Origin of the sequence: Streptococcus sp. 2100, assembly GCF_013276335.1 — a bacterium.
GTDB lineage: Bacteria > Bacillota > Bacilli > Lactobacillales > Streptococcaceae > Streptococcus > Streptococcus pseudopneumoniae.
On record NZ_VMKV01000031.1, the window covers coordinates 19,048 to 74,641 of the forward strand.

Below are 55,594 nucleotides of genomic sequence, written 5' to 3' on the forward strand. Positions count from 1 at the left end.
CATATATACGGCAAGGCGAAGCTGACGTGGTTTGAAGAGATTTTCGAAGAGTATTATTCTTCATCTGGTGTGAGGATCATCGGGATGATAATCGGTTCACGTTCGGTATTTTCATAGAGGAAGGGGCGAATAGCGTTGACAATGGCACCATTGACAGATTGCACGCTAGCATCCTTGTTTTTCAGTGCGATACGAATGGCATTGAAGAGGATACGCTGGCTTTGGCGAATCAGGTCGCCAGACTCTCTCATGTAGACAAAGCCTCGGCTGAGGATGTCTGGACCAGATAGAATCATCTGCGACTTGAAGTCAACAGTTGCGACTGCTAAAACGACACCGTCTTCAGATAGATCACGACGGTCTTTGAGGACAGCTGCGCCGATTTCACCGATACGATTTCCATCGACATAGATGTCTTGGGCGTTGAAATGACCTGCAATACGAGCTGAGTCAGCAGTAAGGGCAAGCACATCACCATTACTCATGATAAAGATATTGTCCTTCTCAACACCAGTATCCACTGCTAGTCCAGCATGGACTTTTTGCATGCGGTATTCACCGTGGACAGGCATGAAGTATTTTGGCTTAATCAAGCGGAGCATGAGTTTTTGCTCTTGCTGGCCACCGTGTCCAGATGTATGGATATTGTTCACTTTACCGTGGATAACTTCGACACCAGCTTCAGAAATGATGTTAATCAGCTTGTTGACGCTAGTCGTATTTCCAGGGATTGGGCTTGAAGAGAAGATAACGGTATCACCGGGTTGGAGTTGTACCTGACGGTGGGTTCCGTTGGCGATACGAGAGAGGGCTGCCATAGGCTCGCCCTGACTACCTGTACAGAGGATCAGAACCTCGCCAGCAGGGTAGTCTTTGATTTCATTTGGCTCGATAAAGGTTCCCTTAGGAGCTTTGATGTAGCCAAGGTCGATTCCGTTGACAATGGCCTTTTCCATAGAACGACCAAAGACCGCAATCTTACGTCCAGTCTTAACAGCAGCTTCAGTTGCTTGCTGGAGACGGAAGATATTTGAGGCAAAGGATGCAAAGATGATACGTCCTTCAATGCCTTGGATAATCTTCATGATGGACTGACCAACGACTTTTTCAGAGTTGGTAAAGGTTGGCACTTCTGCATTTGTTGAGTCAGACAGAAGACAAAGCACGCCTTCTTCACCAAGGGCAGCCATACGATGCAAGTCTGCAGGTTCTCCAACTGGAGTAAAGTCGAACTTGAAGTCGCCCGTACAGATGATTTTTCCTTGCGGAGTATGAATGACAATTCCCAAAGGCTCTGGAATAGAGTGAGTCGTTCTAAAGAAAGTTGCCTTGAGATTTTTAAAGGTCAACTCAGTGTTGTGGTTTATTTCGTAAAGTTTGGCGTTGCGCAAGAGGCCGTGTTCTTCGAGTTTCCCACGGATCAAAGCCAAGGCAAGTGGTCCAGCATAGATAGGGACATTTGCTTGCTTGAGCAGGAACGGAATCCCACCAATGTGGTCCTCGTGTCCGTGTGTGATTAAAACAGCCTTGACGCGGTCGATATTGTCCACGATGTATGAGTAGTCAGGAATGACATAGTCGATACCCAGCAAGTCATCTTCTGGGAATTTAATCCCAGCATCGACGATGATAATCTCATCTTGGTATTCAATTCCGTATGTATTTTTCCCGATTTCTCCCAGACCACCGATGGCAAAAACGCCGACTTCTTCAGGTTTAAGAGTGTAGGCCATATTAGAACTCCGTAATTTCGAAGGCGCCAGTTTCTTTTTCGTAATCTAGCAATTTGTCAGACAAGAGTTCGATATACTCGATATTGTACTCTGGGCGATTTTCTTCGACAAGTTGGCGAGCAGCGATACGGCTCTCAAGTTCTGAGTTGGCATCGATGTCTAGGTATAGTGCGCGTGTTGTTTCACGACGTGGGCTACGTTCTTTTGTTTCTTGATAAAAAACTTTGTAAATCATATAGTTCCTTTCTATTTTACAGGTCAGCTTATTCCAAACTTTTAGCATAGATTTGCTTGATTTCATTCCATTTTGTGTCTAGATTGACCTTGATTCGTTACAATTATTTCAATTATACCACAAAATGAAAAATTAGTAAAAGACGGAAACGAGAAAGTCATGGGACGATTTCTTTGGTAAACGCTTGCAATATCAAAAAGTATATGCTATAATAATAGAAAGAAATAGTATAAGCTGGAAAGGAAATAATTCGGAAACTATATTGTTTAGTGCTATTGATATTATGTTTAACTTTATAGATACTTCTGAATTGGATAAAGTTACCGAATTGAATGAACATGCTTTCCCTGTAGTTAGATTAGATAAAGCAGAGGAGCTTGGTTTAGATAATGAAGCTTTGGAGGTAGGCGTGTTTTAAACGAAATCGTAACGGATATAGAGACTAACGGAGAGTCAACTGATTTGGCTAGAATGGATCGCTCTCTTTTTCCTATAGGCTCTTATGGTAATTATTGTGGTTATGGGAAATAATGGATATTCTATTCCAGCTATTGATGATTTAGATATGGCTTGTTTCTATCATGATAAGTGTTTTAAGGGATTTTTAGCAGATAATAGAAGTTGCAATGCCGCATTCCTAATAAGATTATCTCCTATTGTAGCAAATAATGCTTGGAATACAACTAAAGGAGCATATGCAAGAGCAGCTGTGGTTCTATTTTCTAGATTCGTATAAGACCAAGTTTTTGTAAAATATGAGTTGTTACGTAAAAGTGTTGATATGAGTATTGGTGTCTATGAACAGAATCTTATCTTATAAGTTTTAACTTATCTTTTAAGGTTTCTGTTTATAGGCGCTTGTAGATGTGTTTATGTCTTTAAAAAATATATTTGCGATATTAAAAATGGATACTTATGCAATATTTCACTTTACTTATTAAGATAAATTTAAACTAAGGAGGTTGCTCTATGTATAACTTATTTGCTTTTGCTATCGGAGCTCGCTTGGTAGCTTTTATTGTTTTTGTTGCTTGCGTTTATGCGGGTAATCTTCTATTTACCAAACTGGAACGACGACAAACCAAGTTCTTGTGGAAAATTACCTTTGTGACTCTCTACTCGCTTTTTCTTCTCCTCGTAACCTATGTCGTTTGGTTTGTATTTTACTTTGGATTAAATGCTTAGATGCCCTGCTCATGCTGGGGCGTTTTTGTTTGGTGGCAAAAGATAGTAAATTTATGACACGAAAATTCCACCCCATCTATCAAGATGAGGTGGTCTTTGCATTTTTCTAAAATGACATGACAATGGAATTTTCAGAGCTTATTATTTTTATGGGAGTCATTGTTCTGCTCAAAAATAGAGTTGAAGCATAAAAATAAAACAATACAAACAGATAGATCAATTGGTAAAGGGATAGTAGTCATGTTTAAATCATTGAGAATGCTGAGCATACTGTAAGAGATGAAGACAATAAAATTTATCCTTCTAAAAATGTGTTTCTTATCTAGCATGACTTACCAAACTTTTTACGAAGGTCTTTTCCAATGGTATAACCTGCCATAAATAAAGCGATACCAACACCTACACCAAAGCCACCCTTTATTTCTTGCAATTCCTTAGTAGAAATTTCACAATAGTTGTTCAAATCTTTCATCATATTAATCTCCTCCTAAAAAATAACCAGCTGCCAAACCAGAACCTATAAGTGCTGTTCCACCTGCAATAGCTTTCCAAGATACTGCTACTCCAAAGATAACCAAGGGAGCGAGACCGCCATCAATATCTGATAATTCATTTTCAGATAAGGATAAAAATTGATTGTCAAGAACGTCAAAATTTGTCATTGAACTTTCCTCCTTTTTTCTTGTTCACTTTTATATTCGTAAAAGAAAAGGAAAAGTGAACATTTTTTTAAATTATTTTTAGTTAAGTGAGGGCACTCTTGTTTGGGGATAAAGAAAATTCCCATGTGCCAGCTTTTGTAGTATAATAGTAAGCAGACAAAAAGATAGGAATGTGTTATGAAAGTATTAGCTTTTGATACGTCTAGCAAGGCTCTTTCTCTGGCTATTTTAGAGGACAAGCAGGTTCTTGCCGAGACGACGATTAATATCAAGAAAAATCACAGCATTACCCTTATGCCTGCCATCGATTTTTTGATGGCAAGTTTGGATTGGACACCCAAGGATTTAGACCGAATCGTGGTGGCGGAAGGACCAGGTAGCTATACAGGCTTGCGAATTGCGGTAGCAACTGCCAAGACCTTAGCTCATACCCTGAACATCGAGTTGGTTGGTATGTCGAGTCTCTTGGCTCTGGTGCCCTACCAACAAGAAGGTTTGTTTGTCCCCTTGATGGATGCGCGTCGCAATAATGTTTATGCAGGATTTTATGAAAATGCCAAACCTGTCATGCCAGAAGCGCACTTACCCTTTGAGCGAGTGATTGAGTTAATCAAGGGCGCTAGTCAGGTAACCTTTGTCGGAGAAGTTGTCCCCTTTGTTGAGCAGATTCAAAAACACTTGCCAAGGACTAATTTCAAAGAAACCCTGCCTAATGCAGCCAATCTTGCTCTTTTGGCCTGGGACAAGGAAGCAGACTCCTTACACGACTTTGTGCCTAACTACCTCAAGCGTGTCGAGGCTGAGGAAAACTGGCTCAAGAACCATACCGAGTCTGGCGAGTCTTACATTAAACGCCTATGATAGAAATCAAACGAATCCAACAGCAGCCTAATCTAGCTAAAGCCATCTACGCTGTTATGATAGCTGTTTACCCAGTCAGTCCTTGGACGCTGGAACAAATCCAAGCTGACCTATTCCAAGACCAGACTTGGTATGCTCTGGCCTATGATGGGGCAGAAGTGATTGGATTTCTAGCTGTGCAGGAAAATATCTTTGAGGCAGAAGTCTTGCAAATCGCTGTTAAAGGAGACTATCAGGGTCAGGGGATTGCGTCAGCCTTGTTTGCTCAATTGCCGACAGACAAGGAGATTTTCCTCGAAGTCAGAAAGTCAAATCACCGAGCGCAAGCATTTTACAAGAAAGAAAAGATGGCAGTCATCGCTGAGCGAAAGGCCTACTACCATGATCCAGTCGAGGACGCCATTATCATGAAGAGAGAAGTAGATGAAGGATAGATATATTTTAGCATTTGAGACATCCTGTGATGAGACCAGTGTCGCCGTCTTGAAAAACGACGATGAGCTCTTGTCCAATGTCATTGCTAGTCAAATTGAGAGTCACAAACGTTTTGGGGGCGTAGTGCCTGAAGTAGCCAGTCGTCACCATGTCGAGGTCATTACAGCCTGCATCGAGGAGGCACTGACAGAAGCAGGGATTACCGAAGAGGACGTGACAGCTGTGGCTGTTACCTATGGACCAGGCTTGGTCGGAGCCTTGCTAGTTGGTTTGTCAGCTGCTAAGGCCTTTGCTTGGGCACATGGACTTCCACTTATCCCTGTTAACCACATGGCTGGTCACCTCATGGCAGCTCAAAGTGTGGAGCCTTTGGAGTTTCCCTTGCTAGCTCTTTTGGTTAGCGGTGGACACACAGAGTTAGTTTATGTTTCTGAGGCAGGAGATTATAAGATTGTTGGGGAAACGCGAGATGACGCGGTTGGCGAGGCCTATGATAAGGTCGGCCGCGTCATGGGCTTGACCTATCCTGCAGGTCGTGAGATTGACGAGTTGTCTCATCAGGGGCAGGATATTTATGATTTCCCTCGTGCCATGATTAAGGAGGATAATCTGGAGTTTTCATTCTCAGGTTTGAAATCTGCCTTTATCAATCTTCACCACAATGCCGAGCAAAAGGGAGAAAGTCTGTCTACAGAGGATTTGTGTGCTTCCTTCCAAGCAGCTGTACTGGATATTCTCATGGCTAAAACCAAGAAGGCTTTGGAGAAATACCCTGTTAAAACCCTTGTCGTGGCAGGTGGCGTGGCAGCCAATAAAGGTCTCAGAGAACGCCTAGCAACTGAAATCACAGATGTCAATGTCATCATTCCACCTCTGCGTCTCTGCGGAGACAATGCAGGTATGATTGCTTATGCCAGTGTCAGCGAGTGGAACAAAGAAAACTTTGCAAACTTGGACCTCAATGCCAAACCAAGCCTCGCTTTTGATACCATAGAATAAAGAGTCAGCTTAAGGCTGGCTTTTTTATTTTTTCTAACTATCAGAATATTTTGACAAATGAACACAAATAATGATATAATATGCAAAAGCTAGGAGGTGGTAGGATGATTGAAAAAATGGAATTGGGGGAATTTTACAAGGAACTGCGCCTGGCTAGAAAGCTCAAGCAGTCAGATGTGGCTTGTGACGGGCTAACAGCTTCTCAGTTGTCCAAGTTTGAGCTAGGGCAGTCCATGTTGTCTGCTGATAAGCTCATATTAGCCATTCAAGGGATCAATATGAATTTTGATGAGTTTGGGCACAAGCTCAACAACTATCAAGAATCTCCACATATGCGAATCGGTCGAAAGGTTGTGGATCGCTTTGCCCACCAAGATATCGCTGGCTTAGAGCAACTATTGGAGAAAATCAAGCAAGAACAGATGGCAGAGACCTATCGTCGTTTGAATGCCATTGTGATTAAAAATGCCATCCATTCCTTAAATAAGAGCTATCTGCTAACAGAGGAGGATAGCGAATTTTTGACCAGCTATCTCTATGTTATCGAGTCTTGGACCTGGTTTGAACTCTATCTCTTTTGCAATACCATGCCCTTCTTGAGCAATCAAGATTTGATCTTTTTATCGACCGCTTTAATTGAGAAGTCTAAAGAATTTAAGGAGTTGGTACATAATCGGTTGTATATGAAGCAAGGACTCTTAAATATCTTATCAGAACTCATGGAGCGAAAACTTTTCTCATACATCCCAATCTTCGAAGCCGAGTTGGAGAGCATGTTGCGTCCGTACGATGTTTTTGAGAAAGTATCGTGGCAATTTTTAAAGAAAATGAGTGTCTTTCTTCAAACCAAAGGAAGCAATCAAAAAGAGATTGAACACTTTATCCAATCTCTGCAAGTATTAGAAAATCCACAATTGCTAGCCCTCTTCGAATTGCGTTTTCAGCAATACAAAGAACTTATCGATTAATTAGAAACGGGAAGACGATAACCCACTCCGAAATAAGCAGGAGTATCAGTTGGATTTTTCTTTTTTTCATCATTATATCCCTCCTTGTTAGTAATAACTTTATTATACCAGGGAAATAATCAAATCTACCAAAATCGCAAATCTGAAATTTCTATAAGAAAAAATATCAAATATGCGATTTTCTAAAATAAGTCAATTTCCGTGTTATACTGTCCTTGTAAAACATTTGAAGCAAATCCTAGGTCGCAGAAGTGGTTTACAAATGAAGATAATTGAAGGAGTGTAAAAGATGTTAAATTTACAATTTGCAGAAACAATGGAATTGACAGAAGCTGAGTTGGAGACAGTTTATGGAGGAAGGTCATATCCTCCATTGGGATCTGGTGGAATGGGCGGTCTATGGCAAAACTACTTTAACTTTGCTCCTCCAGCTCCTGAGACTAGACGTCGTTATTGATGTTTAAAGCCCTTGCCTTTTTCTTGGGTAGGGGCTATTTTTATTTCATATATAGGAGAAAATAAAATGGGAAAGATAACTTCAAGATACTATTTTTTTATAGCGATTCTACTCGTCCTTGCTTATCAGTACCTTAGTGGTCTGGTTTTATCTAGCGACTTTGCTCTTAGGCTATCTGACTTTGGCTATTATTTGTCGGATATGATGTTGCATTTTCTTGTCGTTTTTATTGCTTTTTTTGCTATGGTTAAGTCAGGAAAATGGCAAGGAATTAACAGTAAGAAGTTTCGCTGGTCTTATTTGTTTTATTGTGTCTTAGCTTTTCTTTTGTTGTTCCTTTGGAATAGGGTTACCTTTTCTCTTTTTCCACCTACTCGAAATGCAATTTCTTATCAACATGCTACTCCTACTTTTACAGGAGCTACGGCATTTTTGATGTATTTTTTTTATCCTGTGATTGCAGGTCCCATTTTTGAAGACATGATTTATCGTGGATTAGTGATGACTGCTCTGGAAAAAGGGAAGAAATGGGGATTGGATGTACTTGGATCAGCTATATTATTTGGAATTTTGCACATTAGTAGTCATGGTTGGGTCTTGACAGACTTTTTCGTATATATGGGTGGCGGTCTCATATTTGCAGTCTTGTTTAGAGTAACCAAGTCCATTTATTGGCCTATTGGACTGCACATAGTCTACAATGGTATTGGTCAGATTTTGATGTTATTGCACTAGGATCTGGTTAGTAGCTAAAGACATGATGAGGTGTGCAGTGAAAAAGGCTGTGTAGGCTATCTATATGATATGGGATAGACTGGGCATACAGGATTTATTAGGATGTTTTGGAATAAAAATTCTAACTGGAATTTAAAAAGGAGTTATAATGAAAGTATTTCTTCAAAATAGAGATTTTAGGCAATTAACTGTCAACCAGTGGATTTCAACGGTTGGGGATACGATTTTTTATCTGGCCTTTTTGAATTATGTGGCAGATGCCTCTTTTGCCCCTCTGGCGATTTTACTCATCACGATTTCAGAAACTCTTCCCCAAGTTCTACAAATCTTTCTGGGAGTTTTGGCGGATTTTCAACATCATCGTGTCCTAAAATATACAATTATTAGTTTTGCAAAATTTTTGCTTTACTTTATAGTGTCTTTATCACTTTCAGGGCAGTCTTTCTCCTTGTTGCTAGTAGCATTTATTTGTCTGATTAACCTCTTGTCTGACACATTGAGTTATTTTTCAGGCGCCATGCTTACTCCGATTTTCATTAGAATTATTGGGCAAGACCATTTGGCAGAAGCTATTGGGTTTAAACAATCAACTGTTAGTTTAGTGAAAACAATCAGTAATATTCTAGGAGGAGTCTTACTAGGTATTCTATCTATCCAGTTTATTTCCTTACTGAACGCTCTTACCTTTTTAATCGCATTTTTAGGTATCATTTTCATAAAAACTGACCTCTTGAAAGTAGAAAAAACGATTAGCTATCAAGAAGGACTCTCTGTAAAATCCTTTTGCCAGCATTTGCTCCAATCATCGAAATTGATATGGAATATGAATAAGGTGCTCTTGGTTTTGTTTATTATTTCTATTAGTCAAGCAGTGATAAATGTTACAGTTCCTGTTTCTACTCTATTTTTGAGGAATCAACCCTTTTTGAATTTACAAACAGGTCAATCTCTTGCCTTGCTATCCACTTTTGAACTGTCAGCCCTGATTGTCGGAAGCCTTGTAAGTGGCTATCTGAAAAATATGATTTCTATAAAAACAGCTCTCTATGCCTCACTCGTCATCCAGTTGCTTCTTCTAGTAGGATTTGCCACAGTTCGTTTTGACTGGATTCTCATCTTTAGTACCTTGGATGCCTTTTTCGCAGGTGTTCTCTCTCCTAGATTGCAAGAACTCGTCTTTAAACAAATACCTGAGGAGTCAATGGGAGCAGTTCAATCTTCTATCGGTGCTATTACGGTTGTTTTACCTAGCTTATTTACAATAGCTTTGGTAACCATTGCTACTAGCTTTGGAACTCTGGCAGTTAGCTTTGTTTTATTGCTATTTCTTCTAGTTGCCTTTGTCATGCTTCTGAATATCCGTGAAAGTATTTAGCGGAGAATTTGTTTAATATATGTTTGAGACTGGATTGCCAGTCTTTTTATGATGGTCAAAATCAGCAGACTTTTTTCTCTTTCCTGAATGTGTTATAATAGTCCATGCTGTGGCTGGAACTGATTCAGCCCATTTATTAAGACAATATGAGGAGAAAGATGAAAGAAAAAGGATTTTGGGAGGGAGCGCAGGCAGCTATGCCAACGGCCCTTGGTTATGTCAGTATCGGCCTGGCCTGTGGGATTATCGGTGCGCCCTATGTGACACCTGTTGAGATGGGCTTGATGAGTCTCTTTGTTTATGCTGGGAGCGCCCAGTTTGCCATGTTGGCCTTGATTGCGGTTCAAGCACCTGTGGCTGCCATTGCTATGACGGTCTTTTTGATCAATTTGCGTCTCTTTTTGTTGAGTTTACACGCATCGACTTATTTCCGTCATACCAGTCTCTGGCAAAATATCGGTATGTCTAGCCTCTTGACTGATGAGACCTATGGCGTCTTGATGGGCGAATTGGCCCATGCAGACAAGGTCAATCCTATGTGGATGCACGGAAACAATCTCAACAGCTATGTGGCTTGGTTTGTGGGAACAGTGGTCGGAACGGCTCTAGGTGGCCTGTTGCCAAATCCAGAAATCTTTGGTTTAGATTTTGCCTTGGTTGGGATGTTTATCGGCATTTTTGCTTCGCAATTCCAGATTATGCAAAGACGAATTCCCGTCCGCAATCTGCTGATTATCCTAGCAGTTGTTGCGGTATCCTTCTTTTTACTCTTGACAGTGGTGTCTCAGTCACTAGCTGTTCTGTTTGCGACGCTACTTGGTTGTAGCATGGGGGTGGTTTTAGATGGTCAGTAAGTATCTTTTATTAGCAGTTATTTTCTCTGGCTTGGTGACCTGGATTCCCCGTATGATTCCTTTCATCTTGGTCAAGTATAAGGGCTTGCCTGCGATTGTTGAGCATTTTTTGAAGTTCTTGCCCGTTTCTATTATCTTTGCTTTGATTCTTTCAAGCGTAGTGACAGGTAATGTTGGGAGTCTTCCTCAAATCAAATGGCTGGACTTCTTAGCAGTCTTTCCGACGGCTTGGGTGGCCTTTCGTTACCGCAATCTAGTCGGTACGGTTCTCTTTGGAGTGGTCTTAATTGCCGTCTTGCGTTTGGTCTTTTAATACTCTTCGAAAATCTCTTCAAACCACGTCAGCTTTGCCTTTCCGTATATATGTTACTGACTTCGTCAGTTCTANNGCAACCTGCGGCTAGCTTTCTAGTTTGCTCTTTGATTTTCATTGAGTATAAATCAGCCATAAAGAAAACTTATCACAGAGATAGATATCATATAATGGCGTAAATGGTCTTTTTCTGTTAAGATTATAAGGTATTCTATTTTGGAGGAAATGACATGAAAAAAATCGTTAAATACTCATCTCTTGCGGCCCTTGCTCTTGTTGCTGCAGGTGTGTTAGCAGCTTGCTCAGGTGGTGCTAAGAAAGAAGGAGAAGCAGCTAGCAAGAAAGAAATCATCGTTGCAACCAATGGATCACCAAAGCCATTTATCTATGAAGAAAATGGCGAATTGACTGGTTACGAGATTGAAGTCGTTCGCGCTATCTTTAAAGATTCTGACAAATATGATGTCAAGTTTGAAAAGACAGAATGGTCAGGTGTCTTTGCAGGTCTTGACGCTGACCGTTACAATATGGCTGTCAACAATCTTAGCTACACTAAAGAACGTGCGGAGAAATACCTTTATGCCGCACCAATTGCCCAAAACCCTAATGTCCTTGTAGTGAAGAAAGATGACTCTAGTATCAAGTCTCTCGCTGATATCGGTGGAAAATCGACGGAAGTCGTTCAAGCCACTACATCAGCTAAGCAGTTAGAAGCATACAACGCTGAACACCCGGATAACCCAACTATCCTTAACTATACTAAGGCAGACTTCCAACAAATCATGGTACGTTTGAGCGATGGCCAATTTGACTATAAGATTTTTGATAAAATCGGTGTTGAAACAGTGATCAAGAACCAAGGTTTGGATAACTTGAAAGTCATTGAACTTCCAAGTGACCAACAACCGTACGTTTACCCACTTCTTGCTCAAGGTCAAGATGAGTTGAAATCATTTGTAGACAAACGCATCAAAGAACTCTACAAAGACGGAACGCTTGAAAAATTGTCTAAACAATTCTTCGGAGACACTTACCTACCAGCAGAGGCTGATATTAAATAATTTCTTGAAATCATCCATTCTGAATAAGATGGGTGATTTCTCAGTTCTTAGATATATAGTTTTAAACTATATATCTGACTATCTAATAACAATTTGTGAAATAAAACAAAGTATGAGATACTAGTACGGTATTATTTTTAAGGAGAAAGAATCATGAAAATCAAAAAATGGCTTGGCCTAGCAGCCCTTGCTACAGTCGCAGGTTTGGCTCTTGCAGCTTGCGGAAACTCAGAAAAGAAAGCAGACAATGCAACAACTATCAAAATCGCAACTGTCAACCGTAGCGGTTCTGAAGAAGCTCGTTGGGATAAAGTTCAAGAATTGGTTAAGAAAGACGGAATCACTTTGGAATTTACAGAGTTCACAGACTACTCACAACCAAACAAGGCAACTGCTGATGGCGAAGTAGACTTGAACGCTTTCCAACACTATAACTTCTTGAACAACTGGAACAAAGAAAACGGGAAAGACCTTGTAGCGATTGCTGATACTTACATCTCTCCAATCCGCCTTTACTCAGGTTTGAATGGAAGTGACAACAAGTACACTAAAGTAGAAGACATCCCAGCAAACGGAGAAATCGCTGTACCGAACGATGCTACAAACGAAAGCCGTGCGCTTTACTTGCTTCAATCAGCTGGCTTGATTAAATTGGACGTTTCAGGAACTGCTCTTGCAACAGTTGCTAACATCAAAGAAAATCCAAAGAACTTGAAAATCACTGAATTGGATGCTAGCCAAACAGCTCGTTCATTGTCATCAGTTGACGCTGCTGTTGTAAACAATACCTTCGTTACAGAAGCAAAATTGGACTACAAGAAAGCACTTTTCAAAGAACAAGCTGATGAAAATTCAAAACAATGGTACAACATCATCGTTGCGAAAAAAGATTGGGAAACATCACCAAAAGCTGATGCTATCAAGAAAGTGATCGCAGCTTACCATACAGATGAAGTGAAAAAAGTTATCGAAGAAACATCAGACGGTTTGGATCAACCAGTTTGGTAATAAGAAACAGGGAGGTGGGAGAGAGAATTCCACCTCTTGCTTTTGTATAGAGCATGGATTGTAAAGAAGACTATAGTTTCATAGAAAGGTAGAGAGAATATGGTTTTTCCTAGTGAACAAGAACAGATTGAAAAATTTGAAAAGGATCATGTAGCCCAGCATTATTTTGAGGTTTTGCGTACCTTGATTTCTAAGAAGTCGGTCTTTGCCCAGCAGGTTGGACTTAAGGAAGTCGCAAACTATCTGGGTGAGATTTTCAAGCGTGTGGGGGCTGAAGTGGAGATTGATGAGACTTACACGGCGCCTTTTGTCATGGCGCATTTCAAGAGTTCACGTCCAGATGCCAAGACCCTGATTTTCTATAACCACTATGACACTGTGCCAGCGGACGGAGATCAGGTCTGGACAGAGGATCCCTTTACGCTTTCGGTGCGCAATGGTTTCATGTATGGACGTGGGGTTGATGACGACAAGGGTCATATCACAGCTCGTTTGAGTGCTTTGAGAAAATACATGCAGCACCACGATGACCTGCCTGTCAATATCAGTTTTATCATGGAGGGAGCGGAGGAATCGGCTTCGACAGACCTGGATAAGTATTTGGAAAAGCATGCGGATAAACTCCGTGGGGCGGATTTGTTGGTCTGGGAACAAGGAACCAAAAATGCCTTGGAACAGCTGGAAATTTCTGGTGGAAATAAGGGGATTGTGACCTTTGATGCCAAGGTGAAAAGTGCTGATGTGGATATCCACTCGAGTTATGGTGGGGTTGTGGAATCAGCTCCTTGGTATCTCCTCCAAGCCTTACAGTCTCTTCGTGCTGCGGATGGCCGTATCTTGGTTGAAGGTTTGTACGAAGAAGTACAAGAGCCAAATGAACGAGAAATGTCCTTGGTGGACACTTACGCTCAACGCAATCCAGGGGAAATCAGCCAGATTTATGGTTTGGAATTGCCTCTCTTACAAGAGGAGCGTGCAGCCTTTCTAAAACGTTTCTTTTTTGAACCAGCTCTTAATATCGAAGGGATTCAGTCAGGTTATCAAGGGCAAGGGGTTAAGACTATTTTGCCAGCAGAAGCTAGCGCTAAGTTAGAAGTTCGTTTGGTTCCTGGTCTAGAACCGCATGATGTTCTGGAAAAAATTCGGAAACAGCTAGACAAAAATGGCTTTGATAAGGTAGAATTATACTATACCTTGGGAGAGATGAGCTATCGAAGCGATATGAGCGCACCAGCCATTCTCAATGTGATCGAGTTGGCCAAGAAATTCTATCCACAGGGCGTTTCAGTCTTGCCGACGACAGCGGGGACAGGACCTATGCATACGGTCTTTGATGCCCTAGAGGTGCCAATGGTGGCCTTCGGTCTAGGAAATGCCAACAGCCGAGACCACGGTGGAGATGAGAACGTGCGAATCGCCGATTACTACACCCATATTGAATTAGTAGAGGAGCTGATTAGAAGCTATGAGTAGAGATATTATCAAGTTAGATCAGATCGATGTGACTTTTCACCAAAAGAAGAGAACCATCACAGCGGTCAAGGATGTGACCATTCACATCCAAGAAGGGGATATTTACGGAATTGTTGGATATTCTGGAGCAGGGAAATCAACCCTTGTACGGGTGATTAATCTCTTGCAAAAGCCATCTGCAGGGAAAATTACCATTGACGATGATGTGATTTTTGATGGCAAGGTGGCCTTGACGGCAGAGCAGTTACGTCGTAAACGTCAAGATATCGGGATGATTTTCCAGCATTTTAACCTGATGAGCCAGAAGACTGCAGAGGAGAATGTAGCCTTTGCCCTTAAACACTCTGGACTCAGCAAGGAAGAAAAGAAGGCTAAAGTAGCTAAGTTGTTGGACTTGGTTGGCTTGGCGGATCGTGCTGAAAACTACCCTTCACAACTATCTGGAGGGCAAAAACAGCGTGTAGCCATTGCGCGTGCCTTGGCAAATGATCCAAAAATCTTGATTTCAGACGAGTCAACTTCTGCCCTTGACCCTAAGACAACCAAGCAGATTTTGGCCTTGTTGCAAGATTTGAACCAAAAATTAGGCTTGACTGTTGTCTTGATTACGCATGAAATGCAGATTGTCAAAGATATTGCCAACCGTGTGGCGGTTATGCAGGACGGGCATTTGATTGAAGAGGGTAGTGTGCTTGAAATCTTCTCAGACCCTAAACAACCTTTGACTCAAGACTTTATCTCAACAGCCACAGGTATTGACGAAGCCATGGTCAAAATCGAGAAGCAAGAAATCGTGGAACACTTGTCTGAAAACAGCATTTTGGTGCAGCTCAAGTACGCAGGGGCTTCAACAGACGAGCCACTTTTGAATGAGTTGTACAAGCATTACCAAGTAACGGCTAATATTCTCTATGGGAATATCGAAATCCTCGATGGCACTCCTGTTGGAGAATTGGTTGTAGTCTTGTCAGGTGAAAAAGCAGCGCTAGCAGGTGCCCAAGAAGCCATTCGTCAAGCAGGTGTACAACTAAAAGTATTGAAGGGAGGACAGTGAGATGGGATCATTGATTCAAACCTATTTACCAAATGTCTATAAAATGGGCTGGGCTGGTCAAGCAGGCTGGGGAACAGCCATCTACCTAACTCTTTATATGACAGTTCTGTCCTTTATCATCGGAGGTTTCTTGGGGCTAGTGGCAGGCCTTTTCCTTGTCTTGACAGCGCCAGGTGGTGTCTTGGAAAATAAAGTCGTTTTCTGGATTTTGGATAAAATCACCTCTATTTTCCGTGCGGTTCCCTTTATCATTCTCTTGGCAGTCTTGTCACCCTTCTCTCATCTAATCGTAGGAACAAGCATTGGTCCAAATGCAGCTATCGTACCCCTATCTTTTGCAGTCTTTGCCTTCTTTGCCCGTCAGGTGCAGGTTGTCTTGGCTGAATTGGATGGCGGTGTCATTGAGGCAGCTCAAGCGAGCGGAGCGACATTCTGGGATATCGTGGGTGTTTACCTATCAGAAGGTCTTCCAGATTTGATTCGTGTGACGACTGTGACCTTGATTTCCCTTGTTGGGGAAACAGCTATGGCGGGGGCAGTTGGAGCTGGTGGTATTGGTAACGTAGCCATCGCTTATGGATTTAACCGCTACAATCACGATGTGACTATCTTGGCAACCATCATTATCATTTTGATTATCTTTGCAATCCAATTCTTGGGAGACTTCTTGACTAAGAAATTGAGCCATAAATAAAAAAGAGTTAGGCAATCTGTACATCATTCATAGGAGTTGTCGTTATAGTCAAGACTTAAAATTCTCTGTACTAGCTACTATCGATTGTTACTTTTATGAGTAAGAGAGTTAAGAATTGTGGGGAGTCAATATGCAAAATCTGGGAGAAGTTTTTAAAGAATTGAGAAAGAGTCGGAATGTATCTCTACAGGAGGCGACGGGAGGAGAGTTTACTTATTCCATGCTGAGCAAATTTGAGCGTGGAGAAGCAGATTTATCCTCTATGAAATTGATTACTGCCTTAGATAACATCCACTCTGATTTGAATGAATTTATGTACTTGGTACGTGGTTTTTCTCAGAAAAAGGCTTTGGCTTTTCAAGAAAATCTCTGGGAACTATATGATAGAGAAGGGATTGATTCTCTCCATTCCTTGTATGAAGAGACGACTCAAAAGTATAGATCAAGTGGTGAAACAAGCTATCTTTTACAAATGATTCGTATCAAAAGCCTTCTCGTATTTTTTGATTCAAAAATAAGGGCAACGGATGAAGAACTGACTTTTCTCTATGACTATTTTTTTACTATTGATATCTGGGGAAATTATGAATTAGAACTATTTTCAACGATTTCTACTTTGTTTCCTCTGCCCCTCTACTTTAAATATTCTAGGGAGATGTTACAAAAGACGGATTTATTAGGCTCTTTACCTAGTAACAAAGCTGGTATTGATACCATTTTGATGAATGGACTCTTTAAAGCAATAGAGGAAAAGGATAAATTAAAAGCAGATTATTTTATCTTTCAGATTGAAAAACGAGAATTGCCAGAATCTCAAGCTTATCTTAAAATCATTTATATGATTGCTAAAGGGTATTATGATACTATTTTTATGTTTAAAAATAGCATAAAAATCTAGTTATCCGCATAAAAACTGGACTTATCACACTTTATCAAGGTCAAAACCACTCAATTTACTACTAATTTACTACTTATGAATGAGCTTTGATACGACGATTTATCCTTGAAAAGTGAAGATATAAAGATACTTCCAATAAAATTTGAATATTTAATAGGTAGACACTTCAAAAAATGAGGTGTCTATTTTTTTACCCGATTTTGAAAGGAAGTGAACTTATGAAAACAAAAAATCAAGAATCAAAAGGTCGTTCCCCACTCTTTAAGACCATCAAACATTCATTCAGCCAATAAAAAAGAAAGGATAGGTAAAAATATGGAACTTAAATTTGTGATTCCCAACATGGAAAAAACATTCGGCAATTTAGAATTTGCTGGCGAGGATAAAGTCGTTCAGCGAAGAATCAACGGACGGCTAACTGTCTTATCAAGAAGCTATAATCTCTATTCTGATGTTCAAAGAGCAGATGATATTGTGGTGGTGCTTCCTGCTGAAGCTGGCGAAAAACATTTCGGCTTTGAGGAACGTGTGAAGTTAGTCAATCCACGTATTACCGCAGAGGGCTACAAAATCGGCACTCGTGGTTTTACAAATTACCTTTTACATGCTGACGACATGATAAAAGAATAAAGAAAGAGAGGAAAAAATGATGAGATTAGCAAATGGCATTGTATTAGATAAAGACACGACTTTTGGAGAATTGAAATTCTCTGCTCTACGTCGTGAAGTGAGAATCCAAAATGAAGACGGGTCGGTTTCAGATGAAATCAAGGAACGTACCTATGACTTAAAATCCAAAGGACAAGGACGCATGATTCAAGTAAGTATTCCTGCCAGCGTGCCTTTGAAAGAGTTTGATTATAACGCACGGGTGGAACTTATCAATCCCATTGCGGACACCGTTGCTACTGCCACCTATCAAGGAGCAGATGTTGACTGGTATATCAAGGCAGACGATATTGTGCTGACAAAGGATTCTAGTTCATTCAAAGCTCAACCACAAGCAAAGAAAGAACCGACACAAGACAAATAGTCGCTAGGTAGAAAGGAGACTTTTTCGCATGAAACAGCGTGGTAAAAGGATTCGCCCATCTGGTAAAGATTTAGTCTTTCATTTTACGATAGCGTCACTCCTGCCTGTTTTCCTGCTGGTTGTCGGACTGTTTCATGTGAAGACAATCCAGCAGATCAACTGGCAGGATTTTAACCTATCACAAGCAGATAAGATTGACATTCCCTATTTAATTATCAGTTTCAGTGTCGCAATTCTTATCTGCTTGCTGGTAGCGTTTGTATTCAAACGGGTTCGCTATGATACGGTTAAACAACTTTACCACCGTCAAAAACTGGCAAAGATGATACTTGAAAACAAGTGGTATGAATCTGAACAGGTCAAAACAGAGGGTTTCTTTAAAGATAGTGCTGGTCGTACAAAGGAAAAGATAACCTACTTCCCTAAAATGTATTATCGACTTAAAAATGGCTTGATACAGATACGGGTGGAAATCACGCTGGGAAAATATCAAGACCAACTCTTACACTTGGAAAAGAAATTAGAGAGTGGCTTGTACTGTGAGCTGACGGATAAAGAGTTAAAGGATTCCTATGTGGAATATACTTTGCTCTATGACACCATAGCCAGTCGTATTTCTATTGATGAAGTAGAAGCTAAAGATGGTAAACTTCGCTTAATGAAAAACGTATGGTGGGAATATGATAAGCTCCCTCATATGTTGATTGCTGGTGGTACAGGTGGCGGTAAAACTTACTTTATACTGACACTGATTGAAGCCTTGCTTCATACAGATTCAAAACTGTATATTCTTGACCCGAAAAATGCTGATCTTGCGGACTTAGGTTCTGTGATGGCAAATGTCTACTATAGAAAAGAAGACTTGCTTTCTTGCATTGAAACATTCTATGAAGAAATGATGAAACGTAGTGAGGAAATGAAGCAGATGAAGAACTATAAGACTGGCAAAAATTATGCTTACTTAGGTCTCCCGGCACACTTCTTAATCTTTGATGAATACGTCGCTTTCATGGAAATGCTGGGAACAAAAGAAAACACCGCAGTTATGAATAAGCTGAAACAGATTGTCATGTTAGGTCGTCAAGCTGGCTTCTTTCTAATACTGGCTTGTCAACGTCCAGACGCAAAATATTTAGGCGACGGAATCCGTGATCAGTTTAATTTCAGAGTGGCTTTAGGTCGTATGTCTGAAATGGGCTATGGCATGATGTTTGGCAGTGACGTACAAAAGGACTTCTTCTTAAAGCGAATCAAAGGTCGTGGCTATGTTGATGTAGGAACAAGTGTCATATCAGAGTTTTATACTCCCCTTGTACCAAAAGGATATGATTTCTTGGAGGAAATTAAAAAGTTATCCAACAGCAGACAGTCCACGCAGGCGACGTGCGAAGCGGAAGTCGCAGGTGTGGACTGATCTTGCTGGCTGGTGTGGCAATAGCCACGCCAGCACTTAACCCCCCGTATCTAACAGGGGGGTACAAATCGACAGGAAACAGTCAAAAAAACATTAGAAAATCCTTTGGTTACAAGGGATTTACAAAATTTCAGCGTATGTCAAATGGGCTTTAAAAGTTGACATACGCCTTTTTGATTGGAGGGATTTTTACTGAATGAACAAACTTGGTTACAGCATTTAAAAGAAAAACGCTTGGCTTATGGACTATCTCAAAACCGTTTAGCTGTTGCGACTGGTATTACAAGGCAGTATCTAAGCGATATTGAAACAGGAAAAGTCAAGCCATCAGAGGATTTACAGCAGTCCCTTTGGGAAGCTCTGGAACGCTTCAATCCCGACGCTCCCCTTGAAATGCTGTTTGATTATGTAAGGATTCGCTTTCCGACAACAGACGTACAGCAGGTGGTCGAAAACATCTTACAACTGAAACTGTCCTATTTTCTTCATGAGGACTATGGTTTCTATTCTTATTCAGAGCATTATGCTTTAGGCGACATATTCGTCCTTTGCTCCCATGAACTGGACAAAGGAGTTCTGGTGGAATTGAAAGGTCGTGGGTGCAGACAATTTGAAAGCTATCTTCTGGCACAACAAAGAAGCTGGTATGAGTTCTTTATGGACGTTTTGGTGGCTGGCGGTGTGATGAAACGCCTTGACCTTGCCATTAACGATAAGACAGGGATTTTGAATATCCCTGTACTCACTGAAAAGTGCCAACAGGAAGAATGTATCTCCGTCTTCCGCAGTTTTAAAAGCTATCGCAGTGGCGAACTGGTACGCAAAGAGGAAAAGGAATGTATGGGAAACACCCTCTATATCGGTTCATTACAAAGTGAAGTTTATTTCTGTATCTATGAAAAGGACTACGAGCAGTACAAGAAAAATGATATTCCCATTGAAGACGCAGAAGTAAAAAACCGTTTTGAGATTCGATTGAAAAATGAGCGTGCCTATTATGCAGTCCGTGATTTACTCGTCTATGACAATCCAGAGCATACCGCCTTTAAAATTATCAATCGGTATATCCGTTTTGTAGATAAAGACGATTCCAAACCTCGTTCTGATTGGAAACTGAATGAAGAATGGGCTTGGTTTATTGGGAACAATCGTGAACGATTAAAACTAACCACAAAACCAGAGCCTTACTCCTTCCAAAGGACGCTGAACTGGCTATCTCATCAAGTTGCCCCGACCTTAAAGGTTGCGATTAAACTTGATGAAATCAACCAGACGCAGGTTGTAAAAGACATTCTCGACCATGCGAAACTGACAGACCGATACAAGCAGATTTTGAAGCAACAGTCAGTAAAAGAACAGGACGTGATAACAACAAAAAAAGGATATCTGTCAACCATACCAGTTGACAGATATCCAAAAAAAGATATAATGGGAGATAAGACGGTTCGTGTTCGTGCTGACTTGCACCATATCATAAAAATCGAAACAGCAAAGAATGGCGGAAACGTAAAAGAAGTTATGGAAATAAGACTTAGAAGCAAACTTAAGAGTGTGTTGATAGTGCATTATCTTAAAATTTTGTATAATAGGAATTGAAGTTAAATTAGATGCTAAAAATTTGTAATTAAGAAGGAGGGATTCGTCATGTTGGTATTCCAAATGCGTAATGTAGATAAAACATCTACTGTTTTGAAACAGACTAAAAACAGTGATTACGCAGATAAATAAATACGTTAGATTAATTCCTACCAGTGACTAATCTTATGACTTTTTAAACAGATAACTAAAATTACAAACAAATCGTTTAACTTCTGTATTTGTTTATAGATGTAATCACTTCAGGAGAGATTACATGAACAAAAATATAAAATATTCTCAAAACTTTTTAACGAGTGAAAAAGTACTCAACCAAATAATAAAACAATTGAATTTAAAAGAAACCGATACCGTTTACGAAATTGGAACAGGTAAAGGGCATTTAACGACGAAACTGGCTAAAATAAGTAAACAGGTAACGTCTATTGAATTAGACAGTCATCTATTCAACTTATCGTCAGAAAAATTAAAACTGAATACTCGTGTCACTTTAATTCACCAAGATATTCTACAGTTTCAATTCCCTAACAAACAGAGGTATAAAATTGTTGGGAATATTCCTTACCATTTAAGCACACAAATTATTAAAAAAGTGGTTTTTGAAAGCCGTGCGTCTGACATCTATCTGATTGTTGAAGAAGGATTCTACAAGCGTACCTTGGATATTCACCGAACACTAGGGTTGCTCTTGCACACTCAAGTCTCGATTCAGCAATTGCTTAAGCTGCCAGCGGAATGCTTTCATCCTAAACCAAAAGTAAACAGTGTCTTAATAAAACTTACCCGCCATACCACAGATGTTCCAGATAAATATTGGAAGCTATATACGTACTTTGTTTCAAAATGGGTCAATCGAGAATATCGTCAACTGTTTACTAAAAATCAGTTTCATCAAGCAATGAAACACGCCAAAGTAAACAATTTAAGTACCATTACTTATGAGCAAGTATTGTCTATTTTTAATAGTTATCTATTATTTAACGGGAGGAAATAATTCTATGAGTCGCTTTTTTAAATTTGGAAAGTTACACGTTACTAAAGGGAATGGAGATAAATTATTAGATATACTACTGACAGCTTCCAAGAAGCTAAAGAGGTCCCTAGCGCCTACGGGGAATTTGTATCGATAAGGGGTACAAATTCCCACTAAGCGCTCGGGACCCCTTGTAGGAAAATGTCCTAAGTGGGATATCTGTCAACTGGTATGGTTGACTAAAAATACTTCCTACGAAAATGTAGGGGGTATTTTTTTACGAAAAAATACAATCGATTCTTAAAAAGAAAAATTTTTGATTGGCAAAACCATAACAAGTTCGTTTTAGGGTTTTGATTTTGCGATTGATGCCTTCTAAAGGACCATTAGAGTATTCAAATTTAGCGCTATTTAAGACATATTTTCTGTTTTGACGAAGGGTTTGAATAGCAGTATCCATTTCTGTATTGGTTTTTTGGTAGTCTAAGATGGTTGACTCTAGTAATTCACTATTGCGCTCGTTTAGGGCTTTCGTGATATCTTGGTAAGTTTGGTATACTTCAGCGAACTTGGAAAATTTACTAGTAATGAGATCAACAGCATTTTGGCGAGTCATATATTGTTTAACGCCGCGAAGAAAAACTACTTCTTCAGGGTGAAGATCTTCAGCTTTTTTATGGAATAGCTTCCAATGTGACTTCATAATTTTATATTCTTGGCTCTGTTTATCAAGTTGCTTTAGGATAGAGATACGACAATTGTCCAAAGCGCGACCAGCTAATTGTACAAGGTGGAAGCGATCAATAATGATATTGGCATTAGGGAAAAGGCGATAGATAAAACTTTGATATTGAGCATTTAAATCAATTACAACTGATTGAACGCATTCGCGTTCGGCTTTTGAATAACGACTTTCAAAATAATCAACAATGGTAGGTGATAGACGATCCTGTAACTTTGTGACAATTTGGTGGGTTTCAGCGTCACAACAGATAAAGGACATCACAGACTTAATTGAACGAAACTCGTCAAAACATAGATGCTTAGGCAACTTAGCCACACGATAGTGTGGTTCCATGCGCTCTAAGATTGTTCGACGAACACTGCTAGGAGAGCAGTGACACATTTCAGCAATAAGCTGACCAGATAAGCCTTTACGAGCTAAAAGCATGATTTGATTTTTGAGATCACTGGATAAGGTTTGATTTTCTTTGGTTAAATTAGTAATAGCACCAAAAGTAGTATGGCATGATTTACATTTATAGCGTTGTTTACGAAGCTCTAGTTCATATCTTCTCCCATTTAAACTTGCCAGTCGTACATGAGTTTTGCGAAAGCCATCCTTATTAACTGTGGGAAAGCCACAGTTACGACAACGATTAATCGGATAAGAAAGAGTAGCTGTTATTAGCGTTATATACTCTTTAACAGAATCGTTGTTGTGTTCAGCTTCTTCAACAGAAATAATTTTAATATTTTTATCTTTAATTCCAAGAATATTTAGGATAGAATCATTATGGGACATTTGTTTAACCTTCTTTCATGATTTTTGTGGTGAATTGATTGTATAACGAGGGGACAGCAAATGTCCTCTTTTTTGTATAAAAAAATCTGGCATGGAATCTCTATCCATACCAGAAAGTGTATACCCCAAAAAAATAACTCAAATACAAATTCATTGAATATAGAGAGGAGAACATTTTTATGAATTTTGGACAAAACCTTTATAACTGGTTTCTATCAAACGCTCAATCACTGGTGCTTTTAGCAATCGTTGTGATTGGCTTGTATCTTGGCTTCAAGCGTGAGTTTAGCAAACTGATTGGCTTTTTAATTATTGCGATTATTGCGGTTGGCTTAGTCTTCAACGCTGCTGGAGTAAAAGACATTTTACTAGAGCTATTCAATCGCATTATTGGTGCTTAAATAAAACCGTTCTTTTGTGGAATATAAGTGGTTTTCTTATGTTCCGCAAAGGAATGGTACACCAAACGAAGTGCGGTAGGGATTTTTGAATCTCTACAAAGAAAGGACGTGAATATATGGACGATATGCAAGTCTATATTGCGAATTTAGGCAAATACAATGAGGGCGAATTGGTCGGTGCGTGGTTTACCTTTCCCATTGACTTTGAGGAAGTCAAAGAGAAAATCGGCTTGAATGATGAATATGAGGAATACGCCATTCATGACTACGAGTTACCCTTTACGGTTGACGAATACACTTCCATTGGCGAACTCAATCGACTATGGGAAATGGTATCGGAATTACCCGAAGAATTACAATCGGAGCTATCTGCTCTGCTCACTCATTTTTCAAGCATTGAAGAACTAAGCGAACATCAAGAGGATATTATCATTCATTCCGATTGTGATGATATGTATGACGTGGCACGCTACTACATTGAAGAAACGGGTGCTTTAGGCGAAGTACCAGCTAGTCTTCAAAACTATATTGATTATCAAGCCTATGGTCGGGATTTAGACCTTTCAGGAACGTTTATCTCAACCAATCATGGGATTTTTGAAATCGTCTATTAAATCTGTCGGTACATTACTACTGGCAGATTTTCTATTTTACGGGGTGGCTCAATCAGCTACCCCTATTTTTTATGAAAGGATTGATTACATGAAGAAAATACGAAGCTATACCAGTATCTGGTCTGTGGAAAAGGTACTGTATTCTATCAATGATTTTAGACTTCCGTTTCCCATAACCTTTACGCAAATGACATGGTTTGTCGTGTCACTCTTTGCAGTGATGATACTTGGCAACTTGCCCCCTCTTTCCATGATAGAGGGAGCATTTCTCAAATACTTTGGGATTCCTGTGGCTTTCACATGGTTTATGTCTACAAAAACTTTTGATGGTAAAAAGCCTTATGGATTTTTGAAGTCTGTCATTGCTTATGCACTGCGACCAAAGCTGACCTATGCAGGAAAAAAAGTAACGCTTGGCAGAAACCAGCCACAAGAAGCCATTACAGCAGTTAGGAGTGAATTTTATGGCATATCCAATTAAATACATTGAAAACAATCTCGTCTGGAATAAAGACGGGGAATGTTATGCTTACTATGAGCTTGTTCCTTACAATTACTCATTTCTAAGTCCAGAACAGAAAATACAAGTGCATGATTCTTTCAGACAGCTTATCGCACAAAATCGTGATGGCAAAATTCATGCTTTACAAATCAGTACAGAATCCAGCATACGTTCTGCACAAGAGCGTTCCAAAAATGAAGTCACTGGCAAGCTCAAAGCGGTTGCCTATGACAAAATCGACCAACAGACAGACGCTTTAATATCCATGATTGGCGAAAATCAAGTGAACTACCGTTTCTTTATCGGCTTTAAGTTGCTTCTCAACGATCAGGAGTTTTCTATGAAAAGTCTTACCGTTGAAGCAAAAAATGCTTTGTCTGATTTTGTCTATGATGTGAACCATAAGCTGATGGGCGATTTTGTTAGTATGAGTAATGATGAAATCCTGCGTTTTCAGAAGATGGAAAAGCTCTTAGAAAATAAAATCTCTCGTCGTTTCAAAATCCGCAGGTTAGATAAGGACGACTTCGGCTATCTGATTGAACACCTTTACGGACAGACAGGCACTGCCTATGAAGAGTATGAGTACCATCTATCAAAGAAAAAGCTGGATAATGAAACGCTGATTAAATACTATGACTTGATTAAGCCTACTCGCTGTTTGGTGGAAGAAAAACAGCGATATTTGAAAATCCAGCAGGAAGATGAAACCGTCTATGTAGCTTACTTTACCATTAACAGCATTGTCGGAGAACTGGACTTCCCGTCCTCTGAAATCTTCTACTACCAGCAACAGCAATTTACATTCCCGATTGATACGTCAATGAATGTGGAAATTGTAGCGAATCGTAAAGCCCTATCTACTGTCCGCAATAAAAAGAAAGAACTGAAAGACTTGGATAACCACGCTTGGCAAAGTGATAATGAAACCAGCTCCAATGTGGCGGAAGCTCTGGAAAGTGTGAATGAGCTGGAAACCAATTTAGACCAAAGCAAGGAATCTATGTACAAGCTGTCTTATGTGGTAAGGGTATCAGCAAATGATCTTGACGAACTCAAACGTCGTTGTAATGAAGTGAAAGATTTTTATGACGATTTAAGCGTAAAACTGGTACGACCATTTGGGGATATGCTCGGCTTACATGAAGAATTTTTACCTGCCAGCAAGCGTTATATGAATGATTATATTCAATACGTGACCTCTGATTTCCTCGCTGGTTTAGGTTTTGGTGCTACTCAAATGCTGGGGGAAAATGAGGGGATTTATGTTGGCTACAGCTTAGATACTGGACGCAATGTCTATCTGAAACCTGCTCTTGCCAGTCAAGGGGTTAAGGGTTCAGTAACCAATGCGTTAGCGTCGGCTTTTGTTGGTTCGCTGGGTGGTGGTAAATCCTTTGCGAATAACCTTATCGTCTATTATGCGGTGCTTTATGGGGCACAAGCAGTGATTGTAGACCCAAAAGCAGAACGTGGCAGATGGAAAGAAACCTTGCCAGAGATTTCCCATGAAATCAATATCGTCACTCTGACTTCTGATGAGAAAAACAAAGGCTTACTTGACCCTTATGTGATTATGAAAAATCCCAAAGATTCTGAATCACTGGCTATTGATATTCTGACATTCCTTACGGGGATTTCCTCTCGTGATGGGGAACGCTTCCCAATCCTTAGAAAAGCCATTCGTGCAGTAACCAATAGTGAAGTACGAGGGTTGATGAAAGTGATTGAGGAATTACGGGTTGAGAATACGCCACTAAGTACCAGTATAGCCGACCATATCGAAAGTTTTACAGACTATGACTTTGCACATTTATTATTCAGTAATGGTTATGTGGAGCAGTCTATCAGCTTAGAAAAACAACTGAACATTATACAGGTTGCGGACTTGGTACTTCCCGACAAGGAAACTTCCTTTGAGGAATATACCACTATGGAGCTTTTATCCGTTGCTATGCTGATTGTCATTAGTACCTTTGCTTTAGACTTTATCCATACAGACCGAAGCATTTTCAAGATTGTAGATTTAGACGAAGCATGGAGCTTTTTACAGGTAGCACAAGGAAAAACACTATCTATGAAGCTGGTTCGGGCTGGTCGTGCTATGAACGCTGGGGTATATTTCGTGACCCAAAATACAGACGACCTCTTAGATGAAAAACTGAAAAATAACCTCGGCTTAAAATTTGCATTTCGTTCCACTGACCTTAACGAGATTAAAAAGACCTTAGCCTTTTTTGGTGTAGACCCAGAGGACGAAAACAATCAGAAGCGATTGCGTGATTTGGAAAACGGGCAATGCCTTATCAGTGATTTATATGGTCGTGTCGGTGTGATACAGTTCCACCCTGTATTTGAAGAACTGCTCCATGCCTTTGATACCAGACCACCTGTGCGAAAAGAGGTGTAAATGTGAAACCATCAATATTAAACAGAATAAAATCAAACTGGACGCTGAAACGTCTAGGTAAAGTGGCAATGACAGTGGCTTTCACACTTGTGATTGCCATTTTTCTTTTAGCCATGCTGGGAACGGTGGTTCAAGCTGCGGGCTTGGTAGATGATACGGTCAATGTGGCAAATGAATACAGCCGATACCCACTTGAAAACTATCAACTGGATTTTTATGTGGATAATAGCTGGGGCTGGCTACCGTGGAACTGGTCGGACGGGATTGGAAAACAGGTCATGTATGGACTATATGCCATTACCAATTTTATTTGGACAATCAGTCTTTATGTTTCCAATGCGACGGGTTACTTAGTACAGGAAGCCTATTCCTTAGACTTCATTTCCGCTACAGCAGATTCCATTGGCAAGAATATGCAGACCCTTGCAGGGGTTACGCCTAGTGGACTATCAACAGAGGGTTTCTATGTTGGATTCCTTTTACTCTTGATTTTGGTTCTTGGGGTTTATGTTGCCTATACAGGACTGATAAAGAGAGAAACCACAAAGGCAATTCATGCCCTCATGAATTTTGTGCTGGTTTTTATCCTATCGGCTTCCTTTATTTCCTATGCTCCCGACTACATTAAAAAAATCAATGACTTTTCATCAGACATCAGCAACGCTAGTTTGTCACTGGGTACAAAAATTGTCATGCCCCATTCAGATAGTCAAGGCAAGGACAGTGTGGACTTGATACGTGACAGCCTATTTTCCATACAGGTTCAGCAACCGTGGCTACTGCTTCAATATAACAGTTCAGACATTGAAAGTATTGGTATTGACCGTGTGGAAAGCCTGCTCTCAACCAGTCCAGATTCCAACAATGGGGAAGACAGAGAAAAAATTGTTGCGGAAGAAATTGAAGATAGAAGCAATACCAATATGACGATTACAAAGACGATTAACCGTTTAGGTACAGTCTTCTTCCTATTTGTCTTCAATATTGGGATTTCCATATTTGTATTCCTATTAACAGGAATCATGATTTTCTCGCAGGTACTTTTTATCATCTATGCTATGTTTCTGCCTGTGAGCTTTATTTTAAGCATGATTCCATCATTTGATGGTATGTCAAAACGAGCCATAACAAAGCTCTTTAATACCATTTTGACACGAGCTGGAATCACATTGATTATTACGACAGCATTTAGTATTTCAACCATGCTCTATACCTTATCGGCTGGTTATCCGTTCTTTTTGATTGCTTTTCTACAGATTGTGACCTTTGCAGGAATCTACTTCAAGCTGGGCGATTTAATGAGTATGTTTTCTCTACAGAGTAACGATTCTCAAAGTGTGGGAAGTCGTGTGATGAGAAAACCTCGTATGCTTATGCACGCTCACATGCACCGTCTACAGCGGAAACTTGGACGTTCCATGACTACTCTAGGGGCTGGGTCTGCCATTGTTACAGGTAAAAAAGGACAGTCGGGTTCGGGGAGTTCTGCAAGGACACAAGCAGATCACTCCCGACCAGACGGAAAGGAAAAATCAACACTTGGAAAACGTATCGGTCAAACCATCGGTACAGTAGCTGATACCAAAGACAGAATGGTAGACACTGCTAGTGGTTTGAAAGAACAGGTTAAAGATTTGCCGACCAATGCAAGATATGCAGTATATCAAGGAAAATCCAAAGTAAAAGAGAATGTCCGTGATTTAACCAGTAGTATTTCTCAAACCAAAGCGGACAGAGCCAGTGGACGCAAGGAACAGCAGGAACAAAGGCGAAAAACCATTGCGAAGCGTCGCTCTGAAATGGAACAGGTCAAACAGAAAAAACAGCCTGCTTCTTCTGTTCATGAAAGACCGACTACAAGACAAGAACAATATCATGATGAACAGACCTCAAAACAGTCTAATATTCAGACTTCATATAAGGAATCTCAACAAGCCAAACAAGAGCGTCCAGCAGTTAAGTCCGATTTTTCAAGTCCAAAAGTGGAACGCCAAGGCAATACCGTTCAAGAAAAAACCGTTCAAAAGCCAGCAACTTCAACCACTACAGCAGATAGAACTTCACAACGTCCAATCACAAAAGAACGTCCGTCTACTGTTCAAAGAGTACCACTACAAAATACAAGAAGTAGACCACCAATCAAAACCGCCACCATTAAGAAAGTCGGTAAGAAACCATGAAGTTGAAAACTTTAGTGATTGGTGGTTCTGGATTATTCTTGATGGTCTTCTCACTGCTTCTGTTTGTTGCCATTTTATTTTCAGATGAACAGGACAGCGGAATTTCCAATATTCATTATGGAGGTGTGAATGTTTCCGCAGAAGTGCTGGCTCATAAGCCTATGGTAGAAAAATATGCCAAAGAATATGGCGTTGAAGAATATGTCAACATACTTCTTGCGATTATACAGGTGGAATCGGGCGGTACTGCGGAAGATGTTATGCAGTCCTCGGAATCCCTCGGTCTTCCACCTAATTCATTGAGTACAGAAGAATCCATTAAGCAAGGTGTGAAGTATTTCAGTGAATTATTAGCCAGTAGCGAAAGGCTCAGTGTAGATTTAGAATCGGTTATCCAGTCCTACAATTATGGTGGTGGTTTCTTAGGGTATGTGGCTAATCGTGGAAATAAATATACCTTTGAACTGGCTCAAAGTTTCTCAAAAGAGTATTCAGGTGGCGAAAAAGTGTCTTACCCCAATCCCATAGCCATACCTATCAATGGGGGCTGGCGATACAACTATGGCAATATGTTTTATGTGCAACTGGTAACGCAGTATCTTGTCACAACAGAGTTTGATGATGATACGGTACAAGCCATCATGGACGAAGCACTGAAATATGAGGGCTGGCGATACGTTTACGGTGGAGCTTCCCCGACTACTTCTTTTGATTGTAGCGGACTGACACAATGGACGTATGGAAAAGCTGGAATTAACTTACCACGAACCGCACAACAGCAATATGATGTGACCCAGCATATCCCACTATCGGAAGCACAAGCTGGCGATTTGGTTTTCTTTCATTCTACCTATAACGCTGGCTCTTATATTACTCATGTTGGGATATACCTTGGCAATAACCGTATGTTTCATGCAGGCGACCCAATCGGTTATGCCGACTTAACAAGCCCCTACTGGCAACAGCATTTAGTGGGAGCAGGACGAATCAAACAATGAGAAAGGAAGATTTAATGATGAAATTTAGAAAAAATCAGAATAAAGAAAAACAGATACCAAAGGAAAAGAAACCTCGTGTCTATAAGGTCAATCCTCATAAAAAGGTTGTGATTGCCTTGTGGGTACTTTTAGGGCTTAGTTTCAGCTTTGCGATATTCAAGCACTTTACAGCTATAGATACTCATACTATTCACGAAACAACTATCATAGAAAAGGAATACGTTGATACTCATCATGTAGAAAATTTTGTAGAGAACTTTGCGAAAGTCTACTATTCATGGGAGCAATCCGATAAGTCCATTGATAATCGAATGGAAAGTCTAAAAGGCTATCTGACAGATGAACTTCAAGCTCTCAATGTTGATACAGTACGCAAAGATATTCCTGTATCGTCTTCTGTAAGAGGATTTCAGATATGGACGGTAGAGCCAACTGGCGACAATGAGTTTAATGTAACCTACAGTGTAGACCAGCTCATTACAGAGGGAGAAAATACAAAGACCGTCCACTCTGCTTATATAGTGAGTGTCTATGTAGATGGTTCTGGAAATATGGTACTGGTTAAGAATCCGACCATTACCAACATACCTAAGAAATCAAGTTATAAACCAAAAGCCATTGAAAGTGAGGGGACGGTTGATTCCATTACAACCAATGAAATCAATGAGTTTTTAACGACGTTCTTCAAGCTCTATCCTACAGCGACAGCCAGTGAACTTTCCTACTATGTGAATGACGGGATATTAAAACCAATCGGAAAAGAGTACATCTTTCAAGAACTGGTAAATCCTATTCACAATCGTAAGGATAATCAAGTCACGGTATCGCTGACAGTGGAGTATATCGACCAGCAGACCAAAGCAACGCAGGTATCTCAATTTGATTTGGTACTTGAAAAGAACGGGAGTAATTGGAAGATTATAGAATAACAAATATTGGTACATTATTACAGCTATTTTGTAATCACGTACTCTCTTTGATAAAAAATTGGAGATTCCTTGACAAATATGCTCTTACGTGCTATTATTTAAGTATCTATTTAAAAGGAGTTAATAAATATGCGGCAAGGTATTCTTAAATAAACTGTCAATTTGATAGTGGGAACAAATAATTGGATGTCCTTTTTTAGGAGGGCTTAGTTTTTTGTACCCAGTTTAAGAATACCTTTATCATGTGATTCTAAAGTATCCGGAGAATATCTGTATGCTTTGTATGCCTATGGTTATGCATAAAAATCCCAGTGATTTATCACTGGGATTTTTATGCCCTTTTGGGTTTTTGAATGGAGGAAAATCACATGAAAATTATTAATATTGGAGTTTTAGCTCATGTTGATGCAGGAAAAACTACCTTAACAGAAAGCTTATTATATAACAGTGGAGCGATTACAGAATTAGGAAGCGTGGACAAAGGTACAACGAGGACGGATAATACGCTTTTAGAACGTCAGAGAGGAATTACAATTCAGACAGGAATAACCTCTTTTCAGTGGGAAAATACGAAGGTGAACATCATAGACACGCCAGGACATATGGATTTCTTAGCAGAAGTATATCGTTCATTATCAGTTTTAGATGGGGCAATTCTACTGATTTCTGCAAAAGATGGCGTACAAGCACAAACTCGTATATTATTTCATGCACTTAGGAAAATGGGGATTCCCACAATCTTTTTTATCAATAAGATTGACCAAAATGGAATTGATTTATCAACGGTTTATCAGGATATTAAAGAGAAACTTTCTGCCGAAATTGTAATCAAACAGAAGGTAGAACTGTATCCTAATATGTGTGTGACGAACTTTACCGAATCTGAACAATGGGATACGGTAATAGAGGGAAACGATGACCTTTTAGAGAAATATATGTCCGGTAAATCATTAGAAGCATTGGAACTCGAACAAGAGGAAAGCATAAGATTTCAGAATTGTTCTCTGTTCCCTCTTTATCATGGAAGTGCAAAAAGTAATATAGGGATTGATAACCTTATAGAAGTTATTACTAATAAATTTTATTCATCAACACATCGAGGTCAGTCTGAACTTTGCGGAAAAGTTTTCAAAATTGAGTATTCGGAAAAAAGACAGCGTCTTGCATATATACGTCTTTATAGTGGCGTACTGCATTTGCGAGATTCGGTTAGAATATCGGAAAAGGAAAAAATAAAAATTACAGAAATGTATACTTCAATAAATGGTGAATTATGTAAAATTGATAAGGCTTATTCCGGGGAAATTGTTATTTTGCAGAATGAGTTTTTGAAGTTAAATAGTGTTCTTGGAGATACAAAGCTATTGCCACAGAGAGAGAGAATTGAAAATCCCCTCCCTCTGCTGCAAACGACTGTTGAACCGAGCAAACCTCAACAAAGGGAAATGTTACTTGATGCACTTTTAGAAATCTCCGACAGTGACCCGCTTCTACGATATTACGTGGATTCTACGACACATGAAATTATACTTTCTTTCTTAGGGAAAGTACAAATGGAAGTGATTAGTGCACTGTTGCAAGAAAAGTATCATGTGGAGATAGAACTAAAAGAGCCTACAGTCATTTATATGGAGAGACCGTTAAAAAATGCAGAATATACCATTCACATCGAAGTGCCGCCAAATCCTTTCTGGGCTTCCATTGGTTTATCTGTATCACCGCTTCCGTTGGGAAGTGGAATGCAGTATGAGAGCTCGGTTTCTCTTGGATACTTAGATCAATCATTTCAAAATGCAGTTATGGAAGGGATACGCTATGGCTGTGAACAAGGATTGTATGGTTGGAATGTGACGGACTGTAAAATCTGTTTTAAGTATGGCTTATACTATAGCCCTGTTAGTACCCCAGCAGATTTTCGGATGCTTGCTCCTATTGTATTGGAACAAGTCTTAAAAAAAGCTGGAACAGAATTGTTAGAGCCATATCTTAGTTTTAAAATTTATGCGCCACAGGAATATCTTTCACGAGCATACAACGATGCTCCTAAATATTGTGCGAACATCGTAGACACTCAATTGAAAAATAATGAGGTCATTCTTAGTGGAGAAATCCCTGCTCGGTGTATTCAAGAATATCGTAGTGATTTAACTTTCTTTACAAATGGACGTAGTGTTTGTTTAACAGAGTTAAAAGGGTACCATGTTACTACCGGTGAACCTGTTTGCCAGCCCCGTCGTCCAAATAGTCGGATAGATAAAGTACGATATATGTTCAATAAAATAACTTAGTGTATTTTATGTTGTTATATAAATATGGTTTCTTGTTAAATAAGATGAAATATTTTTTAATAAAGATTTGAATTAAAGTGTAAAGGAGGAGATAGTTATTATAAACTACAAGTGGATATTGTGTCCTGTATGTGGAAATAAAACACGATTAAAGATAAGGGAAGATACTGAATTAAAAAAATTCCCCCTCTATTGTCCGAAATGCAGACAAGAAAATTTAATTGAAATAAAGCAGTTCAAAGTAACTGTGATTACAGAGCCAGACGCAAAGACGCAGAGCCGATAAAATGAGATTAATACAATCTCATTTTATCGGCTCTTTCCGTTATGTATGGATTCTTTTAATTAGTCTTCGATGTTTCTTGCTTCGTTGATACCGCTGGCTAAAGATTCCATTAAGGATAGTTCTTTGTCTGTAAAGCTATCCATGTATTTCTCTATCTGTAATCGTCGGGTGCTTTTTACCAAGTTATTAGCAGGTAAGAAAAATTCATCAACGGAAACATGAAGTAACGATACAAGGTCATAAAGAACTTGTATGCTGGGGTGTTGCCCTTTATTTTCAATATTAGTTAAGTACCGTGGGTCAATTTCAATCAATGCTCCCACTTGTTCACGAGTTAAACCTCGTTTCAATCGAGCTTCTTTAATGGCTAAACCAAAGGCTCTAAAATCATATTTATCTTCTTTTTTACGCATAGTAGACCACCTCTATACATTTTATTGTTCCTACTGAATTAAAAACAGGTATAGAAAAACGTGTTATATGGTTTATAGGTTTATATTTAATAAAAAGCACTACTAAACGCCAATAAAAAAAACCGTTATATGGTAGTGCTATTTACGCTGTTAAAATATTGTATATTACTTCCAAATGGCGGTTTGTTGGAGGTCAACGTCGCCATGAAGTACATCATATACAATAAATTTCCTTACATTGGGTTCTTGTCAAAAAAAGTCGTCTATCTGCAATAGATAAGTACGTCCACCAATGTGGTTTTATAAATCATATAGATAGAATAACAGAAGCATGTAAACAGAGAAATAAATCTGTTTATATGCTTTTTTGGCTATTCAGAACTTTTTTACAAAGTTTATTTATCAGTAATGCAACAAATCCCCCTTTCACATTGGGACTAAGAGTGAAAGGAGATAAACGAGCAAGGCTCACTTCCTTTCCTAGACAGAAAGGGGGTGAGAAACATGAAACCATCTTCTTTTCAGACCACAATAGAAAATCAGTTTGACTATATCTGTAAACGTGCTATGGAAGACGAGCGAAAGAATTATATGCTTTATCTTTCAAGGATTGCAAAGCGTGAGGTGTCCTTTTCGGATGTTGGCGATTATCTTGTTAGCCAGTTTGCGACAACAGATAACTATTCAACTGACTTTCAGATTTTTACACTCAATGGGTTATCAGTAGGCGTTGAAAATGATTTGTTGAGTGAAGCATTACGTGAGTTGCCAGACAAGAAACGTGAAATTCTACTGCTGTTTTACTTTATGGACATGAGCGATTCAGAAATTGCAGACCTGTTGAAATTGAACCGTTCTACTGTCTATCGGCATAGAACCAGTGGACTAGCCTTAATTAAAAAGTTTATGGAGGAATTTGAAGAATGAAAACACAATATCCTATGATTCCCTTTCCTCTCATTGTAAAGGCAACAGATGGCGATACCGAAGCGATTAACCAGATTCTACATCATTACAGAGGGTACATAACGAAGCGTTCCCTACGACTTATGAAAGATGAATATGGCAATCAAAGTATGGTCGTTGATGAAGTCTTACGTGGAAGAATGGAAACCAGACTGATTACAAAGATTTTGTCATTTGAAATTAAGTAATATCCTCTCTCCTTTCGTGGAAGCGTGCTAAACCATTCCACGCTTCCCGAACAGGGAGGTTTGTTATTCCACCAAAGCATATTGAGCTTTCAATGTGTTTTGATAGGCTAACGAGCCATTGTTCTTTGAAAACTGAATAAAAGTAATCGAATACGTTTCGATAAGAAAAGAGCCAACGGAACTAACCGCCATGACCTATCTTATAAAGATAGCGAGCGATTCATGTTAGTGATCCGAGAAGCAATCTTTAGCAGGATTGCCTGCAACGACATTCTTATCGTGATAATGATACTCCCATACAGTCAATAGTCCGAGCGTGATAAAACCGTCGCAGGCAATGAGTATGGCTACATGAGAACCATGCAGGGGTGGAACTCCCGTGAGCTTTGCTAAAGCTGTTCGATTGCTGGTAAAACAACTTTTATGAAATCCAAATAAGTGATTTGGAAAGGAGGATTTTATGAAGCAGACTGACATTCCTATTTGGGAACGTTATACCCTAACCATTGAAGAAGCGTCAAAATATTTTCGTATTGGCGAAAACAAGCTACGACGCTTGGCAGAGGAAAATAAAAATGCAAATTGGCTGATTATGAATGGCAATCGTATTCAGATTAAACGAAAACAATTTGAAAAAATTATAGATACATTGGACGCAATCTAGCGTCGCCAAAGGGTCTTGTATATGATAAAATAGTATTAAGTCGTATCAAGGCTCTTTCCATAAAGGAAAGGAGCAAATGCCATGTCAGAAAAAAGACGTGACAATAAAGGTCGAATCTTAAAGACTGGAGAGAGCCAACGAAAAGACGGAAGATACTTATACAAATATATAGATTCATTTGGAGAACCGCAATTTGTTTACTCGTGGAAACTTGTGGCTACAGACCGAGTACCAGCAGGAAAGCGTGATTGTATCTCACTTAGAGAGAAAATCGCAGAGTTACAGAAAGACATTCATGATGGTATTGATGTTGTAGGAAAGAAAATGACACTCTGCCAGCTTTACGCAAAACAGAACGCTCAAAGACCAAAGGTTAGAAAAAACACTGAAACTGGACGCAAATATCTTATGGATATTTTGAAGAAAGACAAGTTAGGTGTAAGAAGTATTGACAGTATTAAGCCATCAGACGCTAAAGAATGGGCTATTAGAATGAGTGAAAATGGTTATGCTTATCAAACCATCAATAACTACAAACGTTCTTTAAAGGCTTCATTCTATATTGCTATACAAGATGATTGTGTTCGGAAGAATCCATTTGACTTTCAACTGAAAGCAGTTCTTGATGATGATACTGTCCCTAAGACCGTACTAACAGAAGAACAGGAAGAAAAACTGTTAGCCTTTGCAAAAGCTGATAAAACCTACAGCAAAAATTATGATGAAATTCTGATACTCTTAAAAACAGGTCTTCGTATTTCAGAGTTTGGTGGTTTGACACTTCCAGATTTAGATTTTGAGAATCGTCTTGTCAATATAGACCATCAGCTATTGAGAGATACTGAAATTGGGTACTACATTGAAACACCAAAGACCAAAAGTGGCGAACGTCAAGTTCCTATGGTTGAAGAAGCCTATCAAGCATTTAAGCGAGTGTTAGCGAATCGAAAGAATGATAAGCGTGTTGAGATTGATGGATATAGTGATTTCCTCTTTCTTAATAGAAAGAACTATCCAAAAGTGGCAAGTGATTACAACGGCATGATGAAAGGTCTTGTTAAGAAATACAATAAGTATAACGAGGATAAATTGCCACACATCACTCCACATAGTTTGCGACATACATTCTGTACCAACTATGCAAATGCAGGAATGAATCCAAAGGCATTACAGTACATTATGGGACATGCTAATATAGCCATGACGCTGAACTATTACGCACATGCAACATTCGATTCTGCAATGGCAGAAATGAAACGCTTGAATAAAGAGAAGCAACAGGAGCGTCTTGTTGCTTAGTAGTACAAATGAATTTACTACTTATTTACCACTTCTGACAGCTAAGACATGAGGAAATATGCAAAGAAACGTGAAGTATCTTCCTACAGTAAAAATACTCGAAAGCACATAGAATAAGGCTTTACGAGCATTTAAGAAAATATAAAAAGATAATTAGAAATTTATACTTTGTTTAATGTAAAAAATAAGGGTCTTGAAAAAATCCAGAGAGGCATTACAATCTTACAAGATTTAGAGTATGTAGATGGTGCAAGATACTATGAAAACTATTTTGCAAATCAGCTTTCAAATGAAGATTTGTAATATATTCTCGTTACATCGACTGATGAAAAATAAATAGCCTTGTATATGGAGTGATAAATAGCAGTATCTAGGAGTTAGAGTTCCTATTTTCAGAAAAAATATATTACAAAAAAGTGGGGAGTCCCACTTTTTTTGTTATACTGGCTTCAATAGAATACTCTTTGAAATATGTAGAAAGGCCTGTTATGAAACTATTCTTAAGACATCATTTATTTAGGATACTTACCTTATCAAGGTTTTTGAGCTCAAGTGGAGCTTATATTTATAATCTGGTATTTATCGTTTATGCTGCGAGTCTACCCTTTAAAAATATAGCTGTATTTATGGCGAATATGATTACGATTTTACCTTTCCTATTTACTTTTTATGTTGGGATTAAGGCTGATCATACTCGGAATAAAGCAAGGACAATTATCTGGGTTGGTTGTGTGCAAAGTCTGCTATTTCTTTTGATTGCTAGTGTGATTCATGACCAGAACTTCGTAACGTTTGCTTTTATCTGTATGGTTAATATCTGTTCAGATATTTTATCAGATTATACAGCAGGCCTTCGTATGCCGATTATCCAGCATAATATTTCGGAAGATAAGCTCTATGAAGCTTATTCCTTTACTCAGTTTGTCTCCTATTTATCAAATCTAGGAGGTCAAGCCTTAGGAGTGTGGTTACTCACAACCAGCAATCAAAATTTTTCTTTTGTTGCGATTGTGAATGCTGGTTTCTTTTTACTATCTTCTCTCATTTTGTTCAAAAATAGCAGAGAATTGACGCATTTGTCTGTAACGGTAGAGAATGAGCCTATTAGTTTACTTCAACAAGTTAAGGCAATCTATGCGGACATGGATAATATATTTAGACAGAGAGAAAGTAAATCATTGCTTAAAATTATCCTTGTCATTTTGGTAATGAATACTTTGGGAGGAGCTGTTGGAGGTATTTATCACTTTTACTTATTAGACCATACTATCTATCATCTCAGCTATGCTCAGGCCCTATTTTTAATCGAATGTGTTAGCTTGGGAGGAGCTATTCTTGGTAGCTTAACTCCCCATGATTATTTTGGTAAATTGTCTTTTTCAAGTTTGCTATCGCTCAATGCAAGTCTGTTTGTCTTGCTTGCTACTGCTAATATTTTAGATTTTTCTCCTCTAGTAGGTGTTGTTTGCTTAGCCTTTGTCATGTATTTGATGTCGAAATCAATGCCTAAATTAGATACTCTGTTACTGTCTAATTTGAGTGCGGATGTATTAGCTAGAAGTAATAATCTCTTGAGTATGATTTTTTCCCTAACATTACCCTTGGGGATGTCTGTATTTTCCTTCTTAGCTTTGCAAGATATCAGGCTTTGTTGGTGGGTATTTTTGGTAGTGAGTGTGATAGGGTTGATTTTATCACTAGAAAAAAGAAGTTTTTCGGGTAAAAAATTTTAATCTAGGAAAATCAGGCTTACTAGAAGGTCTTCCAGATTTGATCCGTGTGACAACTGTGATCTTGATTTCCCTTGTTGGGGAAACAGCTATGGCCGGTGCGGTTGGAGCTGGTGGTATCGGTAACGTAGCCATTGCCTATGGATTTAACCGTTACAATCACGATGTGACCATCTTGGCAACTATCATTATCATTTTGATTATTTTTAAATTCATACTCAATGAAAATCAAAGAGCAAAGTAGGAAACTAGCCGCAGGCTGCTCAAAACATTGTTTTGAGGTTGTAGATAGAACTGACAAAGTCAGTAACCATATATACGGCAAGGCGACGTTGACGTGGTTTGAAGAGATTTTCGAAGAGTATCAATTCTTGGGAGATTTCCTGACCAAAAAATTGAGCCATAAATAAAAAAGAGCCGCCTGGCTCTTTTTTAGTAATCAGATTTTCTGTGCCAATTTTTTACTCAAGGCTTGTCCAATCAAGGCACCCAATAGGGCTCCGATGACTACACTTGCAACAAATAGAAGGATGGTTCCAGGATTTGGCGCAACCATGATACGGTCGATATATTCTTGGGATTTTCCTCTTGCTAGTAGGGTAGCCATATAGGCTTGGGGCGCAATCCACATAAGTAAGATTGGTCCTGAAGTGCTAAAGGCAAAGAGAATGAAAGAAAGGAAGTTCTTTGTTTGGTTCTTGTATTTTCCGAGGTTAGCTACTACATCTGCTAGGAGGCCACAGATAATTCCAGGAAGGAAGGCACCAGCACCGTGTTTAGTTCCCAAGAAAAAGAGGGCGATGACAAGGCCGATAGTGGTAATGGCTCCAAAGCGCGGAACTTTTGCGACCAGAATCATATAGACGCCACCGCCGACAAGGGCAGTAAAGGCAGGCGCATAAAACATGTTTCCAGTTTGGTCAAGGAGATTGCCCAAAAGGACACCAATCCCCATGCAGAGGAAGTAAAGAACTGCAAAGAGCAGTGTAGTTAAGATAGATTTTTTCATGAATTGTCTCCTGATAATTTTTTCACAATTCTCATTTTACCATGGTTTGGTGGGATTGTAAATGGACACTAGAAGTTTTTGAAAACGCTTGAAATATGATATAATAGTTTCATAGTTATTTTTAGGGGGATATCATGGGGAGATTTTTAGACTTTGTCTTTAATCGTTTCTTTTTAGGGATGATTGCGACAGCCTTCTTTTGGCTATTAACTTTAGCAGGAGGGACTATCCTTGGTCTAGCGCCGGCTAGTGCCACCTTGATGAGCCTATATGCAGAACATGGTTATAGCTTTCGGGAATACAGTTTGAAGGAGGCGTGGTCTCTTTATAAGCAAAATTTTGTCTCAAGCAATCTGATTTTCTATAGCTTTCTAGGAGTGGATTTAGTTTTGGTCTATGGCTTGTATCTCTTGGTACAATTGCCTCATCAGACTATTATTCATTTGATTGCGACCTTTTTGAATGTTCTAGTAGTTGCCCTGCTGTTTTTGGCTTATACAGTATCTTTGAAATTACAAGTTTATTTTGCCTTGTCCTATCGAAACAGTCTCAAACTATCCTTGATTGGCATCTTTATGAGCTTAGCGGCTGTGGCAAAGGTTCTCCTTGGAACTGTGCTACTTGTGGCAATTGGTTACTATATGCCTGCCCTACTTTTCTTTGTAGGAATTGGGATGTGGCATTTCTTTATCAGTGATATGTTGGAACCGGTCTATGAAAGTATCCATGAAAAATTGGCGACAAAATAGAATGAAGCAGTTTTGGCTACATACGCTTCTGAGAACCTACAGTTCAGTGATGATCATTATTATTGCGAGTTTTGCAATCTTACTCTCTTACGCTGACTGGGATTCACGGGAAAAGGAAGCCCAGAGAGTAGCCCAGCGTGTAACTGCTAGAACAGTGAGTGAAATTGAATATTACCATAGAGAGTCAACCCAGATAGCTCAGGCTTTAGTTGAAAATCAAGCTCGTATTGAGGGAATCTATAAATACTTTAGCCTTAGCATGCCAGACTATTTTTACTGGCAATTAGAGCGGAAAGCTTCGCCTTATGTATCAGTCTCTCTGCATGAAAATGTTGATGACCTCTATGTTCGAAATGATTTTGTAACTGGGGTGGCCATTGCTTTTCAAGATTACAAGGAAGTCTATGTTTCTACTAAAGACAAACGTAGTGGAGAAAAAATCAGGGCTGAGGATTTCAAACCAGCAGGAAATAGTTTTGCCATTCCGGTGTCAGATCCAGTGTCAGATCAAGACTTAGGAGTGATTTACATCTCCTTGGATCCTGCTGTTTTATACCATGCCATTGATAATACTAGAGGTCATACTCCGATGGCAGTAACAGTGACCTCACCTTTTGATACGGAGATTTTTCATATTGGTGAAACAGTTGATAAGGAGAGTGAAAATTGGCTTGTTGGCTTAACTTCTCATGGTTATCAGGTTCAGGTGGCAGTTCCTAAAAACTTTGTTTTACAAGGAACAGTGACTAGCTCTGCTTTGATTGTGAGCTTGAGCCTTCTCTTTATTGTCATTCTCTATCTGACGTTGAGGCAAACCTTTGCTAATTACCAAAAGCAGGTGGTGGATTTGGTGAATTCCATCCAAGCTATTGCCCAAGGACAAGAAGGTCTTCGTATTGACACACTTGAAAAGGATCAGGAATTGCTCCTAATCGCGGAGACGACCAATGATATGTTGGATCGATTGGAAAAGAATATCCATGATATTTATCAGCTAGAGCTCAGTCAAAAAGATGCCAATATGCGAGCCCTGCAGGCGCAAATCAATCCTCATTTTATGTATAATACGCTGGAATTTTTACGTATGTACGCAGTCATGCAGAGTCAAGATGAGTTAGCAGATATCATTTATGAGTTCAGTAGTCTCTTGCGTAACAATATTTCTGACGAAAGAGAAACTCTTCTCAAACAGGAATTAGAATTTTGCCGTAAATATAGCTATCTCTGCATGGTTCGCTATCCCAAGTCCATTGCCTATGGTTTCAAGATAGACCCAGAGTTAGAGAATATGAAGATTCCCAAGTTTACCTTGCAACCGCTGGTAGAAAACTATTTCGCGCATGGTGTTGACCACAGACGGACAGATAATGTGATTAGCATCAAGGCGCTTAAACAGGATGGTTTTGTAGAAATTTTGGTGGTCGATAATGGCCGTGGAATGTCGGTTGAAAAACTGACAAGTATTCGAGAAAAATTAAGTCAGAGACATTTTGAACACCAAGCCAGTTACAGTGATCAAAAACAATCTATCGGGATTGTCAATGTCCATGAGCGTTTTGTACTCTATTTTGGGGACCGCTATGCCATTAGTGTAGAGTCTGCAGAGCAAGCAGGTGTTCAGTATCGTATTACAATTCAAGATGAGTAGAAAGGGAGAAAATGTATAAAGTATTATTAGTAGATGATGAGTACATGGTGACAGAAGGTCTGAAACGTTTGATTCCCTTTGATAAGTGGGATATGGAGGTCGTCGCAACAGCTAGTCATGCCGATGAAGCCCTAGAATATGTTCAGGAAAATCCTGTCGATGTGGTCATTTCCGATGTCAATATGCCTGACAAAACAGGGCTTGATATGATTCGGGAGATGAAAGAAATCTTACCAGATGCTGCCTATATCCTGCTCTCAGGTTATCAGGAGTTTGATTATGTTAAAAGAGCAATGAACCTTAGTGTGGTGGACTATTTGGTCAAACCTGTTGATAAAGTAGAGTTGGGAAATCTGCTGGAGAAGATTGCAGGTCAGCTCGGCGAGAGAGGAAAGAAAAGTCAGACCCTCAGTCAAGATTTAGACGAGGCTGGATTTGTTAGTTATCTAGGAGGTAAGGAGGATTGGTGGATAGGTCTATCCAAGGAAAAACAAGGCTCCTTCACCATTCCCTACTATGTCTTGGGTCAAGACTGGCAGATTTTTATTTCTGATCAACCCCTAGATGGTTTAGTCGTTACTCCCTTTGAAGCTCCTTATCAAGAACACTTTGAACGCTGGAAGCTGAATGCTGAGAAAGCCCTCTTTTACGGCTCTGTAAATCTACAACAGTCTCAGAGTCTCTTTGCCTACTACGAACCGATTTATAGGGTTATCATTCAGGGGAATCTCAATCAAATCGTAGAAGAGTTGAACCTCTTGGAGAAGGTGGTTCTTGAAAATACACCCCGTGTTCCGATTACCAAACAGCTTTTTATCCAGTTTGTCATGGATGTCTTTCATTTGTTTGAACATCTCAAAGCTGATGATATGACGGACATTGTCAAAACCATTCATGCTATTCAATCCTTCGATGAATTGGTTTCTTATATCAAGGAAACTCTGACCAGCTTTTTCGGTCAATACCGTATGAATGAAAATGTGGTCAGTGTGCTGGAAGTCATTGGTCGTGATTATCAGAAAGAACTTTCTCTCAAGGATATCAGTAAGGATCTTTTTATCAATCCTGTCTATCTAGGGCAGTTGATTAAGCGAGAAACCGATTCGACCTTTGCAGAGTTACTAAACAAACAACGGATTAAGGCTGCTCAGCAGCTCTTGCTTTCAACCAGTGATAGTATCGAAGATATTTGTTATGCTGTTGGTTACAGTAACCTTGGATATTTCTATAAAGTGTTCCGAAAATTGTGCGGAAAATCGCCAAAAGCCTACCGAAAACAGGTAGAAACTATACTATAAGACTTGTATTCCCTTACAAAAGGTGCTATAATATCAATAATAACATCAGGAGGTTCTATCATGAAAAAGAAACCGATTTATCTATGGGTCTTGTTAATCTTGTCTGCCCTTATTTCAGCAATGTCTCTGTTTGGAATGTTGAGTCCCTTACCTAGCAAAGAAGCCCTTCGTGCCGCTCAGAAACAGGTTGCAGGGGTCAGTGCTCAGCAATTAGAAGACAACATCAATTACAGCTATAGAGTAGCAGAATCAACTCATTCTATTTTTAATATGGCCTTGATTGTGCTATCTGCTATTTTAGTTGTAGTAGCGATTGTCTTCCTTGTTCGTAAGAATTTGCAATATGCAAACTATACTTATGTCGGCTATGTTTTGCTAGCCATTATTGGTTCGATTTATGGCTATGTTAGTTTACAGGACGCTGTGCAGTTAGTTCACGATGAAACCATGCGTTTAGGGATAAGTGTTATTTCACAAGCCGTTAGCATTCTCTCTATCGTCATCAATGTTCTTTTCCTAGCCCTTGTCTTCTACAAGATATGGCGTCAGCAGAAAGCCTTGGCAGAAGAAGAGGAAGCAGAAAATCTTGCTTAAGTATTGACAAAAAAGAGCTATCAAGTTACAATCTTGGTAGTTCTTTTTCGATTAAAAATAAAATCATGGAGGAAAATATGAAGACAATTTCTTTAGTTTATATTAGTTTGAGTGGCAATACTGAGAGTTTTGTGACGCGCTTGAAAGACTATCTCTTGTCCCAGTACGAGGGGATTGAGGTCCAAAAGATTCATATCAAAGATTTGGTCAAGGAAGGCCAAGATTTCTATGAAATGGACCATCCCTATGTCGCTTTTTTGCCAACCTACCTAGAAGGTGGGAATGGCGTGGATAACGGAGATGTCGAGATATTGACGACACCAGTGGGGGATTTTATCGCCTATGGTGACAATGCTAGTAAGTGTTTTGGCGTGGTTGGCTCAGGAAATCGTAACTTTAATAACCAATACTGCCTGACAGCTAAGCAATACAGTCAACGTTTTGGTTTCCCTGTCTTGGCTGACTTTGAAATGAGAGGCATGCTGGAAGATATCAAACGTGTTGCAGCGATTATCGCAGATTTGTATGAGTTGGAAAAGGAGAATTAATACTCAATGAAAATCAAAGAGCAAACTAGGAAGCTAGTCGCAGGTTGCTCAAAGCACAGCTTTGAGGTTGCAGATAGAGCTGACGTGGTTTGAAGAGATTCTCGAATAGTATAAAGTTCTTATAAGAGGTGGTTGAAGTTGTTCAACTGTTTTTTGAGTATAAACAGTCTTTAAGAACGTAAAAAAGCATAAGTTCAGGTCTTCAAAACCTTGTTCTTATGCTTTTTATCATAGAAATATTTGCTGAATTTTCTCTTGAAATGAAACCTTATCTTCATCTCGCGCTTGTCCCTTACCCTGCTTTTCCGATTGCGAGTGCGTAGATAAAGAAGATGGCGAAGCCAAAGAGGAAAATCAATCCTGCAATGGCAAGGTGTTTGAGCCAAGAAGGAAGATTTTTGTTTTCACGCGTTACCAAGGCATAATTCAAAAGAGCGAAGAATGGTGTTGTCAGGAAAGAGCCAATCATGGCAAAGCGGAGCATGGTTGATACCTGACCAGCGAAGAACTTGATAATGACGATACCGATGATAGCAGTGATGGTCATCCAGATGTTCAAAGATTTACGATTGTCCTCTTTTTGACTGATTAGCAGTCGGAGAGATTCCTGATTGACGCGAGAATAGCCATCGATAACAGTGATAACTGTTCCAAAGATACATAAGAAGGCAATAAAGGTAATCAAGTAACGGGACCATTCGCCAAGAACAGAGGCATACATGCCCACGAATTGAGAGATGTATTTGGCTGAAGCGGCTTCAACCGCCTGCCCTGTAGGATACTGAATCAGTGCTCCCAGTGCCACAAAGAAGACGGCTAGGATAGCTGTTCCAATATAACCAGTGTTAAAGTCAAACAGAGCGTCTTCTGTGTTAAAGTTGACGGTCTTTCTCTTTTCAGCTGACCAAAGTGAATTGATAGCTGAAATTTCAATAGGAGCCGGCATCCATCCTAGGAGGGAGACGATGAAGGGCAGAGCTGCCATTTGCCAAGGTGTTTTCTCAACAAAATCAGAGCTGTATTCGGGATGCTTGACCGCCGCAATGATAACTGCAAGAACAGTCGCAATGGTCAAAGCAGACATAATCCATTTGACCATGCCGTCTAAAAGTTTGTAGCCTCCAAAGAGTAACATAGCCCAAATGATGGCAACGAGAATGAGGGACCACTGAGTGATGCTAAGACCAATCATTGGGAAGGCGCTGGCGATGATAGCTGAGCACAGAATGGCAACACCAGCCGTGTTGACCATAGCCGAAAAGACATTGAGGATAAAGAAAATCCAGAGATAGAGTTTTCCTTTTTCGGCATAACCTTCAACCAAAGTCTTTCCAGTATCAGCGGTGTATTCAGCACCAAAACGGAAAAATGGATATTTAAAGACATTAGCTAAGATGACCAAGAGAAGTAGAGACCAACCGTAAGAACCGCCAGCTTGAGTGGAAGATACAATGTGAGAACCGCCAACAGCGGCAGTTGCCATTAGGATTCCAGGTCCCATTGCTTTTAGCTTGCTTGCCCAGGTTGATTGATTTAAGGAAATAGCTTGCGACATGATAAATACTCCTTTTTGAATTTTCAGAATAATCTGGATATGTAATCTATATTCTACAAAAAATTTTGGAAAAATGCAAGAGTATTTTGAAAAAAGATAGAAAATTTACAAAGAAGATCTGAAATAACTGTTATGATATAGCGGATTGAAACTAGAATAGTACACCTCTGCTTCTAAAACATTGTTAGAAATCGATTTGACTGTCCTGATCGATTTATCCTGTTCTTATTTCATTTCACTATAGTAAGGTGCAGCAGGATAAAGAAAAACCGAGAAGTTTCTTTCTCGGATTTGCTTATTATGAGGTGCCTATTTTCTATGCTCCAAGAGTTGATTGATGTGATCTACTTTTTTAGCCTCTCTTTTATAGAGAATAGCCCAGATGATGAGATAGACAATCGCAAACTCGATAATGAGCTGGAGGTAGAAAATCCAGTGGAAAGGGAACCAACTAGCAAGAGTTGCTAGTGGGACGAAGCCAGCCAGCATAAGGAAGAAATGAGTCAGAGTGGCACGAAGCATGCTCCAGTCACGGCTGAATAAGCGGTTGCCAAAGTTGAAGAGCATACCAATGGCTGCCCAGATAAGTGTGCAGTAGAGCAAGACCAAGGCACCGTGAACCTGATGCTGATCCATCACTTGACCGATGAGAGAGTAGGGATTTAGTGGTGCGTAGGTATTTGGTGCATAAATGAGTGAAAAGAGGATAGAGAGGATGAGGCCGATAAGAACACCGGCAGCTGCATCGTGAAATACTTGTTTTTTCATAGTTCTAATTTCTCCTTGATGGTTTTTAGATAACGGCGTGAAGAGTAGGTGAAGCTTTCGTTTTTCAAGAAAATTTCTACCAGACCGTTTGGCGTGAGCTTGAGGTGAGAGATGGAATCGATATTGATGATTTCTGATTGGGAAATTTGGATAAAATTGGTTGGCAAGAGTTTAAGAACCTGATAGAGTCGCAAATCAATGCTGTAGGTCTGACTCGCGGTTTCTGCTAGAACCTTCCGATTCTCGATATAGAAGCGCTGAATCTTGCCAATCTCAACTAGATAGACCTGATCATCGATTTTTCCTTTGATTTTTTCTCTTTGGTCCAGATTTTCTGCGAACTCGATGACTTTCTGGACTTTTTCGGTTTCTTGAGGTGCTTGGACAATCAGCTTTTCCTCCTCGTAAGTCTCACTAATCTGTAGTTCTACTTTCATAGTTTTCTCTCCTTTTCAGTTATACAAGGTTGTGATCACTTCCTGTATATCCTTATTAAACATTATTTTATAGCCCATGGCAAGGAACCTTGTCTATGTGGAGGGATTGGGCTCCTATGTGGTGGAGCTTTTCTGTTCTTTCTGAAATATGGTATAATAGCACTAATCAATTTCTAGGAAAATAGATACGGAAAGGGGCTGAAAGATGTCTCATATTATTGAATTACCAGAGGTGTTGGCAAACCAGATTGCAGCTGGGGAGGTCATTGAACGTCCTGCCAGTGTGGTCAAAGAATTGGTAGAAAATGCCATTGACGCGGGTTCTAGTCAGATTATCATTGAGATTGAGGAAGCTGGTCTCAAGAAGATTCAAATCACAGATAATGGTCATGGAATTGCCCACGATGAGGTGGAATTGGCCTTGCGTCGCCATGCGACCAGTAAGATAAAAAATCAAGCAGATCTCTTTCGGATTCGGACGCTTGGTTTTCGTGGTGAAGCCTTGCCTTCTATTGCGTCTGTTAGTGTCTTGACTTTGTTGACGGCGGTGGATGGTGCTAGTCATGGAACCAAGTTAGTCGCACGTGGGGGTGAAGTTGAGGAAGTCATCCCAGCGACTAGTCCTGTGGGAACTAAGGTTTGTGTGGAGGATCTCTTTTTCAACACGCCTGCCCGTCTCAAGTATATGAAGAGCCAGCAAGCAGAGTTGTCTCATATCATTGATATCGTCAACCGTCTGGGCTTGGCCCATCCTGAGATTTCTTTTAGCTTGATTAGTGATGGCAAGGAAATGACGCGGACAGCAGGGACTGGTCAATTGCGCCAAGCAATCGCAGGGATTTACGGTTTGGTCAGTGCCAAGAAGATGATTGAAATTGAGAACTCTGACCTAGATTTCGAAATTTCAGGTTTTGTGTCCTTGCCTGAGTTGACTCGGGCTAACCGCAATTATATCAGCCTCTTTATCAATGGCCGTTATATCAAGAACTTCCTGCTCAATCGTGCAATTCTTGACGGCTATGGCAGTAAGCTCATGGTGGGGCGTTTTCCACTGGCTGTCGTTCACATTCATATCGACCCTTATCTAGCGGATGTCAATGTGCATCCAACCAAGCAAGAGGTGCGGATTTCCAAGGAAAAAGAACTGATGACGTTGGTCTCAGAAGCTATTGCAAATAGTCTCAAGGAACAAACCTTGATTCCAGATGCCTTGGAAAATCTTGCCAAATCGACCGTGCGTAATCGTGAGAAGGTGGAGCAAACTATTCTCCCACTCAAAGAAAATACGCTCTACTATGAGAAAACTGAGCCGACAATACCTAGTCAAGCTGAGGTGGCTGATTATCAGGTAGAATTGACTGATGAAGGGCAGGATTTGACCCTGTTTGCCAAGGAAACCTTGGACCGATTGACCAAGCCAGCAAAACTGCATTTTGCAGAGAGAAAACCTGCTAACTACGACCAGCTAGACCATCCAGAGTTAGATCTTGCTAGCATCGATAAGGCTTATGACAAACTGGAGCGAGAAGAAGCATCCAGCTTCCCAGAGTTGGAGTTTTTCGGACAAATGCACGGGACTTATCTCTTTGCCCAAGGGCGAGATGGACTTTACATCATAGATCAGCACGCTGCTCAGGAACGGGTCAAGTACGAGGAGTACCGTGAAAGCATTGGCAATGTTGACCAGAGCCAGCAGCAACTCCTAGTGCCCTATATCTTTGAATTTCCTGCGGATGATGCCCTGCGTCTCAAGGAAAGAATGCCTCTCTTAGAGGAAGTGGGCGTCTTTCTAGCAGAGTACGGAGAAAATCAATTTATTCTACGTGAACATCCTATTTGGATGGCAGAAGAAGAGATTGAATCAGGCATCTATGAGATGTGCGACATGCTCCTTTTGACCAAGGAAGTTTCTATCAAGAAATACCGAGCAGAGCTGGCTATCATGATGTCTTGCAAGCGATCTATCAAGGCCAATCATCGTATTGATGATCATTCAGCTAGACAACTCCTCTATCAGCTTTCTCAATGTGACAATCCCTATAACTGTCCTCACGGACGTCCTGTTTTGGTGCATTTTACCAAGTCGGATATGGAAAAGATGTTCCGACGTATTCAGGAAAATCACACCAGTCTCCGTGAGTTGGGGAAATATTAAAAGTATAAAAAAGTCTGGGAAAAATGTTCAAAATCAGAAAAACGCATAAAATCAGGTGTTCAAAAACCTTGATTTTATGCGTTTTATCATAGAAATATTTACTTCATTTTTTCCTAATTCTTTTCGAAAATCTCTTCAAACCAGGTCAGTTTTATCAGTAATCTCAAAACAGTGTTTTGAGCTAATTTTGCTAGTTTTGTCTGTAACATCGAAGTTGTGTTTTACCACTCTGCGACTGGTTTCCTAGTTTGCTCTATGATTTTCACAGAGTATTAAATTGCGATTTTGCCAAGTTTCTTTATTCGTCTAAAAGTAGAGTCTGTTCTATGCGTCTAATGTACGAATTAGGTTGACCATTTCAATAGCGCCTTGTGCACACTCAGAACCCTTATTTCCTGCTTTAGTGCCAGCTCGTTCTATGGCTTGTTCAATTGTATCTGTCGTTAGCACACCAAACATAACTGGGATTTCGCTATTTAAACTGATTTGGGCGATTCCCTTAGATACCTCGCTACATACATAATCATAATGACTTGTATTCCCTCTAATGACAGCTCCCAAGCAGATAATTGCATCATATTTTTTACTTTTTGCCATTTTTGATGCAATCAGAGGTATTTCAAAAGCTCCTGGAACCCAGGCCACCTCGATATCTTTCTCGTTTACATTCTCTCTTTTGAGATTATCCAGTGCTCCAGATAATAATTTTGAAGTTATAAATTCATTAAATCTCGCTACAACAATACCGATTTTAATATCGTTCGCTACTAAATTACCTTCATAAGTGTTCATTTATTTTTCCTCCATATTTAAAATGTGACCCATTCGATTTTTCTTTGTTTCTAAATAAAAACTATCGTAAGGATTGGCTTCTATTTCGATTGGTATTCTACTGGAAATGGTAATTCCATATTTTTCTAACTGTTCAACTTTGTCAGGATTATTTGTCAGTAAATGTAGTGACTGTAGTCCTAGGTCTTTAAGCATTTGTGCTCCAATATGATATTCTCTTAAATCACCTTCAAAGCCTAATGCAAGATTGGCATCAAGCGTATCCATGCCTTGATCTTGTAAATGATAGGCTTTTAATTTATTGATAAGTCCAATTCCTCGTCCCTCCTGTCGCAAGTAAAGTAAGACACCCGAACCATTCTCAACAATCATTTTCATAGCTTTATCGAATTGCTGTCCACAATCGCAACGTAAAGAGCCTAAAACATCTCCTGTTAAACATTCGGAGTGGACCCGACATAATACATTGGCTTCATCCTCTATGTTTCCCATAATAAGAGCAAGATGATGTTCCCCATTTAGTTTATCTATATAGCTAATTGCTTTGAAATTACCGTATCTAGTAGGCATATTGACAGTTGAAACTCGTTCTACCAGCTGATCATATACTTTTCTATATTCTTGTAATTCTTTGATGGTAATTAGTGGAATCTTGTGTTTCTTCGAGAACTGAATTAAATCATCTGTTCTCATCATTTTGCCATCATGATTCATTATTTCACAACATAGGCCACACTCTTTTAGTCCAGCTAATTTTAATAAATCAACAGTTGCTTCTGTGTGTCCATTTCTTTCTAGAACACCACCTTTTTTTGCAATTAAAGGAAACATGTGTCCTGGCCTGCGAAAATCAGAGGGTGTTATATCTTCAGCTACACACATACGTGCGGTCAGTCCTCTTTCCTCGGCAGAAATACCTGTGGTCGTTTCTTTATAATCAATTGAAACTGTAAAAGCAGTCTTATGATTATCTGTATTGTTTTCAACCATAGGTGAAAGCATTAATTGATTAGCTAAACTTTCGCTCATAGGCATACAAATTAATCCTTTGGCATAAGTAGCCATAAAATTAACATTTTCTGTTGTAGCTGCTTGTGCAGAACAAATTAAGTCTCCTTCATTTTCTCTATCCTTATCGTCTATAACAAGAACAAGTCGTCCCTTCTGCAATGCTTCTAATGCTTCTTGTATTTTTCGATATTCCATTGACTGATTATCCTTTCTGCTAAAATCCATTTTGATATAATAGTTCCTTAGATATTTCTGATTTTGGAGAATTATCCATCAGTTTTTGCACATATTTACCTAAGATATCATTTTCAAGATTTACTGTACTCCCGACTTGTTTACTCTTAAGAATGGTTTGTTCCAAGGTATGAGGGATAACAGATACTGAAAAGTTTACTTTGGAGACTTTAGCGACAGTCAAACTAATGCCGTCAATTGTAATAGATCCTTTTTCAACTATTAAATCTAAAATTTCTTTTTGTGTGTTGATTTGATACCATACAGCATTATCATCTTTTTTTATTGACGAGATTTTTCCTGTACCATCAATGTGTCCTGTAACGACGTGACCCCCAAGTCGACCGTTGACAGATAAGGCTCTTTCTAGATTCACCTCACTTCCATGTTTTAATAGAGTAAGAGCTGTTCGACTCCATGTTTCATTCATTACATCAACTGTAAAGGATTGATGATTGAAATGAGTAACTGTAAGACAGATACCATTTACTGCTATACTATCGCCTAAATGGATATCCGTTAATATTTTTGAGGCTTTAATTGATAGTTTACAATTACGAGAGTCTTTCTGTATTCTTTCAACTTTTCCGATTTCTTCAATTATTCCTGTGAACATGGATAAATCACTTCACTTTCTATGAGATAGTCATTTCCTATTTGAGAAAAAGCATAAGGTTTCAATCTAATAGCGTCATTTGGCAAAGAAATGCCTTCACCTCCGACAGGAAACTTGGCACTGCCTCCAAAAATTTTTGGTGCAATATATATTTTCAGCTCATCAACAATTTGTTGTTCCAAAGCACTCCAATTCATTAGACTGCCCCCTTCTAGAACTAGGCTATCAATCTGCATGTTTCCTAGATGTTGCATTAAACTCGATAAGTCTATATGATTGCCTTTTTTCTTTATGGAAAGTATTTCACAGCCATGATTTTGATATAGCTTCATTTTATTTTTGTCTTCAGAGGAAGTGGCAATGTAAGTTTTAATATCATTTGCTGTTTTTACGATTTTAGAGGTAAGAGGAGTTCGTAAATGTGTATCGCATATGATACGGATAGGATTTTTCCCTTCCTCCAATCTACATGTCAGCAAAGGATCGTCTTGAATAACAGTATTGACTCCCACCATAATTGCACTAACATGGTGTCGTAACTGATGCACATGCTTTCTTGCTTCTTCTTCAGTAATCCATTTGGATTGATTTGTTTTAGTGGCTATTTTTCCATCCATTGACATTGCATATTTCATAAAAACATAGGGTACATGCTGGGTAATATACTTTCTAAAACTTTTTATTAAGTTAAGACACTCATTTTCTAAAATTCCAACAGTAACTTGAAGATTATTTTCCTCAAGTATCTTTACTCCTTTTCCAGATACAATAGGATTACAGTCTAGGCTTCCAATGACTACTCTTGTAATACCACTATCGATTATAGCATCTATACAGGGAGGTGTTTTCCCGAAGTGACAACAGGGTTCAAGTGTTACATAAAGCGTCGCTCCGACAGGGGATTTTCTACAGTTTTTAAGAGCATTTCTCTCAGCATGTGGGCCACCAAAAAACTCATGATAACCTTGTCCGATGATGTGATTATCTTTTACAATAACTGCGCCGACCATAGGATTGGGGTTGACGTAACCAGCCCCTTTTTGTGCCAGTTTTATTGCTAATTTCATATATTTTGAATCGCTCATCTCACTACCTCCAAAAAATATACCTTGAATAGGGAACTACTCAAGGCATACAAAAGAAAACTTATGCGATTAACAAAAATGCTCTGAAATGACAAGTAATCATTTCAGAGCACGCAAAAAGCACAAATATACTTTTATCTTCTTTCATCCAGACTATACTGTCGGCTTTGGAATTTCACCAAATCATGCCTTTCGGCTCGTGGGCTATACCACCGGTAGGGAATTGCACCCTGCCCTGAAGATAGTTATTCAATTACAGATGATTATAGTACTTAATTTTGAATATGTCAACAGATAAATACCGATTGTTTTTGATATACTGTATTTGTGATAATCGATTCTCGCTCCTCGGATAAAGAAAATATGATATACTAGATAAACGAAATAAGAGAGAAGGAACACTATGTACGCATATTTAAAAGGAATCATTACCAAAATTACTGCCAAATACATTGTTCTTGAAACCAATGGTATTGGTTATATCCTGCATGTGGCCAATCCTTATGCCTATTCAGGTCAGGTTAATCAGGAGGCTCAGATTTATGTGCATCAGGTTGTGCGTGAGGACGCCCATTTGCTTTATGGATTTCGCTCAGAGGATGAGAAAAAGCTCTTTCTTAGTCTGATTTCGGTTTCTGGGATTGGCCCTGTATCAGCTCTCGCCATTATCGCTGCCGATGACAATGCTGGCTTGGTTCAAGCCATTGAAACCAAGAACATCACCTACTTGACCAAGTTCCCTAAAATTGGCAAGAAAACAGCCCAGCAGATGGTGCTGGACTTGGAAGGCAAGGTAGTAGTTGCAGGAGATGACCTTCCTGCCAAGGTCGCAGTGCAAGCAAGTGCTGAAAACCAAGAATTAGAAGAAGCTATGGAAGCCATGTTGGCTCTGGGTTACAAGGCAACAGAGCTCAAGAAAATCAAGAAATTCTTTGAAGGAACGACAGATACAGCTGAGAACTATATCAAGTCGGCCCTTAAAATGTTGGTCAAATAGGAGCAGAGAATGACAAAACGTTGTTCGTGGGTCAAGATGACCAACCCGCTCTACATCGCCTATCATGATGAGGAGTGGGGTCAGCCCCTCCATGATGACCAAGCATTGTTTGAGTTGTTGTGTATGGAAACCTATCAGGCAGGCCTGTCTTGGGAAACGGTACTCAACAAACGCCAAGCTTTCCGAGAAGCCTTTCATAGCTATCAAATTCACTCAGTCGCAGAGATGACTGACACTGAATTGGAAGCCATGCTGGAGAATCCAGCTATCATTCGAAATAGAGCCAAGATTTTTGCTACACGCGCTAACGCCCAAGCCTTTCTACAGTTACAGGCAGAGTACGGCTCTTTTGATGCCTATCTTTGGTCTTTTGTTGAGGGGAAAACTGTCGTTAACGATGTTCCTGATTATCGCCAAGCCCCAGCTAAAACACCCTTATCTGAGAAATTAGCCAAAGATCTCAAAAAACGAGGCTTCAAGTTCACAGGCCCAGTCGCTGTTTTGTCCTTTATGCAGGCTTCAGGGCTAGTTGATGACCACGAGAATGATTGTGAGTGGAAAGGTCTTAAATGATGTCTAACAAAAATAAGGGAATTCTGATTTTTGCGATTCTCTATACAGTCCTCTTTGTGTTTGATGGCGTTAAATTGCTGGCTTCTTTAATGCCATCTGCCATTGCAAATTATCTA

General features: G+C 39.5%; 63 protein-coding genes, 4 pseudogenes and 1 riboswitch (1 of these 68 cut by a window edge). Of the genes and pseudogenes, 51 read left to right on the forward strand and 16 right to left on the reverse strand.

Features of this window, described 5'->3' with window-relative positions:
• Positions 1–53: 53 nt before the first annotated feature.
• Together HT669_RS04895 and HT669_RS04900 are read right to left on the reverse strand one after the other, a co-directional pair.
• Positions 54–1,733: a ribonuclease J gene (locus tag HT669_RS04895; protein ID WP_000331962.1), complete on the reverse strand. Its 1,680-nt coding sequence runs from the start codon at positions 1,731–1,733 to the stop codon at positions 54–56.
• A 1-nt stretch (position 1,734) separates the two neighbouring features.
• Positions 1,735–1,968 (reverse strand): DNA-dependent RNA polymerase subunit epsilon, encoded by a 234-nt coding sequence (locus tag HT669_RS04900; protein WP_172933649.1) that lies wholly within the window; start codon positions 1,966–1,968, stop codon positions 1,735–1,737.
• Between the two features lie 184 nt (positions 1,969–2,152).
• On the opposite strand from HT669_RS04900, the gene HT669_RS04905 reads away from it, so the two are divergent.
• The 3 genes and pseudogenes from HT669_RS04905 (at position 2,153) to HT669_RS04915 (ending at position 3,153) form a co-directional block, all read left to right on the forward strand.
• The gene (locus HT669_RS04905) at positions 2,153–2,386 is read left to right on the forward strand and encodes a hypothetical protein (protein ID WP_001200005.1); all 234 of its coding nucleotides are present in this window, start codon (positions 2,153–2,155) and stop codon (positions 2,384–2,386) included.
• A gap of 83 nt (positions 2,387–2,469) precedes the next feature.
• Positions 2,470–2,563: pseudogene (locus HT669_RS11515) on the forward strand (phospholipase); the annotation flags it as partial.
• Between the two features lie 374 nt (positions 2,564–2,937).
• On the forward strand, positions 2,938–3,153 hold the full coding sequence (locus HT669_RS04915) for a hypothetical protein (RefSeq protein WP_000282480.1): 216 nt from the start codon (positions 2,938–2,940) through the stop codon (positions 3,151–3,153).
• 322 nt (positions 3,154–3,475) lie between these two features.
• On the opposite strand, the gene cibB is transcribed toward HT669_RS04915, so the two are convergent.
• Entirely contained in the window at positions 3,476–3,628 is a 153-nt protein-coding gene (gene cibB / locus HT669_RS04920; RefSeq protein WP_000974046.1) for a fratricide two-peptide bacteriocin subunit CibB, read from the reverse strand.
• 1 nt (position 3,629) lies between these two features.
• Positions 3,630–3,815, reverse strand: a complete 186-nt coding sequence (gene cibA, locus HT669_RS04925) for a fratricide two-peptide bacteriocin subunit CibA (protein ID WP_000180841.1) — start codon at positions 3,813–3,815, stop codon at positions 3,630–3,632.
• A gap of 177 nt (positions 3,816–3,992) precedes the next feature.
• On the opposite strand from cibA, the gene tsaB reads away from it, so the two are divergent.
• The 23 genes and pseudogenes from tsaB (at position 3,993) to erm(B) (ending at position 22,037) form a co-directional block, all read left to right on the forward strand.
• Positions 3,993–4,676: a tRNA (adenosine(37)-N6)-threonylcarbamoyltransferase complex dimerization subunit type 1 TsaB gene (gene tsaB, locus HT669_RS04930; RefSeq protein WP_000865700.1), complete on the forward strand. Its 684-nt coding sequence runs from the start codon at positions 3,993–3,995 to the stop codon at positions 4,674–4,676.
• Complete coding sequence (gene rimI / locus HT669_RS04935) at positions 4,673–5,110, forward strand: ribosomal protein S18-alanine N-acetyltransferase (RefSeq protein WP_000569845.1); 438 nt, start codon at positions 4,673–4,675, stop codon at positions 5,108–5,110. Before tsaB ends, rimI begins: the two co-directional genes overlap by 4 nt.
• Entirely contained in the window at positions 5,100–6,110 is a 1,011-nt protein-coding gene (tsaD, locus tag HT669_RS04940; RefSeq protein ID WP_023938424.1) for a tRNA (adenosine(37)-N6)-threonylcarbamoyltransferase complex transferase subunit TsaD, read from the forward strand. The genes rimI and tsaD overlap by 11 nt, the downstream gene beginning before the upstream one ends.
• A gap of 104 nt (positions 6,111–6,214) precedes the next feature.
• Positions 6,215–7,078: an XRE/MutR family transcriptional regulator gene (locus HT669_RS04945; RefSeq protein WP_023941033.1), complete on the forward strand. Its 864-nt coding sequence runs from the start codon at positions 6,215–6,217 to the stop codon at positions 7,076–7,078.
• A gap of 289 nt (positions 7,079–7,367) precedes the next feature.
• Positions 7,368–7,535, forward strand: coding sequence for a hypothetical protein (locus HT669_RS11520; protein ID WP_014017185.1), 168 nt, complete (start codon positions 7,368–7,370; stop codon positions 7,533–7,535).
• 66 nt (positions 7,536–7,601) lie between these two features.
• On the forward strand, positions 7,602–8,270 hold the full coding sequence (locus HT669_RS04955) for a CPBP family intramembrane glutamic endopeptidase (protein WP_023941031.1): 669 nt from the start codon (positions 7,602–7,604) through the stop codon (positions 8,268–8,270).
• Positions 8,271–8,418: 148 nt separating this feature from the next.
• Positions 8,419–9,645, forward strand: coding sequence for an MFS transporter (locus HT669_RS04960; RefSeq protein ID WP_172933650.1), 1,227 nt, complete (start codon positions 8,419–8,421; stop codon positions 9,643–9,645).
• A 158-nt stretch (positions 9,646–9,803) separates the two neighbouring features.
• The gene (locus HT669_RS04965; RefSeq protein WP_125851561.1) at positions 9,804–10,499 is read left to right on the forward strand and encodes an AzlC family ABC transporter permease; all 696 of its coding nucleotides are present in this window, start codon (positions 9,804–9,806) and stop codon (positions 10,497–10,499) included.
• Positions 10,489–10,812, forward strand: coding sequence for an AzlD domain-containing protein (locus tag HT669_RS04970; protein WP_079252813.1), 324 nt, complete (start codon positions 10,489–10,491; stop codon positions 10,810–10,812). Before HT669_RS04965 ends, HT669_RS04970 begins: the two co-directional genes overlap by 11 nt.
• Before the next feature lie 230 nt (positions 10,813–11,042).
• Complete coding sequence (locus HT669_RS04975; RefSeq protein WP_000724930.1) at positions 11,043–11,873, forward strand: amino acid ABC transporter substrate-binding protein; 831 nt, start codon at positions 11,043–11,045, stop codon at positions 11,871–11,873.
• Positions 11,874–12,026: 153 nt separating this feature from the next.
• Complete coding sequence (locus HT669_RS04980) at positions 12,027–12,881, forward strand: MetQ/NlpA family ABC transporter substrate-binding protein (RefSeq protein ID WP_000694496.1); 855 nt, start codon at positions 12,027–12,029, stop codon at positions 12,879–12,881.
• Between the two features lie 99 nt (positions 12,882–12,980).
• Positions 12,981–14,354 carry a M20/M25/M40 family metallo-hydrolase gene (locus tag HT669_RS04985; RefSeq protein WP_050223309.1) on the forward strand — a complete coding sequence of 458 codons (1,374 nt, stop codon included), beginning with the start codon at positions 12,981–12,983 and terminating at the stop codon, positions 14,352–14,354.
• On the forward strand, positions 14,347–15,408 hold the full coding sequence (locus HT669_RS04990) for a methionine ABC transporter ATP-binding protein (protein ID WP_000085651.1): 1,062 nt from the start codon (positions 14,347–14,349) through the stop codon (positions 15,406–15,408). The genes HT669_RS04985 and HT669_RS04990 overlap by 8 nt, the downstream gene beginning before the upstream one ends.
• Position 15,409: 1 nt before the next feature.
• Positions 15,410–16,102: a methionine ABC transporter permease gene (locus tag HT669_RS04995; protein WP_000535118.1), complete on the forward strand. Its 693-nt coding sequence runs from the start codon at positions 15,410–15,412 to the stop codon at positions 16,100–16,102.
• Positions 16,103–16,232: 130 nt separating this feature from the next.
• Complete coding sequence (locus HT669_RS05000) at positions 16,233–17,000, forward strand: Rgg/GadR/MutR family transcriptional regulator (protein ID WP_172922371.1); 768 nt, start codon at positions 16,233–16,235, stop codon at positions 16,998–17,000.
• A gap of 315 nt (positions 17,001–17,315) precedes the next feature.
• Positions 17,316–17,630, forward strand: a complete 315-nt coding sequence (locus tag HT669_RS05005) for a YdcP family protein (protein WP_000420682.1) — start codon at positions 17,316–17,318, stop codon at positions 17,628–17,630.
• 16 nt (positions 17,631–17,646) lie between these two features.
• Positions 17,647–18,033: a YdcP family protein gene (locus HT669_RS05010; protein WP_000985015.1), complete on the forward strand. Its 387-nt coding sequence runs from the start codon at positions 17,647–17,649 to the stop codon at positions 18,031–18,033.
• Between the two features lie 28 nt (positions 18,034–18,061).
• Positions 18,062–19,447, forward strand: a complete 1,386-nt coding sequence (locus tag HT669_RS05015; protein WP_000813488.1) for an FtsK/SpoIIIE domain-containing protein — start codon at positions 18,062–18,064, stop codon at positions 19,445–19,447.
• 2 nt (positions 19,448–19,449) lie between these two features.
• The gene (locus tag HT669_RS05020; protein WP_000879507.1) at positions 19,450–19,602 is read left to right on the forward strand and encodes a hypothetical protein; all 153 of its coding nucleotides are present in this window, start codon (positions 19,450–19,452) and stop codon (positions 19,600–19,602) included.
• 22 nt (positions 19,603–19,624) lie between these two features.
• Positions 19,625–20,827 (forward strand): annotated as a pseudogene (gene mobT, locus HT669_RS05025) (MobT family relaxase); the annotation flags it as partial.
• A 48-nt stretch (positions 20,828–20,875) separates the two neighbouring features.
• On the forward strand, positions 20,876–21,043 hold the full coding sequence (locus HT669_RS11080; RefSeq protein WP_000502600.1) for an MLS leader peptide: 168 nt from the start codon (positions 20,876–20,878) through the stop codon (positions 21,041–21,043).
• A gap of 48 nt (positions 21,044–21,091) precedes the next feature.
• Entirely contained in the window at positions 21,092–21,175 is an 84-nt protein-coding gene (locus HT669_RS05030) for a 23S rRNA methyltransferase attenuation leader peptide (protein WP_001814874.1), read from the forward strand.
• Between the two features lie 124 nt (positions 21,176–21,299).
• Positions 21,300–22,037, forward strand: a complete 738-nt coding sequence (gene erm(B) / locus HT669_RS05035) for a 23S rRNA (adenine(2058)-N(6))-methyltransferase Erm(B) (RefSeq protein WP_001038795.1) — start codon at positions 21,300–21,302, stop codon at positions 22,035–22,037.
• A gap of 256 nt (positions 22,038–22,293) precedes the next feature.
• Here the strand turns inward: erm(B) and HT669_RS05040 are convergent, their stop codons facing one another.
• A complete protein-coding gene (locus tag HT669_RS05040; RefSeq protein WP_000019067.1) occupies positions 22,294–23,541 on the reverse strand; it encodes an ISL3 family transposase in 1,248 nt (415 codons plus the stop codon).
• 179 nt (positions 23,542–23,720) lie between these two features.
• On the opposite strand from HT669_RS05040, the gene HT669_RS05045 reads away from it, so the two are divergent.
• The 10 genes and pseudogenes from HT669_RS05045 to HT669_RS05090 all read left to right on the forward strand — a co-directional run bounded on the left by HT669_RS05045 (position 23,721) and on the right by HT669_RS05090 (position 34,149).
• Positions 23,721–23,942 carry a hypothetical protein gene (locus HT669_RS05045; protein WP_001009056.1) on the forward strand — a complete coding sequence of 74 codons (222 nt, stop codon included), beginning with the start codon at positions 23,721–23,723 and terminating at the stop codon, positions 23,940–23,942.
• A gap of 116 nt (positions 23,943–24,058) precedes the next feature.
• Complete coding sequence (locus HT669_RS05050; protein ID WP_000342539.1) at positions 24,059–24,556, forward strand: antirestriction protein ArdA; 498 nt, start codon at positions 24,059–24,061, stop codon at positions 24,554–24,556.
• 88 nt (positions 24,557–24,644) lie between these two features.
• Entirely contained in the window at positions 24,645–25,037 is a 393-nt protein-coding gene (locus HT669_RS05055; protein WP_000723888.1) for a conjugal transfer protein, read from the forward strand.
• On the forward strand, positions 25,021–27,468 hold the full coding sequence (locus HT669_RS05060) for an ATP-binding protein (protein ID WP_000331160.1): 2,448 nt from the start codon (positions 25,021–25,023) through the stop codon (positions 27,466–27,468). The genes HT669_RS05055 and HT669_RS05060 overlap by 17 nt, the downstream gene beginning before the upstream one ends.
• 2 nt (positions 27,469–27,470) lie before the next feature.
• On the forward strand, positions 27,471–29,648 hold the full coding sequence (locus HT669_RS05065) for a YtxH domain-containing protein (protein ID WP_172922154.1): 2,178 nt from the start codon (positions 27,471–27,473) through the stop codon (positions 29,646–29,648).
• Positions 29,645–30,646: a bifunctional lysozyme/C40 family peptidase gene (locus HT669_RS05070; protein ID WP_000769868.1), complete on the forward strand. Its 1,002-nt coding sequence runs from the start codon at positions 29,645–29,647 to the stop codon at positions 30,644–30,646. The genes HT669_RS05065 and HT669_RS05070 overlap by 4 nt, the downstream gene beginning before the upstream one ends.
• A complete protein-coding gene (locus HT669_RS05075) occupies positions 30,643–31,575 on the forward strand; it encodes a conjugal transfer protein (protein ID WP_001224318.1) in 933 nt (310 codons plus the stop codon). The genes HT669_RS05070 and HT669_RS05075 overlap by 4 nt, the downstream gene beginning before the upstream one ends.
• Before the next feature lie 244 nt (positions 31,576–31,819).
• Positions 31,820–31,928: pseudogene (locus HT669_RS05080) on the forward strand (tetracycline resistance determinant leader peptide).
• Between the two features lie 15 nt (positions 31,929–31,943).
• Positions 31,944–33,863, forward strand: coding sequence for a tetracycline resistance ribosomal protection protein Tet(M) (gene tet(M) / locus HT669_RS05085; protein WP_172922153.1), 1,920 nt, complete (start codon positions 31,944–31,946; stop codon positions 33,861–33,863).
• A gap of 118 nt (positions 33,864–33,981) precedes the next feature.
• A complete protein-coding gene (locus tag HT669_RS05090; protein ID WP_000336323.1) occupies positions 33,982–34,149 on the forward strand; it encodes a cysteine-rich KTR domain-containing protein in 168 nt (55 codons plus the stop codon).
• A gap of 59 nt (positions 34,150–34,208) precedes the next feature.
• Here the strand turns inward: HT669_RS05090 and HT669_RS05095 are convergent, their stop codons facing one another.
• Positions 34,209–34,562, reverse strand: a complete 354-nt coding sequence (locus tag HT669_RS05095) for a helix-turn-helix transcriptional regulator (protein WP_001227347.1) — start codon at positions 34,560–34,562, stop codon at positions 34,209–34,211.
• Between the two features lie 504 nt (positions 34,563–35,066).
• On the opposite strand from HT669_RS05095, the gene HT669_RS05100 reads away from it, so the two are divergent.
• On the forward strand, positions 35,067–35,489 hold the full coding sequence (locus HT669_RS05100; RefSeq protein ID WP_000804885.1) for a sigma-70 family RNA polymerase sigma factor: 423 nt from the start codon (positions 35,067–35,069) through the stop codon (positions 35,487–35,489).
• A complete protein-coding gene (locus tag HT669_RS05105) occupies positions 35,486–35,716 on the forward strand; it encodes a helix-turn-helix domain-containing protein (RefSeq protein ID WP_000857133.1) in 231 nt (76 codons plus the stop codon). Before HT669_RS05100 ends, HT669_RS05105 begins: the two co-directional genes overlap by 4 nt.
• A gap of 225 nt (positions 35,717–35,941) precedes the next feature.
• Here the strand turns inward: HT669_RS05105 and HT669_RS11085 are convergent, their stop codons facing one another.
• A complete protein-coding gene (locus HT669_RS11085; RefSeq protein WP_001845478.1) occupies positions 35,942–36,193 on the reverse strand; it encodes a hypothetical protein in 252 nt (83 codons plus the stop codon).
• On the opposite strand from HT669_RS11085, the gene HT669_RS05110 reads away from it, so the two are divergent.
• The 4 genes and pseudogenes from HT669_RS05110 to HT669_RS05125 all read left to right on the forward strand — a co-directional run.
• Positions 36,177–36,380, forward strand: coding sequence for an excisionase (locus HT669_RS05110; RefSeq protein ID WP_000814511.1), 204 nt, complete (start codon positions 36,177–36,179; stop codon positions 36,378–36,380). The genes HT669_RS11085 and HT669_RS05110 overlap by 17 nt on opposite strands.
• A gap of 81 nt (positions 36,381–36,461) precedes the next feature.
• A complete protein-coding gene (locus HT669_RS05115) occupies positions 36,462–37,679 on the forward strand; it encodes a tyrosine-type recombinase/integrase (protein ID WP_001291561.1) in 1,218 nt (405 codons plus the stop codon).
• Positions 37,680–38,167: 488 nt separating this feature from the next.
• A complete protein-coding gene (locus HT669_RS05120) occupies positions 38,168–39,412 on the forward strand; it encodes a transporter (protein WP_172922152.1) in 1,245 nt (414 codons plus the stop codon).
• A gap of 22 nt (positions 39,413–39,434) precedes the next feature.
• Positions 39,435–39,653, forward strand: a pseudogene (locus HT669_RS05125) (hypothetical protein); the annotation flags it as partial.
• A 19-nt stretch (positions 39,654–39,672) separates the two neighbouring features.
• On the opposite strand, the gene HT669_RS05130 reads toward HT669_RS05125, so the two are convergent.
• Entirely contained in the window at positions 39,673–39,813 is a 141-nt protein-coding gene (locus HT669_RS05130; protein WP_172922611.1) for a hypothetical protein, read from the reverse strand.
• 35 nt (positions 39,814–39,848) lie between these two features.
• Positions 39,849–40,418: an MptD family putative ECF transporter S component gene (locus HT669_RS05135; protein WP_172922151.1), complete on the reverse strand. Its 570-nt coding sequence runs from the start codon at positions 40,416–40,418 to the stop codon at positions 39,849–39,851.
• A gap of 134 nt (positions 40,419–40,552) precedes the next feature.
• On the opposite strand from HT669_RS05135, the gene HT669_RS05140 reads away from it, so the two are divergent.
• From HT669_RS05140 to nrdI, 5 genes are all read left to right on the forward strand, one after another.
• Entirely contained in the window at positions 40,553–41,167 is a 615-nt protein-coding gene (locus tag HT669_RS05140; RefSeq protein WP_172922150.1) for a DUF624 domain-containing protein, read from the forward strand.
• Positions 41,145–42,815, forward strand: coding sequence for a sensor histidine kinase (locus HT669_RS05145; protein WP_345789517.1), 1,671 nt, complete (start codon positions 41,145–41,147; stop codon positions 42,813–42,815). Before HT669_RS05140 ends, HT669_RS05145 begins: the two co-directional genes overlap by 23 nt.
• Before the next feature lie 11 nt (positions 42,816–42,826).
• A complete protein-coding gene (locus tag HT669_RS05150) occupies positions 42,827–44,113 on the forward strand; it encodes a response regulator transcription factor (protein ID WP_172922149.1) in 1,287 nt (428 codons plus the stop codon).
• 60 nt (positions 44,114–44,173) lie between these two features.
• The gene (locus HT669_RS05155; protein ID WP_172922148.1) at positions 44,174–44,707 is read left to right on the forward strand and encodes an ABC transporter permease; all 534 of its coding nucleotides are present in this window, start codon (positions 44,174–44,176) and stop codon (positions 44,705–44,707) included.
• A gap of 77 nt (positions 44,708–44,784) precedes the next feature.
• Positions 44,785–45,255 (forward strand): class Ib ribonucleoside-diphosphate reductase assembly flavoprotein NrdI, encoded by a 471-nt coding sequence (gene nrdI, locus HT669_RS05160; RefSeq protein WP_050209058.1) that lies wholly within the window; start codon positions 44,785–44,787, stop codon positions 45,253–45,255.
• A 292-nt stretch (positions 45,256–45,547) separates the two neighbouring features.
• Here nrdI and HT669_RS05165 read toward each other — a convergent pair whose 3' ends face one another.
• The 3 genes from HT669_RS05165 to HT669_RS05175 all read right to left on the reverse strand — a co-directional run bounded on the left by HT669_RS05165 (position 45,548) and on the right by HT669_RS05175 (position 48,015).
• Positions 45,548–46,810: an NRAMP family divalent metal transporter gene (locus tag HT669_RS05165; RefSeq protein ID WP_000075789.1), complete on the reverse strand. Its 1,263-nt coding sequence runs from the start codon at positions 46,808–46,810 to the stop codon at positions 45,548–45,550.
• A 309-nt stretch (positions 46,811–47,119) separates the two neighbouring features.
• The gene (locus tag HT669_RS05170; RefSeq protein ID WP_023939708.1) at positions 47,120–47,578 is read right to left on the reverse strand and encodes a DUF3021 domain-containing protein; all 459 of its coding nucleotides are present in this window, start codon (positions 47,576–47,578) and stop codon (positions 47,120–47,122) included.
• Positions 47,575–48,015, reverse strand: a complete 441-nt coding sequence (locus HT669_RS05175; RefSeq protein ID WP_000861956.1) for a LytTR family DNA-binding domain-containing protein — start codon at positions 48,013–48,015, stop codon at positions 47,575–47,577. Before HT669_RS05175 ends, HT669_RS05170 begins: the two co-directional genes overlap by 4 nt.
• A gap of 205 nt (positions 48,016–48,220) precedes the next feature.
• Between HT669_RS05175 and mutL the strand changes: the two genes are divergently transcribed.
• A complete protein-coding gene (mutL, locus tag HT669_RS05180; protein WP_023939706.1) occupies positions 48,221–50,170 on the forward strand; it encodes a DNA mismatch repair endonuclease MutL in 1,950 nt (649 codons plus the stop codon).
• Positions 50,171–50,494: 324 nt separating this feature from the next.
• On the opposite strand, the gene ribE (HT669_RS05185) is transcribed toward mutL, so the two are convergent.
• From ribE (HT669_RS05185) to ribD, 4 genes are read right to left on the reverse strand one after another with little or no spacing between them, the layout of a single operon-like run.
• Positions 50,495–50,962 carry a 6,7-dimethyl-8-ribityllumazine synthase gene (gene ribE, locus HT669_RS05185; protein ID WP_001099497.1) on the reverse strand — a complete coding sequence of 156 codons (468 nt, stop codon included), beginning with the start codon at positions 50,960–50,962 and terminating at the stop codon, positions 50,495–50,497.
• The gene (locus HT669_RS05190; protein ID WP_031222701.1) at positions 50,963–52,168 is read right to left on the reverse strand and encodes a bifunctional 3,4-dihydroxy-2-butanone-4-phosphate synthase/GTP cyclohydrolase II; all 1,206 of its coding nucleotides are present in this window, start codon (positions 52,166–52,168) and stop codon (positions 50,963–50,965) included.
• Positions 52,169–52,187: 19 nt separating this feature from the next.
• Positions 52,188–52,823, reverse strand: coding sequence for a riboflavin synthase (ribE, locus tag HT669_RS05195; RefSeq protein ID WP_000493842.1), 636 nt, complete (start codon positions 52,821–52,823; stop codon positions 52,188–52,190).
• Positions 52,808–53,908, reverse strand: coding sequence for a bifunctional diaminohydroxyphosphoribosylaminopyrimidine deaminase/5-amino-6-(5-phosphoribosylamino)uracil reductase RibD (gene ribD, locus HT669_RS05200; protein ID WP_001284104.1), 1,101 nt, complete (start codon positions 53,906–53,908; stop codon positions 52,808–52,810). Before ribD ends, ribE (HT669_RS05195) begins: the two co-directional genes overlap by 16 nt.
• Before the next feature lie 132 nt (positions 53,909–54,040).
• Positions 54,041–54,155, reverse strand: a riboswitch (FMN riboswitch).
• Between the two features lie 156 nt (positions 54,156–54,311).
• On the opposite strand from ribD, the gene ruvA reads away from it, so the two are divergent.
• The 3 genes in view from ruvA to HT669_RS05215 are tightly spaced (at most 9 nt apart) and all read left to right on the forward strand, a layout consistent with a single transcriptional unit that may run on beyond the window.
• Positions 54,312–54,905: a Holliday junction branch migration protein RuvA gene (ruvA, locus tag HT669_RS05205; protein ID WP_000271487.1), complete on the forward strand. Its 594-nt coding sequence runs from the start codon at positions 54,312–54,314 to the stop codon at positions 54,903–54,905.
• 9 nt (positions 54,906–54,914) lie between these two features.
• Complete coding sequence (locus tag HT669_RS05210) at positions 54,915–55,478, forward strand: DNA-3-methyladenine glycosylase I (RefSeq protein WP_050111754.1); 564 nt, start codon at positions 54,915–54,917, stop codon at positions 55,476–55,478.
• Positions 55,475–55,594, forward strand: partial view of a type II CAAX endopeptidase family protein gene (locus HT669_RS05215; RefSeq protein ID WP_023939702.1) — the start only. 555 nt of this gene lie beyond the right edge of the window; only the first 120 of its 675 coding nucleotides appear in the window; its start codon is at positions 55,475–55,477; its stop codon lies beyond the right edge, outside the window. Before HT669_RS05210 ends, HT669_RS05215 begins: the two co-directional genes overlap by 4 nt.

What these genes read in the sequence shown, in the direction of transcription:
- HT669_RS05040 (WP_000019067.1), bottom strand. Translation starts at nt 23,541, where the DNA reads ATGTCCCATAATGATTCTATCCTAAATATTCTTGGAATTAAAGATAAA.
- HT669_RS05000 (WP_172922371.1), top strand. Translation starts at nt 16,233, where the DNA reads ATGCAAAATCTGGGAGAAGTTTTTAAAGAATTGAGAAAGAGTCGGAAT.
- HT669_RS04945 (WP_023941033.1), top strand. Translation starts at nt 6,215, where the DNA reads ATGATTGAAAAAATGGAATTGGGGGAATTTTACAAGGAACTGCGCCTG.
- ribE (WP_000493842.1), bottom strand. Translation starts at nt 52,823, where the DNA reads ATGTTCACAGGAATAATTGAAGAAATCGGAAAAGTTGAAAGAATACAG.
- tsaB (WP_000865700.1), top strand. Translation starts at nt 3,993, where the DNA reads ATGAAAGTATTAGCTTTTGATACGTCTAGCAAGGCTCTTTCTCTGGCT.
- HT669_RS05175 (WP_000861956.1), bottom strand. Translation starts at nt 48,015, where the DNA reads ATGAAAGTAGAACTACAGATTAGTGAGACTTACGAGGAGGAAAAGCTG.
- HT669_RS05030 (WP_001814874.1), top strand. Translation starts at nt 21,092, where the DNA reads ATGTTGGTATTCCAAATGCGTAATGTAGATAAAACATCTACTGTTTTG.
- nrdI (WP_050209058.1), top strand. Translation starts at nt 44,785, where the DNA reads ATGAAGACAATTTCTTTAGTTTATATTAGTTTGAGTGGCAATACTGAG.
- HT669_RS04965 (WP_125851561.1), top strand. Translation starts at nt 9,804, where the DNA reads ATGAAAGAAAAAGGATTTTGGGAGGGAGCGCAGGCAGCTATGCCAACG.
- HT669_RS05145 (WP_345789517.1), top strand. Translation starts at nt 41,145, where the DNA reads ATGAAAAATTGGCGACAAAATAGAATGAAGCAGTTTTGGCTACATACG.
- HT669_RS05015 (WP_000813488.1), top strand. Translation starts at nt 18,062, where the DNA reads ATGAAACAGCGTGGTAAAAGGATTCGCCCATCTGGTAAAGATTTAGTC.
- HT669_RS04980 (WP_000694496.1), top strand. Translation starts at nt 12,027, where the DNA reads ATGAAAATCAAAAAATGGCTTGGCCTAGCAGCCCTTGCTACAGTCGCA.
- mutL (WP_023939706.1), top strand. Translation starts at nt 48,221, where the DNA reads ATGTCTCATATTATTGAATTACCAGAGGTGTTGGCAAACCAGATTGCA.
- rimI (WP_000569845.1), top strand. Translation starts at nt 4,673, where the DNA reads ATGATAGAAATCAAACGAATCCAACAGCAGCCTAATCTAGCTAAAGCC.
- HT669_RS05210 (WP_050111754.1), top strand. Translation starts at nt 54,915, where the DNA reads ATGACAAAACGTTGTTCGTGGGTCAAGATGACCAACCCGCTCTACATC.
- ruvA (WP_000271487.1), top strand. Translation starts at nt 54,312, where the DNA reads ATGTACGCATATTTAAAAGGAATCATTACCAAAATTACTGCCAAATAC.
- HT669_RS05135 (WP_172922151.1), bottom strand. Translation starts at nt 40,418, where the DNA reads ATGAAAAAATCTATCTTAACTACACTGCTCTTTGCAGTTCTTTACTTC.
- cibA (WP_000180841.1), bottom strand. Translation starts at nt 3,815, where the DNA reads ATGACAAATTTTGACGTTCTTGACAATCAATTTTTATCCTTATCTGAA.
- HT669_RS04985 (WP_050223309.1), top strand. Translation starts at nt 12,981, where the DNA reads ATGGTTTTTCCTAGTGAACAAGAACAGATTGAAAAATTTGAAAAGGAT.
- HT669_RS05140 (WP_172922150.1), top strand. Translation starts at nt 40,553, where the DNA reads ATGGGGAGATTTTTAGACTTTGTCTTTAATCGTTTCTTTTTAGGGATG.
- HT669_RS05045 (WP_001009056.1), top strand. Translation starts at nt 23,721, where the DNA reads ATGAATTTTGGACAAAACCTTTATAACTGGTTTCTATCAAACGCTCAA.
- HT669_RS04995 (WP_000535118.1), top strand. Translation starts at nt 15,410, where the DNA reads ATGGGATCATTGATTCAAACCTATTTACCAAATGTCTATAAAATGGGC.
- HT669_RS05075 (WP_001224318.1), top strand. Translation starts at nt 30,643, where the DNA reads ATGAGAAAGGAAGATTTAATGATGAAATTTAGAAAAAATCAGAATAAA.
- HT669_RS05190 (WP_031222701.1), bottom strand. Translation starts at nt 52,168, where the DNA reads ATGGAATATCGAAAAATACAAGAAGCATTAGAAGCATTGCAGAAGGGA.
- HT669_RS05055 (WP_000723888.1), top strand. Translation starts at nt 24,645, where the DNA reads ATGAAGAAAATACGAAGCTATACCAGTATCTGGTCTGTGGAAAAGGTA.
- HT669_RS05060 (WP_000331160.1), top strand. Translation starts at nt 25,021, where the DNA reads ATGGCATATCCAATTAAATACATTGAAAACAATCTCGTCTGGAATAAA.
- HT669_RS04895 (WP_000331962.1), bottom strand. Translation starts at nt 1,733, where the DNA reads ATGGCCTACACTCTTAAACCTGAAGAAGTCGGCGTTTTTGCCATCGGT.
- HT669_RS04970 (WP_079252813.1), top strand. Translation starts at nt 10,489, where the DNA reads ATGGTCAGTAAGTATCTTTTATTAGCAGTTATTTTCTCTGGCTTGGTG.
- HT669_RS05130 (WP_172922611.1), bottom strand. Translation starts at nt 39,813, where the DNA reads ATGGCTCAATTTTTTGGTCAGGAAATCTCCCAAGAATTGATACTCTTC.
- HT669_RS05120 (WP_172922152.1), top strand. Translation starts at nt 38,168, where the DNA reads ATGAAACTATTCTTAAGACATCATTTATTTAGGATACTTACCTTATCA.
- HT669_RS05100 (WP_000804885.1), top strand. Translation starts at nt 35,067, where the DNA reads ATGAAACCATCTTCTTTTCAGACCACAATAGAAAATCAGTTTGACTAT.
- HT669_RS05155 (WP_172922148.1), top strand. Translation starts at nt 44,174, where the DNA reads ATGAAAAAGAAACCGATTTATCTATGGGTCTTGTTAATCTTGTCTGCC.
- HT669_RS04975 (WP_000724930.1), top strand. Translation starts at nt 11,043, where the DNA reads ATGAAAAAAATCGTTAAATACTCATCTCTTGCGGCCCTTGCTCTTGTT.
- HT669_RS05050 (WP_000342539.1), top strand. Translation starts at nt 24,059, where the DNA reads ATGGACGATATGCAAGTCTATATTGCGAATTTAGGCAAATACAATGAG.
- HT669_RS05110 (WP_000814511.1), top strand. Translation starts at nt 36,177, where the DNA reads ATGAAGCAGACTGACATTCCTATTTGGGAACGTTATACCCTAACCATT.
- ribD (WP_001284104.1), bottom strand. Translation starts at nt 53,908, where the DNA reads ATGAGCGATTCAAAATATATGAAATTAGCAATAAAACTGGCACAAAAA.
- HT669_RS04960 (WP_172933650.1), top strand. Translation starts at nt 8,419, where the DNA reads ATGAAAGTATTTCTTCAAAATAGAGATTTTAGGCAATTAACTGTCAAC.
- HT669_RS04915 (WP_000282480.1), top strand. Translation starts at nt 2,938, where the DNA reads ATGTATAACTTATTTGCTTTTGCTATCGGAGCTCGCTTGGTAGCTTTT.
- HT669_RS05005 (WP_000420682.1), top strand. Translation starts at nt 17,316, where the DNA reads ATGGAACTTAAATTTGTGATTCCCAACATGGAAAAAACATTCGGCAAT.
- cibB (WP_000974046.1), bottom strand. Translation starts at nt 3,628, where the DNA reads ATGATGAAAGATTTGAACAACTATTGTGAAATTTCTACTAAGGAATTG.
- HT669_RS11085 (WP_001845478.1), bottom strand. Translation starts at nt 36,193, where the DNA reads ATGTCAGTCTGCTTCATAAAATCCTCCTTTCCAAATCACTTATTTGGA.
- HT669_RS11080 (WP_000502600.1), top strand. Translation starts at nt 20,876, where the DNA reads ATGGGAGATAAGACGGTTCGTGTTCGTGCTGACTTGCACCATATCATA.
- HT669_RS04955 (WP_023941031.1), top strand. Translation starts at nt 7,602, where the DNA reads ATGGGAAAGATAACTTCAAGATACTATTTTTTTATAGCGATTCTACTC.
- HT669_RS04990 (WP_000085651.1), top strand. Translation starts at nt 14,347, where the DNA reads ATGAGTAGAGATATTATCAAGTTAGATCAGATCGATGTGACTTTTCAC.
- HT669_RS05095 (WP_001227347.1), bottom strand. Translation starts at nt 34,562, where the DNA reads ATGCGTAAAAAAGAAGATAAATATGATTTTAGAGCCTTTGGTTTAGCC.
- HT669_RS05105 (WP_000857133.1), top strand. Translation starts at nt 35,486, where the DNA reads ATGAAAACACAATATCCTATGATTCCCTTTCCTCTCATTGTAAAGGCA.
- HT669_RS05170 (WP_023939708.1), bottom strand. Translation starts at nt 47,578, where the DNA reads ATGAAAAAACAAGTATTTCACGATGCAGCTGCCGGTGTTCTTATCGGC.
- HT669_RS05070 (WP_000769868.1), top strand. Translation starts at nt 29,645, where the DNA reads ATGAAGTTGAAAACTTTAGTGATTGGTGGTTCTGGATTATTCTTGATG.
- HT669_RS05150 (WP_172922149.1), top strand. Translation starts at nt 42,827, where the DNA reads ATGTATAAAGTATTATTAGTAGATGATGAGTACATGGTGACAGAAGGT.
- HT669_RS05115 (WP_001291561.1), top strand. Translation starts at nt 36,462, where the DNA reads ATGTCAGAAAAAAGACGTGACAATAAAGGTCGAATCTTAAAGACTGGA.
- tsaD (WP_023938424.1), top strand. Translation starts at nt 5,100, where the DNA reads ATGAAGGATAGATATATTTTAGCATTTGAGACATCCTGTGATGAGACC.
- HT669_RS11520 (WP_014017185.1), top strand. Translation starts at nt 7,368, where the DNA reads ATGTTAAATTTACAATTTGCAGAAACAATGGAATTGACAGAAGCTGAG.
- ribE (WP_001099497.1), bottom strand. Translation starts at nt 50,962, where the DNA reads ATGAACACTTATGAAGGTAATTTAGTAGCGAACGATATTAAAATCGGT.
- HT669_RS05165 (WP_000075789.1), bottom strand. Translation starts at nt 46,810, where the DNA reads ATGTCGCAAGCTATTTCCTTAAATCAATCAACCTGGGCAAGCAAGCTA.
- HT669_RS04900 (WP_172933649.1), bottom strand. Translation starts at nt 1,968, where the DNA reads ATGATTTACAAAGTTTTTTATCAAGAAACAAAAGAACGTAGCCCACGT.
- HT669_RS05010 (WP_000985015.1), top strand. Translation starts at nt 17,647, where the DNA reads ATGATGAGATTAGCAAATGGCATTGTATTAGATAAAGACACGACTTTT.